At 40.0% G+C, this 57,671-nt stretch carries 53 protein-coding genes and 7 pseudogenes (1 of these 60 running past the window's edge); 31 read left to right on the top strand and 29 right to left on the bottom strand.

Features of this window, described 5'->3' with window-relative positions:
• The 6 genes and pseudogenes from topA to BCAMP_RS00275 all read left to right on the top strand — a co-directional run.
• A pseudogene (gene topA, locus BCAMP_RS00295) lies at positions 1 to 1,459 on the top strand (type I DNA topoisomerase) (it extends 621 nt beyond the left edge of the window).
• 141 nt (positions 1,460 to 1,600) lie between these two features.
• Positions 1,601 to 2,506: a tyrosine recombinase XerC gene (xerC, locus tag BCAMP_RS00290; RefSeq protein WP_408605168.1), complete on the top strand. Its 906-nt coding sequence runs from the start codon at positions 1,601 to 1,603 to the stop codon at positions 2,504 to 2,506.
• Between the two features lie 225 nt (positions 2,507 to 2,731).
• Complete coding sequence (gene codY, locus BCAMP_RS00285) at positions 2,732 to 3,514, top strand: GTP-sensing pleiotropic transcriptional regulator CodY (protein ID WP_035312760.1); 783 nt, start codon at positions 2,732 to 2,734, stop codon at positions 3,512 to 3,514.
• A 156-nt stretch (positions 3,515 to 3,670) separates the two neighbouring features.
• Positions 3,671 to 4,093 carry an acyl-CoA thioesterase gene (locus BCAMP_RS00280; protein ID WP_035312759.1) on the top strand — a complete coding sequence of 141 codons (423 nt, stop codon included), beginning with the start codon at positions 3,671 to 3,673 and terminating at the stop codon, positions 4,091 to 4,093.
• Positions 4,094 to 4,393 (top strand): annotated as a pseudogene (locus tag BCAMP_RS14150) (hypothetical protein); the annotation flags it as partial. It abuts the gene before it with no gap.
• 24 nt (positions 4,394 to 4,417) lie between these two features.
• Positions 4,418 to 5,287, top strand: coding sequence for an aldose 1-epimerase family protein (locus tag BCAMP_RS00275; RefSeq protein WP_035312814.1), 870 nt, complete (start codon positions 4,418 to 4,420; stop codon positions 5,285 to 5,287).
• 36 nt (positions 5,288 to 5,323) lie between these two features.
• Here BCAMP_RS00275 and plsY read toward each other — a convergent pair whose 3' ends face one another.
• On the bottom strand, positions 5,324 to 5,941 hold the full coding sequence (gene plsY, locus BCAMP_RS00270; protein WP_035312758.1) for a glycerol-3-phosphate 1-O-acyltransferase PlsY: 618 nt from the start codon (positions 5,939 to 5,941) through the stop codon (positions 5,324 to 5,326).
• Between the two features lie 452 nt (positions 5,942 to 6,393).
• On the opposite strand from plsY, the gene parE reads away from it, so the two are divergent.
• The 6 genes from parE (at position 6,394) to glnA (ending at position 14,430) form a co-directional block, all read left to right on the top strand.
• Positions 6,394 to 8,373 carry a DNA topoisomerase IV subunit B gene (gene parE / locus BCAMP_RS00265; protein ID WP_035312757.1) on the top strand — a complete coding sequence of 660 codons (1,980 nt, stop codon included), beginning with the start codon at positions 6,394 to 6,396 and terminating at the stop codon, positions 8,371 to 8,373.
• Positions 8,360 to 10,795, top strand: coding sequence for a DNA topoisomerase IV subunit A (gene parC / locus BCAMP_RS00260; RefSeq protein ID WP_035312756.1), 2,436 nt, complete (start codon positions 8,360 to 8,362; stop codon positions 10,793 to 10,795). The genes parE and parC overlap by 14 nt, the downstream gene beginning before the upstream one ends.
• Positions 10,796 to 10,811: 16 nt before the next feature.
• Positions 10,812 to 11,543 carry a glycerophosphodiester phosphodiesterase family protein gene (locus BCAMP_RS00255; RefSeq protein WP_035312755.1) on the top strand — a complete coding sequence of 244 codons (732 nt, stop codon included), beginning with the start codon at positions 10,812 to 10,814 and terminating at the stop codon, positions 11,541 to 11,543.
• Positions 11,536 to 12,450, top strand: coding sequence for a tRNA (adenosine(37)-N6)-dimethylallyltransferase MiaA (gene miaA, locus BCAMP_RS00250; protein ID WP_035312754.1), 915 nt, complete (start codon positions 11,536 to 11,538; stop codon positions 12,448 to 12,450). The genes BCAMP_RS00255 and miaA overlap by 8 nt, the downstream gene beginning before the upstream one ends.
• 261 nt (positions 12,451 to 12,711) lie before the next feature.
• Positions 12,712 to 13,068 (top strand): MerR family transcriptional regulator, encoded by a 357-nt coding sequence (locus tag BCAMP_RS00245; protein ID WP_035312753.1) that lies wholly within the window; start codon positions 12,712 to 12,714, stop codon positions 13,066 to 13,068.
• A gap of 30 nt (positions 13,069 to 13,098) precedes the next feature.
• Positions 13,099 to 14,430 (top strand): type I glutamate--ammonia ligase, encoded by a 1,332-nt coding sequence (gene glnA, locus BCAMP_RS00240; RefSeq protein WP_035312752.1) that lies wholly within the window; start codon positions 13,099 to 13,101, stop codon positions 14,428 to 14,430.
• A gap of 90 nt (positions 14,431 to 14,520) precedes the next feature.
• Here glnA and BCAMP_RS00235 read toward each other — a convergent pair whose 3' ends face one another.
• From BCAMP_RS00235 to BCAMP_RS00225, 3 genes are all read right to left on the bottom strand, one after another.
• Positions 14,521 to 15,063: a tyrosine-type recombinase/integrase gene (locus BCAMP_RS00235; protein WP_051456749.1), complete on the bottom strand. Its 543-nt coding sequence runs from the start codon at positions 15,061 to 15,063 to the stop codon at positions 14,521 to 14,523.
• 459 nt (positions 15,064 to 15,522) lie between these two features.
• Positions 15,523 to 15,957 (bottom strand): DUF1801 domain-containing protein, encoded by a 435-nt coding sequence (locus tag BCAMP_RS00230; RefSeq protein WP_035312751.1) that lies wholly within the window; start codon positions 15,955 to 15,957, stop codon positions 15,523 to 15,525.
• Between the two features lie 22 nt (positions 15,958 to 15,979).
• Positions 15,980 to 16,687, bottom strand: a complete 708-nt coding sequence (locus BCAMP_RS00225) for a peptidylprolyl isomerase (RefSeq protein ID WP_035312750.1) — start codon at positions 16,685 to 16,687, stop codon at positions 15,980 to 15,982.
• Between the two features lie 243 nt (positions 16,688 to 16,930).
• Between BCAMP_RS00225 and BCAMP_RS00220 the strand changes: the two genes are divergently transcribed.
• The 3 genes and pseudogenes from BCAMP_RS00220 to mutS all read left to right on the top strand — a co-directional run bounded on the left by BCAMP_RS00220 (position 16,931) and on the right by mutS (position 20,730).
• The gene (locus BCAMP_RS00220; protein WP_035312749.1) at positions 16,931 to 17,731 is read left to right on the top strand and encodes a TIGR00282 family metallophosphoesterase; all 801 of its coding nucleotides are present in this window, start codon (positions 16,931 to 16,933) and stop codon (positions 17,729 to 17,731) included.
• Between the two features lie 10 nt (positions 17,732 to 17,741).
• Entirely contained in the window at positions 17,742 to 18,107 is a 366-nt protein-coding gene (locus BCAMP_RS00215) for a RicAFT regulatory complex protein RicA family protein (protein ID WP_035312748.1), read from the top strand.
• Between the two features lie 14 nt (positions 18,108 to 18,121).
• Positions 18,122 to 20,730: pseudogene (gene mutS, locus BCAMP_RS00210) on the top strand (DNA mismatch repair protein MutS).
• 81 nt (positions 20,731 to 20,811) lie between these two features.
• Here mutS and BCAMP_RS00205 read toward each other — a convergent pair.
• Entirely contained in the window at positions 20,812 to 21,030 is a 219-nt protein-coding gene (locus BCAMP_RS00205) for a hypothetical protein (RefSeq protein ID WP_156921065.1), read from the bottom strand.
• Between the two features lie 108 nt (positions 21,031 to 21,138).
• Positions 21,139 to 21,996, bottom strand: coding sequence for an MFS transporter (locus BCAMP_RS00200; RefSeq protein WP_035312746.1), 858 nt, complete (start codon positions 21,994 to 21,996; stop codon positions 21,139 to 21,141).
• Between the two features lie 240 nt (positions 21,997 to 22,236).
• Between BCAMP_RS00200 and mutL the strand changes: the two genes are divergently transcribed.
• Complete coding sequence (gene mutL, locus BCAMP_RS00195; RefSeq protein WP_035312745.1) at positions 22,237 to 24,078, top strand: DNA mismatch repair endonuclease MutL; 1,842 nt, start codon at positions 22,237 to 22,239, stop codon at positions 24,076 to 24,078.
• Positions 24,079 to 24,175: 97 nt separating this feature from the next.
• On the opposite strand, the gene pdxT is transcribed toward mutL, so the two are convergent.
• Positions 24,176 to 24,739 carry a pyridoxal 5'-phosphate synthase glutaminase subunit PdxT gene (pdxT, locus tag BCAMP_RS00190; protein ID WP_035312744.1) on the bottom strand — a complete coding sequence of 188 codons (564 nt, stop codon included), beginning with the start codon at positions 24,737 to 24,739 and terminating at the stop codon, positions 24,176 to 24,178.
• Positions 24,740 to 25,627 carry a pyridoxal 5'-phosphate synthase lyase subunit PdxS gene (gene pdxS / locus BCAMP_RS00185; protein WP_035312743.1) on the bottom strand — a complete coding sequence of 296 codons (888 nt, stop codon included), beginning with the start codon at positions 25,625 to 25,627 and terminating at the stop codon, positions 24,740 to 24,742.
• A gap of 161 nt (positions 25,628 to 25,788) precedes the next feature.
• On the opposite strand from pdxS, the gene BCAMP_RS00180 reads away from it, so the two are divergent.
• The 4 genes from BCAMP_RS00180 to BCAMP_RS00165 all read left to right on the top strand — a co-directional run bounded on the left by BCAMP_RS00180 (position 25,789) and on the right by BCAMP_RS00165 (position 29,874).
• Positions 25,789 to 27,255, top strand: a complete 1,467-nt coding sequence (locus tag BCAMP_RS00180; protein WP_051456748.1) for an aminotransferase-like domain-containing protein — start codon at positions 25,789 to 25,791, stop codon at positions 27,253 to 27,255.
• Between the two features lie 3 nt (positions 27,256 to 27,258).
• Entirely contained in the window at positions 27,259 to 27,807 is a 549-nt protein-coding gene (locus tag BCAMP_RS00175) for a cysteine hydrolase family protein (protein ID WP_035312742.1), read from the top strand.
• A gap of 150 nt (positions 27,808 to 27,957) precedes the next feature.
• Positions 27,958 to 28,923, top strand: coding sequence for a DNA glycosylase AlkZ-like family protein (locus BCAMP_RS00170; RefSeq protein ID WP_035312741.1), 966 nt, complete (start codon positions 27,958 to 27,960; stop codon positions 28,921 to 28,923).
• Between the two features lie 243 nt (positions 28,924 to 29,166).
• Positions 29,167 to 29,874, top strand: a complete 708-nt coding sequence (locus tag BCAMP_RS00165; RefSeq protein WP_035312740.1) for a transaldolase — start codon at positions 29,167 to 29,169, stop codon at positions 29,872 to 29,874.
• A 63-nt stretch (positions 29,875 to 29,937) separates the two neighbouring features.
• Here the strand turns inward: BCAMP_RS00165 and BCAMP_RS00160 are convergent, their stop codons facing one another.
• Together BCAMP_RS00160 and BCAMP_RS00155 are read right to left on the bottom strand one after the other, a co-directional pair.
• On the bottom strand, positions 29,938 to 30,570 hold the full coding sequence (locus BCAMP_RS00160) for a hypothetical protein (protein WP_156921064.1): 633 nt from the start codon (positions 30,568 to 30,570) through the stop codon (positions 29,938 to 29,940).
• Positions 30,571 to 30,598: 28 nt separating this feature from the next.
• Positions 30,599 to 31,399: a helix-turn-helix domain-containing protein gene (locus BCAMP_RS00155; protein ID WP_035312738.1), complete on the bottom strand. Its 801-nt coding sequence runs from the start codon at positions 31,397 to 31,399 to the stop codon at positions 30,599 to 30,601.
• 666 nt (positions 31,400 to 32,065) lie between these two features.
• Here BCAMP_RS00155 and BCAMP_RS00150 point away from each other — a divergent pair.
• The 7 genes and pseudogenes from BCAMP_RS00150 to ald all read left to right on the top strand — a co-directional run bounded on the left by BCAMP_RS00150 (position 32,066) and on the right by ald (position 38,142).
• Complete coding sequence (locus BCAMP_RS00150; protein WP_051456747.1) at positions 32,066 to 32,566, top strand: hypothetical protein; 501 nt, start codon at positions 32,066 to 32,068, stop codon at positions 32,564 to 32,566.
• The gene (locus BCAMP_RS00145; protein ID WP_035312737.1) at positions 32,547 to 32,843 is read left to right on the top strand and encodes a hypothetical protein; all 297 of its coding nucleotides are present in this window, start codon (positions 32,547 to 32,549) and stop codon (positions 32,841 to 32,843) included. Before BCAMP_RS00150 ends, BCAMP_RS00145 begins: the two co-directional genes overlap by 20 nt.
• A gap of 16 nt (positions 32,844 to 32,859) precedes the next feature.
• The gene (locus BCAMP_RS00140) at positions 32,860 to 33,138 is read left to right on the top strand and encodes a hypothetical protein (RefSeq protein WP_035312736.1); all 279 of its coding nucleotides are present in this window, start codon (positions 32,860 to 32,862) and stop codon (positions 33,136 to 33,138) included.
• A 253-nt stretch (positions 33,139 to 33,391) separates the two neighbouring features.
• Entirely contained in the window at positions 33,392 to 33,985 is a 594-nt protein-coding gene (locus BCAMP_RS00135; RefSeq protein ID WP_035312735.1) for a recombinase family protein, read from the top strand.
• A gap of 44 nt (positions 33,986 to 34,029) precedes the next feature.
• A pseudogene (locus tag BCAMP_RS00130) lies at positions 34,030 to 35,028 on the top strand (IS30 family transposase).
• A 623-nt stretch (positions 35,029 to 35,651) separates the two neighbouring features.
• Positions 35,652 to 37,015, top strand: a pseudogene (locus BCAMP_RS00125) (amino acid permease).
• 14 nt (positions 37,016 to 37,029) lie between these two features.
• On the top strand, positions 37,030 to 38,142 hold the full coding sequence (ald, locus tag BCAMP_RS00120) for an alanine dehydrogenase (RefSeq protein WP_035312734.1): 1,113 nt from the start codon (positions 37,030 to 37,032) through the stop codon (positions 38,140 to 38,142).
• Positions 38,143 to 38,202: 60 nt separating this feature from the next.
• Here the strand turns inward: ald and BCAMP_RS00115 are convergent, their stop codons facing one another.
• The 8 genes from BCAMP_RS00115 to BCAMP_RS00080 all read right to left on the bottom strand — a co-directional run bounded on the left by BCAMP_RS00115 (position 38,203) and on the right by BCAMP_RS00080 (position 44,193).
• The gene (locus tag BCAMP_RS00115) at positions 38,203 to 38,853 is read right to left on the bottom strand and encodes an L-fuculose-phosphate aldolase (protein WP_035312732.1); all 651 of its coding nucleotides are present in this window, start codon (positions 38,851 to 38,853) and stop codon (positions 38,203 to 38,205) included.
• Positions 38,854 to 39,324: 471 nt separating this feature from the next.
• Positions 39,325 to 40,242, bottom strand: coding sequence for a UDP-N-acetylmuramate dehydrogenase (gene murB, locus BCAMP_RS00110; protein WP_035312730.1), 918 nt, complete (start codon positions 40,240 to 40,242; stop codon positions 39,325 to 39,327).
• Between the two features lie 143 nt (positions 40,243 to 40,385).
• Positions 40,386 to 40,598: a hypothetical protein gene (locus BCAMP_RS00105; protein ID WP_035312728.1), complete on the bottom strand. Its 213-nt coding sequence runs from the start codon at positions 40,596 to 40,598 to the stop codon at positions 40,386 to 40,388.
• Positions 40,599 to 40,659: 61 nt separating this feature from the next.
• The gene (locus tag BCAMP_RS00100; protein ID WP_035312725.1) at positions 40,660 to 41,223 is read right to left on the bottom strand and encodes a restriction endonuclease subunit S domain-containing protein; all 564 of its coding nucleotides are present in this window, start codon (positions 41,221 to 41,223) and stop codon (positions 40,660 to 40,662) included.
• Positions 41,224 to 41,336: 113 nt separating this feature from the next.
• Positions 41,337 to 41,987 (bottom strand): amino acid ABC transporter permease, encoded by a 651-nt coding sequence (locus BCAMP_RS00095; protein WP_035312723.1) that lies wholly within the window; start codon positions 41,985 to 41,987, stop codon positions 41,337 to 41,339.
• Positions 41,988 to 41,999: 12 nt separating this feature from the next.
• Complete coding sequence (locus BCAMP_RS00090) at positions 42,000 to 42,647, bottom strand: amino acid ABC transporter permease (RefSeq protein ID WP_035312721.1); 648 nt, start codon at positions 42,645 to 42,647, stop codon at positions 42,000 to 42,002.
• Positions 42,648 to 42,662: 15 nt separating this feature from the next.
• Complete coding sequence (locus BCAMP_RS00085) at positions 42,663 to 43,448, bottom strand: transporter substrate-binding domain-containing protein (RefSeq protein ID WP_156921063.1); 786 nt, start codon at positions 43,446 to 43,448, stop codon at positions 42,663 to 42,665.
• A gap of 16 nt (positions 43,449 to 43,464) precedes the next feature.
• Positions 43,465 to 44,193, bottom strand: coding sequence for an amino acid ABC transporter ATP-binding protein (locus BCAMP_RS00080; protein ID WP_035312717.1), 729 nt, complete (start codon positions 44,191 to 44,193; stop codon positions 43,465 to 43,467).
• A 222-nt stretch (positions 44,194 to 44,415) separates the two neighbouring features.
• Here BCAMP_RS00080 and BCAMP_RS00075 point away from each other — a divergent pair, with 222 nt between their 5' ends.
• Positions 44,416 to 46,005, top strand: coding sequence for an ABC-F family ATP-binding cassette domain-containing protein (locus BCAMP_RS00075; protein WP_035312716.1), 1,590 nt, complete (start codon positions 44,416 to 44,418; stop codon positions 46,003 to 46,005).
• 312 nt (positions 46,006 to 46,317) lie between these two features.
• Here BCAMP_RS00075 and BCAMP_RS00070 read toward each other — a convergent pair whose 3' ends face one another.
• The 5 genes and pseudogenes from BCAMP_RS00070 to BCAMP_RS00050 all read right to left on the bottom strand — a co-directional run bounded on the left by BCAMP_RS00070 (position 46,318) and on the right by BCAMP_RS00050 (position 52,027).
• Positions 46,318 to 46,899: a DNA-3-methyladenine glycosylase I gene (locus BCAMP_RS00070; protein ID WP_035312713.1), complete on the bottom strand. Its 582-nt coding sequence runs from the start codon at positions 46,897 to 46,899 to the stop codon at positions 46,318 to 46,320.
• Between the two features lie 234 nt (positions 46,900 to 47,133).
• On the bottom strand, positions 47,134 to 48,810 hold the full coding sequence (locus BCAMP_RS00065) for a ribonuclease J (protein WP_035312712.1): 1,677 nt from the start codon (positions 48,808 to 48,810) through the stop codon (positions 47,134 to 47,136).
• Positions 48,811 to 48,828: 18 nt separating this feature from the next.
• Positions 48,829 to 49,722 (bottom strand): 4-hydroxy-tetrahydrodipicolinate synthase, encoded by an 894-nt coding sequence (dapA, locus tag BCAMP_RS00060; protein ID WP_035312710.1) that lies wholly within the window; start codon positions 49,720 to 49,722, stop codon positions 48,829 to 48,831.
• A gap of 18 nt (positions 49,723 to 49,740) precedes the next feature.
• The gene (gene dapG / locus BCAMP_RS00055) at positions 49,741 to 50,955 is read right to left on the bottom strand and encodes an aspartate kinase (RefSeq protein ID WP_035312708.1); all 1,215 of its coding nucleotides are present in this window, start codon (positions 50,953 to 50,955) and stop codon (positions 49,741 to 49,743) included.
• Positions 50,956 to 50,985: 30 nt separating this feature from the next.
• Positions 50,986 to 52,027 (bottom strand): annotated as a pseudogene (locus tag BCAMP_RS00050) (aspartate-semialdehyde dehydrogenase).
• Between the two features lie 377 nt (positions 52,028 to 52,404).
• On the opposite strand from BCAMP_RS00050, the gene BCAMP_RS00045 reads away from it, so the two are divergent.
• Both BCAMP_RS00045 and BCAMP_RS00040 read left to right on the top strand, forming a co-directional pair.
• Positions 52,405 to 52,839: a hypothetical protein gene (locus BCAMP_RS00045; protein ID WP_035312706.1), complete on the top strand. Its 435-nt coding sequence runs from the start codon at positions 52,405 to 52,407 to the stop codon at positions 52,837 to 52,839.
• 123 nt (positions 52,840 to 52,962) lie between these two features.
• Positions 52,963 to 53,238: a GNAT family N-acetyltransferase gene (locus tag BCAMP_RS00040; RefSeq protein WP_035312704.1), complete on the top strand. Its 276-nt coding sequence runs from the start codon at positions 52,963 to 52,965 to the stop codon at positions 53,236 to 53,238.
• Between the two features lie 410 nt (positions 53,239 to 53,648).
• On the opposite strand, the gene BCAMP_RS00035 is transcribed toward BCAMP_RS00040, so the two are convergent.
• From BCAMP_RS00035 to BCAMP_RS00010, 6 genes are all read right to left on the bottom strand, one after another.
• Positions 53,649 to 54,119 carry a hypothetical protein gene (locus BCAMP_RS00035; protein ID WP_035312701.1) on the bottom strand — a complete coding sequence of 157 codons (471 nt, stop codon included), beginning with the start codon at positions 54,117 to 54,119 and terminating at the stop codon, positions 53,649 to 53,651.
• Entirely contained in the window at positions 54,106 to 54,741 is a 636-nt protein-coding gene (locus BCAMP_RS00030) for an ABC transporter ATP-binding protein (RefSeq protein WP_035312699.1), read from the bottom strand. The genes BCAMP_RS00035 and BCAMP_RS00030 overlap by 14 nt, the downstream gene beginning before the upstream one ends.
• Positions 54,723 to 55,229, bottom strand: coding sequence for a stage II sporulation protein M (locus BCAMP_RS13660; protein ID WP_035312697.1), 507 nt, complete (start codon positions 55,227 to 55,229; stop codon positions 54,723 to 54,725). Before BCAMP_RS13660 ends, BCAMP_RS00030 begins: the two co-directional genes overlap by 19 nt.
• Before the next feature lie 28 nt (positions 55,230 to 55,257).
• The gene (locus tag BCAMP_RS00020; RefSeq protein ID WP_035312695.1) at positions 55,258 to 56,001 is read right to left on the bottom strand and encodes a hypothetical protein; all 744 of its coding nucleotides are present in this window, start codon (positions 55,999 to 56,001) and stop codon (positions 55,258 to 55,260) included.
• 356 nt (positions 56,002 to 56,357) lie between these two features.
• Positions 56,358 to 56,639: an uberolysin/carnocyclin family circular bacteriocin gene (locus BCAMP_RS00015; RefSeq protein WP_051456746.1), complete on the bottom strand. Its 282-nt coding sequence runs from the start codon at positions 56,637 to 56,639 to the stop codon at positions 56,358 to 56,360.
• Between the two features lie 104 nt (positions 56,640 to 56,743).
• A complete protein-coding gene (locus BCAMP_RS00010) occupies positions 56,744 to 56,962 on the bottom strand; it encodes a helix-turn-helix domain-containing protein (protein WP_035312693.1) in 219 nt (72 codons plus the stop codon).
• A gap of 230 nt (positions 56,963 to 57,192) precedes the next feature.
• On the opposite strand from BCAMP_RS00010, the pseudogene BCAMP_RS00005 reads away from it, so the two are divergent.
• A pseudogene (locus tag BCAMP_RS00005) lies at positions 57,193 to 57,671 on the top strand (transposase family protein); the annotation flags it as partial.

The raw sequence follows: 57,671 nt of genomic DNA, 5'->3' as shown, positions 1-57,671 counted from the left end.
TTTTACGGTGTAAATGGTAAAAAAACTGATTTACCGACAAGTGAATCGGTTAAGGCTGTCGTTGAGCAGCTGAACGGGAAAGATTTTACCGTCGATAAGGTAACGAAAAAAGAACGTAAACGAAATCCAGCAGCACCGTTTACGACCTCTTCTTTACAACAAGAGGCGGCTCGTAAACTGAATTTTAAAACACGAAAAACAATGATGATTGCCCAACAGTTGTACGAAGGAATTGCAATTGGTCGTGCAGGGACTGTCGGGCTCATTACATATATGCGTACCGATTCGACACGTATATCTGAAACGGCAGTTGCCGCAGCGAAAGACTATATTGGTGAAACATACGGTGCTGAGTATCTTCGAACAGCAGACCGTAAAGATAAAAATAAAAAAAGGCGCTCAAGATGCCCATGAGGCTGTTCGTCCCTCACGACTCGACAAGGCGCCGGCTGATATTAAAAAATATTTATCGCGTGATCAATTTCGTTTATATAAGTTGATTTGGGAACGGTTCATTGCCAGTCAAATGGCACCGGCGGTATTGGATACGATGCGTGTTGATTTATCGAATAACAACGTTAATTTCCGTGCAAACGGCTCGAAAATCAAGTTTAACGGTTTTATGAAAGTATATGTTGAAGGCACCGATGATGGCAGCGATGAAAAAGAAAATATTTTACCGGATATGACAACCGGTGATACGGTGCAGTCGCTAAATGTTGATCCGCGTCAGCATTTCACACAGCCACCACCACGATTCACTGAAGCGCGACTTGTTAAAACGTTGGAAGAAATCGGGATTGGTCGCCCATCAACCTATGCACCAACCCTCGATACGATTCAGCGCCGAAACTATGTGACGCTTGATAACAAACGGTTTATGCCGACAGAACTGGGCGAGATAGTCTATGCATTGGTGGCAGAATATTTCCCTGAAATTATCGATGTGACGTTTACAGCCAATATGGAGGAAAAACTCGATGCGGTCGAGCACGGTAAGATGGAATGGAAGAAAGTTATCGATGAATTTTATCGTCCGTTCGAAAAAGAAGTGCAAAAAGCTGAAGCCGAGATGGAAAAAATTGTTATTGAAGATGAACCAGCAGGCATTGACTGCGAACTATGTGGCAAACCAATGGTCATTAAAATGGGCCGTTATGGTAAATTTATGGCCTGCAGTGGGTTCCCCGATTGTCGCAACACGAAGGCGATTGTCAAAGAAATCGGTGTGATGTGTCCAGACTGTAAAGAAGGTCATGTAATCGAACGTAAAAGTAAGAAAAACCGCCTGTTTTATGGCTGTGATAAATACCCAGAGTGTGAGTATGTGAGTTGGGATCGTCCGATTGAACGCCCTTGTCCAAAATGTGACAAACACACGTTGGTCGTAAAAAAACTCAAAAAAGGGAACCAAATTACCTGTACAGCTTGTGATTATAAAGAAGAAGAACAAAAATAAGCATCATGCTGAGGGTGACATTAAGGTGTCAACCCTCAGTTTTTTATTTACCTCATCCACTAAAGTTCTGAAAGTTCCGAATTGTTTACTTTTTAGCTTTTGGTATGATACGATGAATGGGGTTAAGGAGGAAAAACAATGATAACTCTCGAAAATAAGGACATCCTTAATTTTACACAATATTTAGAAGTAGAACGTAATTATTCTGCGGCAACAGTCCTTGCCTACCAAGCAGATGTTACAGACTTTACGACCTTTTTGAACAGTGAAAATATCGCAAACTATGCTGCGGTTGAAATGCTCGATATTCGCTTATATTTAACTAAATTGCATGAACAATTATTATCACGTTCAAGTGTTTCACGGAAGTTATCGAGTTTACGTAGTTTTTATGCTTACTTAGTGACAACTAACCAAACCGATCAAAATCCGTTGGCATCAGTTTCACATGCGCGTAAATACGTTAGTCTACCACATTTCTTTTATTCTGAAGAGATGAATGAGTTGTTCGAAACGGCGCAAACACGGCAAACAAAGTTAGCGAGTCGTGATTTAGCTTTACTTGAAGTTCTTTATGCAACAGGTATGCGTGTTTCAGAGTGTGAAGCTATGCGACTAGCAGACATTGATATGAACTATCACACAGTGTTAGTGCACGGGAAGGGGAGCAAAGAACGACATGTTCCTCTCGGACAGTTTGCCATCGATGCCTTGCAGACTTACTTCGAAAAGTGTCGCACCCCGTTATTACAACATTTTAATGAAACACATACGGCTGTTTTCATTAATAAAAATGGGAAACCGTTGACTGTTAGAGGAATCCGCTACTGTTTAGACCAATTAATGAAGGCAACGACATTAACCGGTAAGATTCACCCACACATGTTACGTCATACCTTTGCTACCGATTTGATGAATGCAGGAGCCGATATGCGAACCGTACAAGAATTACTTGGGCACGTAAGTTTATCATCGACGCAAATTTATACACATGTCACCAAAGAACGATTACAAGAAACATATCGCAATGCACATCCGCGTGCATAATTTCATAAACAAGGTCGTTTTCACAGAAAAGTTTATTAATTAAATAAAATAGCACAAAAAACAATGATTATGTATGTTTAATTGTACGATAACGTGATATACTACGTAAGGACCTAATGTTAAGTAATCTTACTTATTCACACATATATGTTTGACTGAACGTATCACAAAAACTAAATAACATCAAATGACTGCTGTGGCGAGTCATCTCTAGGAGGAAAACTAATGAACCTTACATTATTACAAAAGACGCGTGGAATTAACTCATTATTACAAAAATCAGCTGGTCATTCCGTTGATTTTAACGAAATGGCTGCAACAATGAGTCGTTTTATTGAGGCAAATGTCTACATTGTAAGCCGTAAAGGAAAATTGCTAGGTGTATCTGAAGAAGTTGAAATTAATAACCAACGAATGATCAGCTTCATCGAAAGTCGTCAATTTCCAGTTGATTACACGAATAGCTTATTTAATATTACTGAAACAACCCAAAACATTGATTTCGAAAGTCGTTACACGATTTTCCCTGTCGAAAATGCCGGTATTTTTAAACAAGGTTTAACGACAATTGTACCGATTGTTGGTGGTGGTGATCGTTTGGGAACGTTAATCATTTCACGTTTAAGCGATGTTTTTACAGATGACGATTTAATTTTGGCTGAATACGGTGCAACCGTTGTTGGCATGGAAATTTTACGTGAAAAAACCGAAGAAATTGAGGAAGAAGCTCGTAGTAAAGCCGTTGTACAAATGGCAATTAACTCTCTCTCATACAGTGAACATGGCGCGATTGAACATATTTTTGAAGAACTTGGTGGTAAGGAAGGCTTGCTAGTTGCGTCTAAAATCGCCGATCGAGTCGGTATTACACGTTCAGTAATTGTTAATGCATTACGTAAACTTGAAAGTGCTGGTGTGATTGAATCACGCTCACTTGGCATGAAAGGAACTTATATTAAAGTGCTTAATGATAAATTTTTAGTGGCTCTTGAAAAAACAAGTATGTAAGTCGCAACGTTTAACTAAGTGATGCGCGCTATAACATTGAGGGTCAAACGGTCGCTATTGATCGAGTTGTTTTATATACAGATTCAAGTTACTTTTACTACAGTCTAAAAGGAACAATCCCTTGGATTGTTCCTTTTTTTATTGAGGAGGATAAACATGAAAACAGTCAACCAATCTGAAATTAAAGTGCGCTATAGTGAAACCGATCAAATGGGAGTCGTGTATCATACGAATTACTTAGTCTGGTGTGAGATAGGACGGACGAATTTGATTTCACAACTCGGCTTTGATTATGTCGAAATGGAGGCACAAGGTTATTTAGCACCTGTGTTAGATGTCCAGTTGCAATATAAATTCCCGTTACGATACGGGCAATCAGCCATCGTCAAAACGTGGGTTGCAGCTTATGATGGGTTGCGGACAACCTACGGTTATGAAATTCGGGTAAAAGAAACCGACCAACTGGCTCTTACTGCAACAACAACCCATGCGATTGTTACGAAAGAACATTTTAAACCTGCCTCTTTTAGAAGGCATTTCCCTGAGTGGGATAAGGGCTATAAAAAGGAAGTTGAATAGATGGCATTTGGGGTAAGTCGTGCGCAATTAAAGGCATGGAAGGCGGCCGTACGGTCTGGTGAGATTGCTTTTCTGACACATTGGTGGCAGGATGACCGCTTTAATGGGGTTAGCAGTTTCACCAAGGTTGGCTGTGCTGATCGTGCTAAATTAATAGAGTGGGGAAGTCAATACGGTTTGCAAGCGAAATACTTAGATTTAAAACATGAGCAGTATCCTCATTTTGACTTGTTTGGTGACACCCAACTCTATGTGTTACGAGCAGAAGGCTTAACAGATCATATCAAACGGTTTAAATTAGCTACTACTGAAGGAGTGAGGCAGATGTATACGTTAGAAACAGACCAAGCCATTGTTAAAATAGCCGTTAAAGGGGCTGAATTACAGTCATTCATCCGTAAAGATACGGGTATTGAATACATATGGCAAGCAGATCCAACCTATTGGGGCAGACATGCACCGATTTTATTTCCTAATGTCGGTCGCCTACAAGACAATCAGTATCATTATCAAAACAAGTATTATAGTCAACCACAACACGGTTTCGCACGGGATTTACCGTTTACGGTTGTGACTGTATCGCCAACACATATTTTACTGGAACTGACGCAAACAGCTGAGACATTAAAAAATTATCCGTTTGCCTTCAACCTGCGGATCGCATACTATCTGGAAGATGCAAATCTAAAAGTTGAATGGACAGTTACTAATCCGGCGGAAGCAACGCTGTATTTTTCAATTGGGGGGCATCCAGCCTTTAATATTCCGTTAGAAACGCAACAGACATTTACTGATTATGATTTAGTATTTTCACAACCATTTGACGGGGAGCTCTTGAGTTTAGAAGGGCCCTTCCTTAATCAATCAGTCCAGAAACGATTAAGCAAACAAGCAATCACCCATGTACCGCTGTCTAAAGCCCTCTTTAAAGAAGATGCCTTAATCTTTGAGGATATTGCTGAACTGACGTTGGCGAACAAACAACGGACACATGGTGTCCGTGTACATACCGCTGAAATGGCCTTTGTTGGTGTTTGGTCACCGTTAAATGATGCCCCATTCGTTTGTATCGAACCGTGGCAAGGAATTGCTGATACAACTGATACATCAAAAGAGTGGTCAACCAAGTATGGTTCACACAAACTTGCCGCAGGCGAAATTTTCCAAAAAGCGTATACAATTGCACCGTTTTAAGCACGAAAAAAGCCGTAGAATTCATTCTACGGCTTTTTAATCACATGTTATTTTTTTTTTGCTTTTAAAAACCATCTTTGATTCGGTTCCGTTTTTAATACGTGTAATATTGGCACGGTGTCGATAAAGGATAAAAGCCGTTAAAATCGCCATCACGACAATTAAGGTGATATCCTTGAAAAAGATACTGGCGATAAAGCCGACAGTAACGGCAACCATTGAACTTAAAGACACATAACGTGTCAATAGTAACACAATCGCGAAGGCGATTAGAACGATTAAAAAGACTGTTGGTGAATAACCGAGGAGGATACCTGCTGACGTTGCAACAGCTTTGCCACCTCTTAATTTTGCGTAAGCAGGGTAAATATGACCGATGACTGCAAATAAACCAATCAACAATGGGTTAACAGGCACATCTAACCAAACCGGAATTAAGGTTGCTAATGTCCCTTTCAGGACATCAATTATCATCACGATGATGCCCGCTTTAACACCTAATATACGAAATGAGTTTGTAGCGCCAAGGTTACGGCTACCGTAATCTCTAATATCTTTTTTGAAAAACCATTTACCAATCCACAAGCCTGCTGTAAATGATCCGATTAAATAAGCGACAAGTATGAGTGCAATCACTTGTATGGCATAATTCATACGAATTCCTCTTCTCTTTAAAAGTACGTAACACCTTCATTATAGTTGAAACCGTAAGGAATTGGAACGATTATTTTCGTTACGGCACCAATTAATGACAGGAACTGTTAGTAGTAAGTCATAAGAAACTGATTGGTTTCAAATAAATAGTGATTTTGTTTGTGATACGACTACTAAGTGGTGTATACTAAGCTTTCGTAGCTATTGACAAAAGATGCCCATTAGCGATAATCTAAAAAAAGAACCGCGATATTACGGTGATTTTTTGAGCGTAATCGGTTACACTAAATAGTAGAGAGTTATTTTTTTAAAACAACTTACAATCAAAAGATAGTTTTAACAAAGGCTGTACCGAACATTGTTTGACAAAACAAGTCAATCTTTGTTATTTTTAAAGACGAACAAACGTTTGCAAAGGCAAACACTCCAAGATAGAAAGGCGCTGTTTAGGATTGGTAAAAAAAACAACCGAATATAACGATGATTCCATTCAAATTTTAGAAGGCTTAGAAGCTGTTCGTAAACGTCCAGCGATGTATATTGGCTCAACGGATGCGCGCGGTTTGCACCATTTAGTGTATGAAATCGTCGATAACTCAGTCGACGAAGTGCTGTCTGGCTTTGGTAAAAAAATCGACATTACGATAAAAAAAGATAATAGCATCGTCGTTAGTGATGAAGGACGAGGGATGCCAGTTGGAATGCATAGTTCTGGTAAACCGACAGTCGAAGTCATTTTGACGATTCTCCATGCCGGGGGTAAGTTCGGCCAAGGTGGCTATAAAACCTCAGGTGGTTTACATGGTGTTGGTGCCTCGGTTGTCAATGCCCTCAGTGAGTGGTTAACCGTTACAGTTTACCGCGATGGCTATGAATACGAGCAACAATTTAAAAATGGTGGTGTTCCAGTTACAAAACTCGTTAAAAAAGGCAAGACAAAATGCACTGGAACAACGATGCATTTTAAACCAGATGCAACCATTTTTTCTACAATTACGTACAATTACGATGTTTTAAGTGAACGTTTAAGAGAGTCAGCCTTTTTATTGAAAGGCGTTGAAATTAATTTAACCGATGAACGTGAAGATGATAAAAGCGACAGTTTTCATTACGAAGAAGGGATTGCGGCCTTTGTCACATATTTAAACGAAGATAAAGAAGTGTTGCATGATACTGTTGTGATGGAAGGCGTCAATACAAATATGGAAATTGAAATGGCCTTCCAATTTAACGATGGTTACTCAGAAACATTGTTAAGTTTCGTTAATAACGTCCGCACAAAGGGTGGTGGGACGCATGAATCAGGTGCAAAAGCGGCTATGACCCGTGTGATGAATGAATATGCCCGTCGCATTGGCTTATTAAAAGAAAAAGATAAAAACCTCGAAGGTAGTGATATTCGCGAAGGAATGTCAGCTGTTATTTCGATTCGTGTGCCAGAAGAATATTTACAGTTTGAAGGACAGACGAAAGAAAAACTCGGTACTTCTGAAGCCCGCGCGGCCGTTGATGCGGTAGTATCGGAACAATTGGCGTATTTCTTAAACGAAAACCCTGAAGTAAGTCAATTATTAATCCGTAAATCAGTAAAAGCACAACAGGCCCGTGATGCAGCCCGTAAGGCCCGCGAGGATACTCGTAACGGTAAGAAACGTAAGCGTGGCGATACCTTGCTATCTGGTAAATTAACGCCGGCTCAATCGCGTAACCCGATGAAAAACGAATTGTATTTAGTCGAAGGGGATTCGGCTGGTGGTTCAGCGAAGCAAGGACGTGATCGTCGCTTTCAAGCTGTCTTGCCGCTACGAGGTAAGGTTGTTAATACCGAAAAAGCAAAATTGGCTGATATTATGAAAAACGAAGAAATTAGCACGATTATTCATACAATCGGTGCTGGTGTTGGCGCTGATTTTGATATTGCTGACTGTAACTATGATAAAGTCATCATCATGACCGATGCCGATACCGATGGGGCACATATTCAAGTCTTGCTCTTGACCTTCTTCTACCGCTACATGCTGCCGTTAATCCAAGCTGGGAAGGTATACATCGCCTTACCACCGCTTTATAAGGTCAGCAAAGGAATCGGTAAAAAAGAAGTGATTGAATACGCTTGGACCGATGAAGAACTAGAAACCGTTTTGAAAAACTTTAGCCGTGGCTATGTTATTCAGCGTTACAAAGGTTTAGGTGAAATGAACGCCGATCAATTATGGTCGACCACAATGGACCCTGAATCACGCACGCTTATTCGTGTACGAATTGACGACATGGCGCGCTCAGAACGTCGGATTTCAACGCTAATGGGTGACAAGGTCGAACCGCGTCGTCGTTGGATTGAAGGTAACGTCGAGTTTACATTAGAAGATGATCAAAGTATTTTAGAAAACGAAAACGTAATGATTGAGGGGGATTCCGATGCCAATTCATGATGGTATTCAAGACTTACCGTTAGAAGAAGTCGTTGGCGACCGTTTCGGTCGTTATAGTAAATATATTATTCAAGAACGTGCCTTACCAGATATTCGTGACGGTTTAAAACCCGTGCAACGTCGAATTTTATATGCAATGTATGCTGAAGGTAACACGAGCGAAAAAGGATTCCGTAAATCGGCTAAAACAGTCGGTAACGTTATCGGTAACTATCATCCTCACGGTGATTCATCCGTGTACGAAGCAATGGTACGAATGAGCCAAGACTGGAAAAACCGGATGCCGTTAATTGAAATGCACGGGAATAATGGTAGCCTCGATGGCGATTCAGCAGCAGCAATGCGTTATACCGAAGCACGACTCGGTTCACTGTCGGCACACTTATTACAAGACCTTGAAAAAGGCACGGTTGAGATGATTGATAACTTTGATGAAACGACCAAAGAACCGACAGTTTTACCAGCTCATTTCCCGAACCTACTCGTGAACGGGGCAACTGGTATTGCGGCTGGTTATGCGACCGATATTCCACCGCATAATTTAGGCGAAGTCATTGAAGCCGTCATTTATCGATTAAAACATGCCAACTGTTCAATTGATGACATTATGACTATTATCCCTGGACCGGATTTTCCAACGGGTGGTATTATTCAAGGGGTCAAAGGCATTAAAGATGCTTACACAACTGGTAAAGGTAAAATTTTCATTCGTTCGCAAACCGAGATTGAAACAATTCGTAGTGGCCGTCAACAAATTATTGTGACCGAAATTCCATACGAGGTTAATAAGGCCAATATGGTTAAACGAATTGATGAGCTTCGTCTTGATAAAAAAGTCGAAGGGATTTCAGAAGTGCGTGATGAGAGTGATCGTACCGGACTCCGGATCGCAATCGAACTCAAAAAAGACGTTAATGTCACAGGAATTTTAAATTATTTATACAAAAATACGGATTTGCAAGTATCTTATAACTTTAATATGGTGGCAATTGATGATAAACGCCCACGTTTAAATGGCATTTTAGGCTTTATCGATGCGTATATTAAACATCAGCAAGAAATCATCACCCGTCGGTCAATTTATGATGTAAAAAAAGCACGTGATCGTCAACATATCATCGAAGGGTTGATGAAAGCCTTATCGATTCTAGATGAAGTGATTGCGATGATCCGGTCATCGAAAGACAAGAAAAACGCAAAAGAAAACTTAGTGGCAGCCTTTGCTTTTTCAGTTGAACAAGCAGAAGCGATTGTAACCTTGCAATTATACCGTCTTACAAATACGGATATTACAGAGTTACAAGCTGAAGGGAAAGAATTATCGGATAAGATCGCTCAACTGGAGGCGATTTTAGGCGATGTGAAAGTCTTGAACCAGACATTAGTCAACGGTCTCAAAGCCATCAACAAAAAATTCCCTAATCCGCGTCGTTCTGTCATAGAAGAAAAAATCGAGGAACTCAAAATCGACCGTACCGTGTTAGTTGCCAGTGAGGAAGTGATGGTAAGCGTCACCGCCCACGGCTATATTAAACGTACGGGCTTACGTTCATTCAGCGCTTCAACAGGTGTATCTGATCTTGCGATGAAAGAAAATGACCACGTCGTTTTTGCCCAACAAATGAATACGATGGACTTTGTCGTCGTCTTTACGGATAAAGGGAACTACGTGTACCGACCAGTACATGAATTGACCGATATTCGTTGGAAGGATCTCGGCGAACACGTCAGTCACTTGGCGAACGCTGATAGCAGTGAGCGTATCGTTGCCGTCTTGCCATTGAAAGACTTTAGCACCGAGTTAGCCGTTGTCTTTACGACTGCAAATGGGATGATTAAACGTAGTACGTTGGATCAATACCAGCCGCAACGTTATGCGCGTAGTTTAACAGGGGTTAAATTAAAAGGCGCTGATTCGGTAGTGACTGTCTTTGTTGCTAATGATAGTGATAAAGTGAGTCTTACGACGAATAAAGGCTATAACCTAACATTTGCTTTGAATGAAGTACCACTTGCCAATGTACGAACAAGTGGGGTTAAAGGCATCAACCTCAAACCAGACGATTTTGTAATTGGTGCTGTTAAACTGGCGGCAGGACACGATCTCTTGTTAGTGACTCAACGAGGTTCAGTTAAACGTTTCAATGAGAAACACCTTGAACTGCAATCCCGTGCTTTACGTGGGTTGTTGATGTTACGTGAACTGAAGGCGAAACCACATCGTTACATTGCCATGTTATCTGTTGCCAAAGAAGACAGTGTCACTATCTTAACAGCGAATGATACAACTGTTGATGTTGAGGTTCAAACTGTTAATAGTGTCACCGATCGTTATTCAAATGGCTCATTCGTTTTAGACGAAATCGAGGATGGGCAAGCAATCGCTGCCTGGCTCAATCCTGCACCGAAACTTTCAAAATAAAGAGAGGAGACTGTGTATGACTGAAATTTTTGCCCATCGTGGCGCCAAAGGTACACACCCAGAAAACACACTGGCAGCTTTTAAGGCGTGTCTCGGTTTGCCGATTACAGGCATTGAATTAGATGTTCACCTCACGAAAGACGGTCAGCTTGTTGTCATGCATGACGATACGATTGACCGCACGACGAACGGAACCGGCGCGATTAAAGATTATCGTTTAGCAGATTTGCGCCAGTTTAATGCCGGTGTGTATGAGGGCGAGTTACAAGTCATTCCTACCTTTGAAGAAGTGCTTGATCTGTTGAATACGAGTGGGATGACCTTGAATATCGAGCTTAAAACCGATGTCAATCGATACCGGGGGATTGAACGAAAAGTGTTGCGGTTATTGCAACACAAACAAGGGAATCTAACCGTTATTTTTTGTTCGTTCAACTTTAAAACCTTAAGACGTCTGCGTCGTAAGGATAAACGTGCCAATTTAAACGTGCTGATTAAGCGCAATTTAAAGTCTGGCTTAAAATGGGCCAAAAAAGTTAAAGCGGATGCATTGCATCCGCCTTACTACTTACGACAAAAGGCAGCAAATTGGGAATCGCGTTATAAAACACGGTATTGGACTATCAATAAAGCCGAAGAGATGCGTTCGTGCTTTGCCAACCCACAGGTGACTGGTTTTATGACCGACTATCCCCTCCTTGCTGCTGAAATTAAAGCCGAGATGGAAAGGGCGAAGACTCATGAGTAAACATTCCGTCGTCGCCATTATCGGGCCGACAGCGGTTGGGAAAACCGCACTCAGTTTACATTTAGCAAAAATCATGCAGGCTGAGATTATTAGTGGCGATTCGATGCAAATTTATCGTCAGATGGATATTGGTACTGCTAAGGCGTCTAGCGCCGAACAAGCAGTTGCGCGCCACCATATGATTGATATCGTTGAACCGTCAACTGACTATGATGTTTCACAATTCGTTACAACAGCACGAGCAATCATCGATCAGCTGCCACAAACGATGACACCATTAATCGTCGGTGGCACCGGGTTATATGTACAGTCCTTACTCTATGACTTTAAATTGGGAAATATTACCGAAGATCGGCAGTTGCGAGCAGAGCTTGAAACCTTACTTGCGACTGCGGGGAATCAGGTTTTATTTGAACGATTACAAGCAGTCGATGCCGTTGCAGCTGAAACAATTCATCCGAATAATACACGTCGTGTGATCCGGGCAATTGAAGTGAGTATGACGAGTGGTAAGCCGTTTTCACAACAACAGCCTGAACCACCAGCACCACATTATCGACATTTAATTATTGGTTTGAAAATGGATCGTGAACTGCTCTATCAACGAATCAATGCCCGTGTTGATTTGATGATGGCTGAGGGCTTAGTAGAAGAAGTCCGGAGCCTTCGTCCAGTATTAACGGCTAACACAGCCGCTCAGGCCATTGGTTACAAAGAGGTGTTAGCTTATATTGATGGACAACTTTCGTATGATACGATGGTTGAGCTGATTAAACAACGTTCGCGTCAGTATGCTAAACGTCAATTGACTTGGTTTAATAATCGGATGAATGTTGTTTGGCTTGATGCGACTGATCCGCAATTGCATCAAAAAGCAGAGGCGTTAGTTCGAAAATTTAAAGGGTGATTCGAGCAGTCCTTGAACTTTCGTTGTCGGAAACACGAGCCTTCGAAGAGCGTTTGTCTTTAGTCTGTAGCTAGTCCTCATTCGAGGACTAGCTTTTTTTGTTAGAATTTAAGAATTGGGCTAGACATTTGTAATAAAAAGTAACAAAATGCTTTCACAATGTTAGATTATCTTACGCAAAATATTGTGTTTCAAATTAAAGTCGAGTAAACTAACAGTATCATCAAGTTTTGATGACGATTAACTAACGAGGTGATCAGTGTGGCTGGTAGAGAAATTAGACGAACGTTTGCTGTTTTCCCGATGGGATCCGTTATGAAATTAACGAACTTCAGCGCTCGCCAAATACGTTATTATGAGGAGCAACAACTCATTACACCTGATCGGAACGAAGGTAATCACCGCTTATTTTCGCTCGATGATATTGATCGCTTATTAGAAATAAGAGATTATCTTGACGAAGGTTACTCAATCGCGGAGGTACGTGACATTTACAAACGTCGTAAAGACGCTCATCGTACAGAAGATGCCAAAGCACGACGGTTATTACGTGATGAAATTTTGAATTCAGGTCCATTCAGGCAACAACCGCACAAAAGCAATACGTTCAATAAATAGAGCAACAACCTATTATGAGGAGGAAGTTAAATGAGTTATTCAAAAGAGGATTTATTAGCAATTGCAGAAGCAGAGCATGTGAAGTTCATTCGTTTACAGTTTACAGATGTTAACGGTACGATTAAAAATGTTGAGGTGCCAGTTAGTCAATTAGACAAGGCGCTCAGTAACAAAATGATGTTCGATGGTTCATCAATCGACGGTTTTACTCGTATTGAAGAGAGTGATATGTTACTCTATCCTGACTTTAACACCTGGGTAATTTTTCCTTGGACTGCTGAAAAAGGGAAGGTCGCTCGCCTAATCTGTGATGTTTATACACCGAATCTGCAACCATTTGCTGGGGATCCCCGTATGAACTTGAAACGTGTGCTTGAAGAAATGAAAGCAGAAGGATTTACCTCGTTTAACTTAGGACCTGAGCCGGAATTCTTTTTGTTTAAACTAGATGAAAATGGCAAACCAACGTTAGAGTTAAATGACAATGCTGGTTACTTTGATTTAGCGCCCACTGACTTAGGTGAAAATTGCCGTCGTGACATCGTACTTGAGCTTGAATCGATGGGCTTTGAAATCGAAGCATCACATCATGAAGTAGCTTCTGGTCAACATGAAATCGATTGGAAATACGCCGATGCAGTCTCAGCTTGTGACAACATCCAAACATTTAAATTAGTTGTTAAAACAATTGCTCGTAAACATGGTTTACATGCAACCTTTATGCCAAAACCAATTTACGGTATTAACGGATCAGGAATGCATTTTAACATGTCATTATTCAACGAAAAAGGCAATGCTTTTTACGATGAAAAAGGCAAGGATGGCTTGAGTGAAAAAGCCTATCAATTTATTGCAGGTATTTTACATCATGCAAAAGGTTATACTGCGATTACTAACCCAACCGTTAACTCATATAAACGCCTTGTGCCTGGTTATGAAGCACCGAGCTATATTGCTTGGTCAGCATCAAACCGTAGCCCATTAGTACGTATTCCATCATCACGTGGCTTATCAACGCGTGTTGAATTACGGAGTGTCGATCCGTCGGCTAACCCATACTTATCAATGGCAGTTGTTTTACGCGCCGGCTTAGATGGCATTAAACGTCAATTAGAAGTACCCGCTCCAGTTGATCGCAACATCTACAGTATGACGGCTGAAGAATTAGCAGAAAATGGCATTGATCATTTACCAAGTGATTTAAGCCGTGCCATTGAAGCTTTATCAACAGATCAAACGGTTATCGATGGTTTAGGTGAACATATTTATGCTAACTTTGTTGAGTTGAAGAATCTCGAATGGGATTCTTACCGTACTACCGTTCATGCATGGGAGCAAGAACAATATCTCGAACTATATTAGTATACGATTAAAAGCCCGCCAGATTAACGTTTGGTCGGCTTTTTTTGTGCGATTTGGTTCCTATGGGGCAGAAATGGGGCAGAAAAAAAGTTAGTAATCAAAAGAATCAAGTTTATCGATGAGATTTTCTGACATTTGTTCGGTCACATGCGTATAAATTTCGAGTGTTGTGGACGCATCACTATGTCCACTCCTATCCATAATGGCCTTCACTGGAACATTTAGTTCAGCCAAAATAGAGACATGCGTATGACGTAAATAATGACTTGTTACATTTTTGGTTATGCCTGCATCGCGCGCTGCTTTTTTTAATATCGGGGCAAAGGTGCGATAATCAATAGGTAGACCGTTAATGTGAGTAAAGACATAATCTTTATCCATATAGTGATTGTTTTGTTTTAAAAATTCAATCTCGGCTAAAATTTTGTTGAGTATTTGATTGGCTTTTTCAGGGAGAGGCACAATTCGATTAGCTGCTTGGGTTTTTGGTGTCGTGCGAATGGGGGAGTCATAGGTTGTTGAATGAAAATGGATGGTACCATCGATAGAAATGGCATTTTCGAGAAGATTATTTGTTTGTAGAGCAACTAATTCACCGTAGCGTAAACCAGTGAGGGCTAAAAATTTCACCATGTCAGCTTTCGTTCATTTAAAGGATTCATTCGAAGATGTTTAATAAGAGCGACCAATTCCTCGCCACTAAGGTATTTATCGATTTTTTAGAATCATCAGAAACTTAAAAGGTTATTAGGTGGTGGATAGCAATGGCAAGATTGTTAGCGCAATCCAGCTCCAAGAAACGCTAGTTTAGGCGAACTGATAGGTAAGCCAGAAAGAGAAGCTGTACTCAAAAAAATGAAACAAACTAATTATAGATTAAATTCTGACGAAAACCTGTTATCATTTGTTAACAACAGATTAATGTATTATACTTGTATGCATAAAGGATGTGGCATCATCTCTTTATACAATAGACAAATGAGAAACCGCAGACAACCACTGAAAAGTGGTTTTTTTGTTCGATGTGAGCGTCAGTCTGTTACGACCTAGCGGTCATAAAAAAGGAGCAAACCGAATGGTTTACTCCTTTTTTTAACGACTTGTTTCATATAATGTAAGGTAGTCCACTACCGTTAGCTTGCGAACAAGTTGCTCAATTAAATCGATTGGTATCGTGTTGACATTAGTGAAACGAATGCAACTTTTACCAATATTGAGCTTTGTTGGCATCACCTTCGCGTATTCGCTTACGAACCAGTCAAATAGAGCGGTATCGAGTGTTAACCCTAAATGATAGATGGCGATGTGCTGTTTTTGTACGCCAAGACTAATAAAGGGTAATGGCGTGTTTGGCGAAACATGATATCCAGCTGGGTAGCGATCGAGTGGCACAACAAAGGTAGGCATGTTGTACTGCATGACGCATTCAAAACCTACCGGTATTGCTTGGGTCACACGGTCAAACAGATGTTGAAAAGCTGGGCGCCGTTTGTCATCAATCGACGCCAAATAGTCAGTGATTGACATGCTTCATTCCTCGTTTCATTCGTTACTCAGTGATTTTGATTGTTTTAATTGTAATGTCTTTTTCGGGACGATCACCAGTTGCTGTTTTAGTTTCAGCAATTTTATCGACGATATCTAAGCCTTCAATTGTTTGACCAAAAACAGTGTATGACCCATCTAACGAAGGGACACCTTTTAGTTTTTTATAGGCTTCAACCACATTGTCAGCATACGAAACATTTTGGTTTTGGATATCAGTATCAGCTAAAAAGCTATTTTGAACGATGTAAAACTGTGAGCCGTTTGTATCAGCACCGGCATTGGCCATAGCTAATGCCCCACGGAAGTGATAGAGGTTATTAGAAATTTCATTTTTAAATGGTTTCCCCCAAATACTTTCGCCACCAGTTCCATCACCTTTAGGGTCACCTGATTGAATCATGAAGTTATCGATAACACGGTGGAATAAGACGCCATCGTAGTAACCTTCTTTCGCATGGGTGATAAAGTTTTCAACTGCCTTTGGTGCTTCTTTCGGGAATAGTTTAATTTTCACTGTTCCTTCAGACGTTTCGATTGTTGCAACAGGTTCACCTTTGGCAACTTTGGTATCCAGTTGCACTAAGTTTGGTTTGGCCTCTTTTTCGGTTTTTGCAGTTGATTCAGCTGTGTCTTTTTCTGTTTTTGAGCCACAGGCAGCGAGTGCTGTTAAAGCTAAACAGAGTGTTAATAAGAGTACGATTTTTTTCATTGTTGAATCCTCCTTCAGTAATAAGTTAATTTTAGCATATCTCTTGATTTGAGATACACTAATAACTGTCCTAAAGTCGCTTCTTTTTTGAAATAATTTCTTGTTTATCATTTTTTTACAAAAGCGGAAAGGGGCTTCTATTAAAAGAGCGCTTAATTTGCTATAATCAAGAAGACAGAAAGCCTGTTCGTTATGCTTTAGCAAGCGCTTATGCTAACAGGTTAACTATAGAGGAGAGTGACTATGCGTATTTTATTTATTGGTGATGTTGTGGGTTCATTAGGGAGAGATATGATTTCAACTTACTTACCCTTGTTGAAACAAAAACATAAACCAAATGTAACAATTGTTAATGGCGAGAACGCAGCAAGTGGGCGTGGAATTACTGAAAAGATTTACAAAAAATTCATGACTGATGGGGCACAAATGATTACGATGGGGAACCATACATGGGATAATCGTGACATTTTAGAGTTTATCGATGAGGCTAAATGCCTCATTCGTCCGGCTAACTTCCCTGAAGGAACACCCGGTAAAGGACTTGCCTATGTGCGCTACAACGACATTGAGGTTGCGGTTATTAATTTACAAGGCCGGACTTTTTTAGCAGACTTAGACGACCCGTTTCGAAAAGCCGATGAACTTATTGCTGAAGCACGGGAACGTACCGATCTAATCTTCGTTGATTTTCATGCTGAAACAACGAGTGAAAAGGAAGCGATGGGTTTTTACTTGGATGGCCGTGTTTCTGCCATTGTCGGTACACATACCCATGTACAAACAGCCGATGAACGTATTTTACCACGTGGCACAGCTTACATTACCGATGTTGGTATGACTGGGCCATACGATGCTTGTCTTGGAATGAATAAAGAAGCGGTCATTAGTCGCTTTTTAACGCAGATGCCGACACGCTTCGAGGTACCAAAAGAAGGACGTACGACTTTGAGTGGCACTTTGGTCGATATCGATCAAAAAACAGGGTTAGCGAAACGGATTGAGCGTATCGTCATTAATGAAGATCATCCGTTTCGACCTGAATAGGAGGTAGCGTATGTTTTCAGAAGAAGATATTCTCAACAAAACAGCTGAACTGACTGCAGCGATACAACGTACAGAAGAAGTGGCTTTTTATCGTGAAGTCGAAAAACAGATTGAAAACAATCAAAAAATCGCCACTCGTATTGCAAGCATTAAAGCGTTGCAAAAAGAAGTGGTTAACTTAGAACATTATAAAAAAGTGAATGCTGCAAAGGCAATCAATGATGAAATTGATGCCATTCAAGCGAGCATCAACGAATTACCGATTGTACAGCAATTCCGTCAATCACAGGTGGATGTTAATGAATTGCTGCAATTGATGATGCGGAACATGACACTAGCAGTGAATAACGAAATGGAAGAACCGACTAACCGATAAAGGAGAGGACAGAAATGGCATATACACCGATGATTCAACAATATCTTAAAATAAAAGAGCAGCATCAAGACGCCTTTCTTTTTTTCCGGTTAGGTGACTTTTATGAGATGTTCTTTGAGGATGCCACGAAGGCTTCGCAATTGTTAGAAATCACGTTAACAGCACGTGATGGTGGTGACCAGGGCAAAATCCCTATGTGTGGTGTGCCTTACCATGCGGTACAAGGTTACATCGATCGTTTGGTCAACAAAGGCTATAAAATCGCCTTATGTGAACAGGTGGAAGATCCGAAGCTAACAAAAGGGATGGTTAAGCGTGAGGTTGTTCAAGTTATCTCGCAAGGGACGTTAATGGCCCGCAACGGTCTTAATGAAAAAGAAAATAATTATTTAGCTGCGATCGTGCACCATCCTTCTAATCAGTACGGCCTAGCTTATTGTGATTTATCGACAGGTGAAATGGCAACAACTTATTTTGAAGTGGACGACCAAAAGCTATTGAATGAGTTGAGTACGATACATGCGACTGAAGTCATTGTCGCACGGTCAACCGACGAAGGTCTCCTTGAACAAATTCGTCTCCAGTTAAACGCGATGATTTCACATAATGATAGTGTCACCTGTGGTACATCGCACCATAAATTATTTGGCGAAACAATTAACGATGTTGAACTGCAGGCAGTTTCACGGCTGTTAAGTTATTTGGATGAAACACAAAAGCGTGATTTGAGTCATTTGCAACCGGCGACGCATTATGAGCTGAACCGCTTCATGAAGATTGATTATTATTCGAAACGCAACCTCGAAATTACCGATTCAATCCGCGGTAAAGGACGTCAAGGGACCTTACTCTGGTTACTTGATGAAACTGAGACAGCAATGGGCGGGCGAATGTTAAAACAATGGCTTGATCGTCCACTGATTGACCGAGCTAAAATTGAGCAACGCCAAGATAATGTCGCTGCTTTCATTCAGTTCTTCTTTGAACGTCAAGAATTGCAAACAGCTTTAAAACAAGTGTATGACCTCGAACGCCTCAGTGGGCGGGTTGCTTATGGCAATGTTAATGCGCGCGATTTGGTACAATTACGTCAATCGTTGCAACAAGTCCCAGCTATTAAAGCGGTCCTCGCTAAAATGGCAGATGCGAACTTGCAACAGCTCGGAGAACAGCTTGACCCAGTGGCCGACTTACGCGATTTACTCGAGCAAGCGGTCGTTGACACGCCACCGGTAACGATTAAAGACGGTGGCATGATACGTCAAGGGTATAACGAGACACTCGATGTCTATCAAGACGCGATGCATAATGGTAAATCATGGCTCGCTGCCCTCGAGCAGCAAGAACGTGAAGTAACCGGCATCAAAAACCTAAAGATTGGGTATAACCGTGTGTTTGGTTACTACATCGAAATTACACGCTCCCATTTGGCAAATGTCCCCGAGGAACGCTATGAACGCAAACAGACGTTATCGAACGCCGAACGTTTTATTACACCCGAACTGAAAGAAAAGGAACGGATTATTTTGGAGGCGGAAGAAAAGAGTCTCGCCTTGGAGTACAGTTTATTTGTTGAACTGCGTGAAACGGTGAAAGCCTTTATCGAACCGTTACAAGCCTTAGCGAAGGGTATAAGTGAAATCGATGTGCTTCAAAGTTTTGCAACGGTCAGCGAGGCACAGCAATTTGTGCGACCGACTTTTTCAAACAATCGTGAAATGCATGTTGAAGCGGGTCGGCACCCTGTCGTTGAGAAGGTATTAGGTCATCAAAGTTATGTCGCCAATGACTGTTTAATGAACAATGAGCGCCAACTGTTATTGATTACCGGACCTAACATGTCTGGTAAGAGTACGTATATGCGCCAAATCGCTTTAATGGCCATTTTAGCTCAGGTTGGTTGCCAAGTGCCAGCCACGGCGGCTGTGTTACCGATTTTTGACCAAGTCTTTACGCGAATAGGGGCGGCCGATGATTTAATCTCAGGCCAAAGTACCTTTATGGTCGAAATGCTTGAAGCCAATAATGCGATTCAAAACGCAACGGCTGACAGTTTGATTTTGTTCGATGAGATTGGACGAGGCACAGCAACCTATGACGGGATGGCCTTGGCTCAAGCGATGATTGAATACATCGATGAGCACGTCCATGCTAAAACGCTCTTTTCAACACATTACCATGAACTAACAGCCTTTCTGATCGGTTAGCAGCACTGTATAACGTGCACGTAGCAGCAATCGAAGAAGCGGGTAAGGTTGTGTTCTTGCATAAAATAGAAGAAGGCCCTGCTGATCAAAGTTATGGTATTCATGTGGCGCGGTTAGCAAATTTACCGACCACCTTAATCGAGCGGGCGGATACGATTTTACATGAGCTTGAACAAAAGGATCAACTTGTCACACCTTCAGCAGCTCCAACTGCCATACCATTGGCTGAAAAAGCCCCACTTTATGTTGAAGATGAAACGCAGCTGTCGTTCTTTAGCGTGACGGAACCACAACCTGAACCAACTCCACCGATAGAAGCGAAGCTACGCGCTAAAATCAATGGTCTCGATTTATTGACGATGACACCGATGGAAGCAATGATGGCATTGTATCAATTGCAAAAAGAGTTTAAGTAGAACACCTTGGCGTTTATGTTGACGCTGTCTACAAGCTGAACAGTACCTTCTCTCATGAGTTGGTACTGTTTTTACGTATAGTTAGAGCCGCGTCGATTCGGTTTGACTTTTGATGGCACACAGGCCATAGAGTAAGGCGCAGCCAATTAAGACATAAAACAGCAGCGCAGTCTGATATTGATAAATACTGAGGCCGACGACCGGACCGACAAAAAAGGCGAGCTGAGCTGCCAACGTCGTAAAGGCAAAGTAGCTTGTTTTTAGTTCGGGTGGACCTAAGCGCGCATTGAGACTTAGCAAACGGGGAGTGCCTAAAAGGGCCGCTAGAGCTAAGACAATCCCGACGATGATGACGGCAAAAGAACGATTGCTCCAATAAAACAAGGCGATTCCGCAGGCATACAGGAGCTAATCTAACAATAGCAGTCGGGTGGTACTCACTTTTTTGAGCCACATGATAAAGAGCGGTTGTAAGCAAACCGTCGTTAAGGTCATGGTTGTTAAAAAAACGGCTAATTGTGCCACGGCAGCAGCACCAAACAACTGTTTAAGATGAAGGGCGAAACTTGATTCAAACTGTACACCAATAAAAGCTGTGAAGAAGAAGACACCAAATAAGTACCGGGCTGCCTTATCGGTTAAATTGGTACGCATATCGCTGAAAAATTGTAACCGTCGTTTTTCGTCAGTTGCTGTGCTCTTCGTAGCGGGCACGGCAATCCGTACAATCACGGCTAAAATGAGTAATCCGAGGCTGAAACAATAAAACGGTAAGGCGGATGAACCGGCACCAAGGATGACCCCAAGCAACGGGCCTAAGGCACTTGCGATACAGGCAACCCAATAATGGAGGCCCATCACATCGTTCAATTGCTCGTCGGTGGCGTACTTCGTTAAAGTGGCCATCACTAACGGATTGTAAATCGCCCACCCAATGCCAGCGAGTACAAGGGCGAAAATTAGCAACTGATAGGAATGAACTTGCACAACGAGAAGATAACCGCACATGGGGAATAGAAGGGCTACGATTGTGGCCCAACGGACGGAGAGATGATCAATCACATTGGCTGAAAATAAAATCACGCACAGTTGTACGAGTGGTGACAACATCAATAAGAACGCAACCTCGGTGGTCGTATAGCGCTGTGTGTTGAGTAAAAAGAGCAATAAAAAGGGGAGGGCCGCAAAACGGAGTAAGGTCACACTGAAAGAAATGGCTAAATAGAGGTAAATCATTTTGGCATACGCAGGGAAACGCCATTGCATGTTGATTCCTTCTTTCTTTTTAGTATATAAATAATTGTTGGGAAATTTAAGTTTCTTTATTTACCAATTACAATAGAAGTTATAGGATTAATATGTCAGAAATGTGTGGAGGTGATAAAAAAGCAACGTTTGCTTTTTTTGTGTCTTTAATTTCATCGTTGTTCACTACACTCACTTGCACAAATCAATAAAAGAGCTTATTCTAAAAGAAAAGAATTGTGTCTCAAGGGGGAACAACGAATGAATCGTATCGAACAATTACCAGATATACTATCTAATCAAATAGCAGCTGGAGAAGTGGTTGAGCGACCGGCATCGGTCGTTAAAGAGCTCGTTGAAAATGCGATTGATGCCCACGCGAGCGTAATCGATGTTTTAATCGAAGAAGCGGGGCTCAAATGCATCACCATAATTGATAACGGTAATGGCATTGAAGCCGACGACGTCTCGCTCGCTTTTTCTCGGCATGCGACGAGTAAAATTCGTACGAAAGCCGACTTGTTTCGGATTGGTACGCTTGGTTTTAGAGGTGAGGCCTTACCGAGTATTGCCTCGGTTGCTGAACTTGAGTTAACGACTTCAACTGGTGCAGTTGGCACACATGTTGTCATCAAAGGTGGTGTTGAGGAAGTTCATGAATCGGCCTCAGCGCGTAAAGGTACAGAAATCAAGGTGGCAAACTTGTTTTATAATACACCCGCTCGTTTGAAATACATTAAGAGCCTACCGACAGAGCTTGGTCATATTACTGATATAATCAACCGCCTTGCTTTGTCGCATCCGACGATTTCATTTCGACTCGTCAATGATGGCAAGTCCATCATTCGGACGGTTGGTAACGGCAATTTAAAACAGGTCATCTCGCAAATCTATGGGTTAGCAATTGCCCAAAAAGCTAAGCCGCTTAAAATTAGTACGAACGATTTTGACATTCAAGGCTATCTCGTGTTGCCGGAAATCAGCCGGGCCTCACGTCAGTACATATCAACAATCGTCAATGGACGCTATATCAAAAATTATGCGCTCCATAAAGCGATACAAGAGGGTTACCATACGCTGTTACCGATTGGACGCTATCCGATTGCAGTCTTGCAAATTGAGATGGACCCGTTAATTGTTGATGTTAATGTGCATCCTTCGAAGCTAGAAGTGCGTTTAAGCAAAGAAAAAGAGCTCGGGCAAGTAATTAGTCGTGCGATTAAAGACCTCTTTAAGACAGAACGATTAATACCAGCTGGTCCAGAGAGCAAGCAACAATCACAGGTTAAACCTGTCAATGATCAAGCGCGCTTTAATTTTGATGCGATTAGCGGTACAACCCGTCAGTATCAGCCAGAAGGACTAGCAATGGCACCATTACATGAGGAACCATTATCGCAAGAAAAACCGCTGACCGATGACTTAAACGCTCTTTTAGAACAAACAATTCAATATGGCGATGAACCAATTGAAACAGACGTGACTGAACAGGGGGCAACAGCCGCAACATTACGTGCGCCACGGATGGCAAAACTTTACCCGATTGGGCAGATGCATGCAACATACATCCTTGCTCAAAACGAAGAAGGTTTGTTTATTATTGATCAGCATGCGGCCCAAGAACGGATGAAGTACGATTACTTCCGCGTCAAAATTGGCGAAGTGGCACATACTGCTCAAAGTTTGTTAATCCCGCTCGTGCTCGACTATCCGATGGATGAAGCGGTCCGTCTCCAAGAGGTGCTCCCTCGAATTCGTGAGATTGGCATTGAGATTGAGGCGTTTGGCCAAGGGAGCTTTGTCGTGCGCTCATACCCAACGTGGTTCCCAAGTGATGACGTTGAGGAGATTATTAGGGACATCGTTGAAGATGCGCTTGCTCATCCGAAGGTCGATGTTGCCAAGTTTCGTGAGAAAACAGCGATTATGATGAGCTGTAAAAAGTCGATAAAAGCGAACCATTATTTAAACACAGAAGATATGCAACGACTGCTTGACGACCTCCGTTATGCCGATGATCCCTTTACTTGCCCACATGGACGTCCGGTCGTCATTAAATACTCCGTGTACGAGATGGAGAAAATGTTTAAGCGGATTATGTAAGCAACAAGCAGGCTTACCCCTCGCTTACATTAGCAATTTAATTGAACACACACAAAAGCAACGCCAAAGACGAGTATGTCTAGGCGTTGCTCTTTAATTAGGATAAAGCTGAAACTTTTGTGTCGATAAAATAAGCGAGGAGTTGTGTATCGGGTGTTAATTCTGGGTGAAAGGCACAGGCGATAAGATGAGTCGTCTCAATCGCGACAATTTTATCATCATAGCGAGCCATAATCTGTACGTCGGGACCAACTGTTTCATAATAAGGCGCTCGGATAAAGACCGCTGGGACTGTTCGTTCACCGTTGCCTAGCTGTAAGGTCACCTTTGTTTCAAAGCTAGCAATTTGACGACCAAAACCATTCCGAACGACCTTAGCCTCGAGTTGGCTAGCGCTGAAGCGGCTTAAGATAATCATTCCTGCACAGGTGGCAAACACAGGCCGTTGCTGTTTGAGCCACTGTGTTACAACGGGCATGAATCCTCTCGTTTCAAGCAAATGGTAAATCGTCGTGCTTTCGCCTCCAGGGAGAATCAGAGCATCAATGTGTGCGAGTTGATCTGGTTTAGTCACAGCGATGGGCTGATGACCTAAATGGTCAATCTGGCTAAGGTGTTCACTCACTGCTCCTTGTAAGGCGAGTACGCCTATCCGTTTCATTTAGACGCCTCTTTCTTGCATGCGGTCTGCAGCAGCGAGCTGACGGATATCAATCCCTTTTAGCGGTTCACCTAAGTTTTTCGACAGTTCAGCGATGAGGGGATAATCCGTATAATGCGTCGTTGCTTGTACGATTGCTGTGGCAAACTGGAGTGGGTTTTCTGATTTAAAAATACCGGAACCAACAAAAACACCATCCGCGCCAAGTGACATCATTAAGGCGGCATCGGCTGGAGTAGCTACACCTCCGGCGGCAAAGTTAACAACAGGCAGTTTTCCCGTCGCATGAATGGCTTGAACTAACTCATAAGGAGCAGCAATATCACGAGCAAAGACCATCAGTTCATCAGCTGGTAAGGTCGTTAGCGTCGCCATTTCTTTGTGAAGTTGACGAAGATGACGTACAGCTTCGACGATGTTGCCGGTTCCGGGTTCGCCTTTCGTTCGTAACATTGAAGCCCCTTCACCAATCCGTCGCAAGGCTTCACCTAAATTACGACAACCGCAAACGAATGGCACTGTGTAGTCCGTTTTCAAGAGGTGGTATTCTTCGTCAGCAGGAGTTAGCACCTCGGATTCATCGATGTAATCCACTCCGAGTGCTTCAAGAACATGAGCTTCCGCGCTATGTCCAATCCGCGCTTTTGCCATGACGGGAATAGAGACCGCCGCCATAACTTCGGCTACAATGCCTGGGTCTGCCATCCGTGCGACACCACCGGCTGCCCGAATATCAGAGGGAACGCGTTCCAATGCCATTACCGCAACTGCGCCTGCTTGTTCGGCAATCCGGGCTTGCTCGGCATTGATGACATCCATAATGACACCGCCTTTTTGCATCTGTGCCATTCCTCGCTTAACCGTTACTGAACCAATTGTCTTTGTCATGTTATAGCCTCCTTTAATTGTGTTACCCTTAATGATAGCGAAGCATCCCCAAACAGCAACAACCAATTACAGTCCAATTGAACCACCCACTTTTGGGATTGAATCTGTCAGTTGCGTATGCTAAGGTAGTGATATTCATGCAAGGTGGGAGGGGCTAAACGATGTGGCAATTAGAATCGTCATCACACTTACCAAAGTACCAACAAATCATGCAACTGATTGAGCAAAAGTTACAGCAAGGTGCATTACAACCAGGAGAACGTCTCCCGACTGAACGTGGGCTAGCAATAGAACTCAATGTCAATCGTTCAACGGTGAAACGAGCCTTTTCCGAGTTAGTTGCCCATGGGATGATAACAGCACGCCACGGCAGTGGTTATTATCTTTCGTCCGCCCTCAGTCCGCAGATGTACCAGCCACAGACCAATTGGCGGCATTACATGCAACAGAGCCAGTTCTTACCGATAGAACCATACTTTGAGCAACTGCGCCTTCAAAAACAAACGAACAAGCAAGTGACTGACTTTGCATCAGGTGATTTACCATTGCGCTTAACACCTCATATTGATCTACCACCATTGTCGTGGCCAACGATAATCGCTGAGGAACAACAGGCCGACCCCACTGGCTATGCCCCGCTAAAAGCTTTGATAGCAAATTTGTTTGCTATCCGATCAACACAGCCAGTCAAGCCGGAACAATTGTTAATTACGTCAGGGTCTCAGCAGGCACTGTATTTAATCACCCAATGTTTGTTGAGTCCTGGCGATGCGATTGCGGTCGAAGCACCATCATATTTATATTCGTTAGCCTTGTTTAAAGGAGCTGGCATCCGCATTTATCCGTTACCGATGGCACAGTGTCATAATTGGCAACCACAGCTCGAGGCTCTCTATAAAAAGCATCGCATTAAGATGGTATTCGTTAATCCGATGTACCAAAATCCGACCGGAAATATTTTGTCACAACAGGGGAGAGAAGCGCTCGTAAAAACGTGTAGCCAGTTACACATTCCGATTGTGGAAGATGATCCATATGGTCTATTAACACCGGAACAAGCACCGCTCTATCAGTTGGCGCCTGAAAATGTTATTTATATCGGTTCATTATCGAAAACAGCTGGTTCGACGACGCGGATTGGATGGCTTTGCGCACCACCTACAGTCATTCACCGGTTAGCGACAGCCCGGAGTGAAATGGAATTTGGCCTCGGTATCTTGCCACAAGTAATGGCGCATCATCTCATGAGTAGTCCGACGTTTGCAAATCACTTGCAGACGTTAGCATTGACGATGCAGGAGGCACAGCAACAGTTTCAAACGCAGTTACGTGAACAGTTCGGAAACACAATCGCGTTCAACCCAACTCAAGGCGGCTACCACTTATGGGTGAAGCAGCGCTTTTGTACGAAACCTGCACAATATCATCGCTTGTTACAGTCAGGGGTATTGTTGATGCCAGGAACACTCTTCGGTGGTGCAGCAACTGAAGCCCGTCTTAGTGTTATCAATCAAGAAACAAGTGATAATGCTGAAGCGGTGAGGCGCTTAAAGCAGGCATTCTTTGCCATGAGAGCGTCGTCTTCTGCTATAATAGAAGGGCAAGAGACACTAAGAGACGGAGGCTAAATAATGAACAAAGCATTACTCGTCATCGATTATACGAATGACTTCGTTGCGAACGATGGCGCCTTAACCTGCGGACAACCCGGACAGGAGATTGAAGAAACAATTCTCAACCTCCTTGAAACCTTTGCCGTTAATCGTGATGATATTATCATGGCAGTGGATAGTCACATAGAGCACGATGACTATCATCCTGAAGCGACACTTTTTCCCGCCCATAATATCAACGGGACGGCGGGAAGAGACTTATATCGGTCGATCAAAAACTGGTACGAGGCTCATCGATTGAACGCAACGGTCACATGGCTTGATAAAACACGTTATAGTGCCTTTGTAGGAACGACACTTGATCTTTATTTGAGAGCGCGTAACATCCGTGAATTGCATTTGGTTGGTGTGTGTACCGATATCTGTGTGCTGCATACAGCCGTTTCAGCCTATAATCTAGGTTACAAATTGGTGATTCATGAAGCGGGCGTTGCTAGTTTCAACCAAACAGGGCATCAGTGGGCGCTAAATCATTTTAAAAATAGTTTAGGTGCGGAAGTTCGTTAGTCAATTAAAATCGCAAATAGATACGTTTAAAACCGAAAACACCCGTTCACAATGCGCGAGTGTTTTTTTAAATCAATCGTAAAAGAGCCTGTTTTTTGCTATACTATTGTTAACTGTAATTAGCTAATAGTTCAAAGGAGGTTGATTGCAATGCTAAAGCTTACACGTCAACAACTACGCCAAGCGTTGTTTCGCCAGTTATATTGCCCCCAATCCACACAAACGGTTAAGCAGTATTTAAACGCACATCCGTTGAAAAGAACAAAGATGGGTGGTGTGTTACAACAGGAACAGCTATTTTTATTAAATCGACTACCCAAGTATCGTCCGGAGCAGTTATATCGCTTATACGAGCAACAGCTCGTGTTTGACTATACGATGTCCTCTGGTAGTTTTATTTTTAGTCAAGCCCACGCGTCTTATTTAATTCCCTTCAAAACCGCCTTCGCTCAAAATAACCTAGCACAGTTAAACGCCCAAGAAACACGTATTATTAAACAATTATTCCAACAGCAGCCAACGATGGATTTAACTGCGATCCAAACAATTATCCATCAACGCTATCCCATTACCGGTCATCGGTTTCCGTTGCAACAAACACTAGAAACCCTCATACGAAGCGGTTATCTGCACCAATTCCACCCCCACGCACAAACATTGCGCTATCGCTTGACCACTGTAAAACATTTTCAAAGTAATGAACAACTCATAAAAGATGCCTATCACTTTTTGATAAAAGAAACATTTTTACGAAACGGTGCATTAACACTTTCAACCATCCCAGCATACTTTGGGCTCAACCCGCTTTTAACCCAAAAATATGTAGCAACACTTATAAAGGAACGGGTACTCCGACTTGTGGAGTTAACAGGGGAGGGCGTCCGCTATGTCCATACGTCACTTTATGAGCAACTGAAGCGACCTTATAATCCAGCAATGTGTGTTACGATTGTACCGCTGACAGATATACAGCCTCACAGCGGATGCTCCAACGACTGTTTCTGTCTCGTTAACGGCAATATCGTAGGTACAAAAAGATACACGTATAATCTAAAAACAAAAAAAAATCGAAACGAAAACAACTTATTATGTTGCCATTTCGCAAGCGTTGACTAAGGAAATCAATCAGCAAAGTGAACGAATAGCCTATCATTTAGGGAGAACGATTAGCGCCTGATAAATCGGGTTAATAAGCGCGGTTTAAAAACTTGATTTTTTAAAGCGCTTTCATTATGATTAGATTGTAGGAAAAACAATACAACGTCTAAACAGTAGCTGGCTCTTTCTACACGAGTTCCTCGATTTGTTACGATAACTAGCAGTCGCCGAACTCAATACATTATCCAAGGAGGAATTACAATGATTGAGGGAATTAAAGTGTTTGCAGATGGGGCAGAGTTAGATAAAATGGTTGCTTCTTATGAAGCAAAAGAAGTAAGTGGTTTTACAACGAACCCAAGCTTGATGAAAAAAGCGGGCATTAGTGATTATAATGAGTTTGCCAAAGCTGCGGTAGCCGCTATTCCAGATATGCCTCTATCATTCGAAGTATTTGCGGATGATTTTGAAACAATGGAACAAGAAGCACGTAAAATAGCAACATTTGGCGATAATGTATATGTGAAAATTCCGATTACGAATACAAAAGGGGAGTCAGCGATTCCACTGATTGAAAAATTATCAGCAGAGGGTGTTAGTCTTAATGTCACCGCTTTATTAACATTAGAACAAGTACGTGCAACCGTTGATGCATTGACACCAGGCACTAAAAATATTGTCTCGGTCTTCGCTGGTCGAGTAGCAGATGTGGGTGTCGATCCAACTGATCTAATGATTAAATCATTAGCAATTTGCAAAGAAAAACCGGGGGCAGAGTTATTATGGGCCAGTACCCGTGAGTTATTTAATATTATTCAAGCGAAGGAGCTTGGTGTTGATATCATTACCGTGCCACCTGCCATCATTGGGAAAATCAAAGACATTGGCAAAGACCTAAATCAAGTATCATTAGATACGGTGATTGGCTTTAATAACGATATTAAAACGTTAGGATATTCAATTTTATAAACGTAAAAAAACCTTAACAACAGCTATCCCTCTTAATTGAGGCTGTTGTTAAGGTTTTTTCGTTTATAAAGAACCATCAATTTTTCGAACGTTAAGTTCTTTGATAATTCCCTTTATTCGCTGTCCTTGTTCAGCATCTGGAAAAATCCGAATACGATAGGTGAAGGTTGCATTCGGGTGATTGTTAAATTGATCAGATAAGACGATATCATACGTTTTATCGATATGATATGGGCTAATGATTACATGATAATCATCGCTAATTTGATAGCGAATTTGTCGTGTATAAAAATTGACCAATACCGGATCAGCTCCTGATTCAATGGCTATGGTTGTATGAGGCATTACCTTTGAATAGTCAAGCGTGTTATCAATCATCAAACTGTGGAATACAATAAAGAGGAGGTCATTGTCTGTTTTATAAAAATCGATTAATTCTTGAAAGACCTCTTCGAGCACTGCCAAGTAATAAGGACGATGTTTCTTAAAATACTTCAAATATAACGGCCCCGTTTCGGTAATTAGATAGCCATCGAATACTAAGATACGACAATAAAATTGAATGATTTTCCCTTCTAGTTGTTCATTTAATTCTAGTTGTGGCAACTGTTTTTTTAAAGAGTGTGTAAACTGTTCAATATAACGGTACAAAATGTTTTTCGAGCGGATATGTTCATCATAGGCCAACTTCATCATCTTAGGCGTATCATTGAATAAAGGAAAGCTATTTGAAATGATATAAAAAAAATGTTAAATCTTCTTTCCAAGTTTCTCCGATAAGATGTTCGAAATAATGTTCTGTTTTTTCTAGAACAAGTTCTAAAATCCTATTATTTCTAGTGATTTTTTTCATTTCGATAGTAATCGTCATTTTATGCCCTTGGAAATTACGTGTTTTGCAAATGTGATAGAGCACTTGAAATTGTTCCTTGTTAATCGCTGCCAAGCTCACATTAAACGTATTCTCTAAAAGAGATAGAAGGGGACTCAACTCGTCATAATAGTGAAAGTCTATCTCGAATGTCTCTTTAAGATTAATTTCATTGTATAGAGTATAGTAAAAATAGCGAATTTGATGCTCGTCACCAATCAAGGTCAAATTAGAATTAATCTTGATTTTAAAGCTAGTTAAGATTGTATCATTCACATCTTTTAAAAGACGGTAATAGGTCGATTCACTAATGTTTTCTTTTTGGATAAAATTAAGCTTATTATTATTAGAGTGATATAGCGCATATTCTAAAATTTTATACCTAAGAGAAGAGACAATAAACCTGCTCATTAATTCTTGAGCAGAAAACTCAAAGCCATATTTAAAAGTCACGTTGTGAAGTGAAGGATATATAAATGCATTGGACTCAAATTCGTTTAAATCATCTATAAGAAGTAAAAGGTATTTTTTTAAAGTTTTACGAGATAGATGCAACTCATCTTCAAGTTCTTCATAACTAACGCTTTTATTTTTTTCTAAATACGTTAGTAAATTATATTTAATTAATTGTTCTTTATCTAACATCCGTTTCATAAAAAGAGCCCCCCAATAATTATCGTATAAATATAACTCTAAAATCTAATTATAATTATATAGAAAAAAAAGAAATAGAATTATCACATATAACATATAAAAGAGAAAATTATGAAAAATGAGTCAAAAACCTTAGGCGGAATAGTTAATCGCAATGAGTAATGGCGTTAAAATAATTGCAAAAAACAAAAGTACCCATATTAATATTTTAATAAATAGTTTAGCATTAGAACTCATCAAAAAACCTCCTGACATGTAATATAGTTATCATATCATTTTGGAACAATTTTTTTAAGTATAATATATATATCACAATAGAGTACAAGTCCCCACATATGTTTGAAAAGGCAGCTGTAAGTTCATGCAAAAATCGAAAAAACATGGTAAGTTCATAGCAACAGGAGACCAAAGGATCTAATTACATCTATTCATCTCTCTGAAACAACTCCTAGATGTCATAATAAAGTGCAACAAAGTAGGCTGTATTATTGTTTGAACAGAAAAATAATCACACTCTAATTCGAGTGTATTGTTACCTTTATGAAACTAAAGGAATGTTTATTATTAAAAGATATTGGTGACAAAAATGTAAGTAGGCAACTTATTTTTCATTTGTTATATTTGAATTAATTACTAGTGATTAATTCAAATATAAGGATGGTGTCTATGAACAAGCTATTTAAAATGTCAGTCATTACAACCATGGCGTTATTTACGGGATTGAGTACTATTATTCCTGAAAAATCTGTTTCAGCATCTACAACAGAAAGTAACACTACTGTTTCGCTATGGGATATCGAAGACGGTACTAATGTTCGTTATGATGAAAAAGAAACACATCCAGAGATTAAATTAACAACCGATGAATTGATTATTCAAGGGAAATCATATACGGCTTCTCAACTCATTGCTCTCTTAGAGACATCAAAGGAAATAAATGGAACCAGTAGTAATGGGAGACAAAAAAGATTTGCTCCAGCTGCGGCTATCTATTTTATACCTGGAGTTGGTCAAGTAGCTTTAGCTGCTACAGGTGCTATCGCTATTGGTGGTGTTACTATTGGTGCCGGACATTGGGCATATAAAACGATAAAAAAATACTTTTCTAAAAAAAGGGAAAAAAGCCTGCTAAGAAAAAAAAAAGAGTGTGAAAAATACACCTGCTAAACTCTATAATACTGCCAAGAAAAAGGGTATTAAAGTTAAAAATAGACATACTAATCAAAAATGGAGGAAAGTTAAAAGTAACTTATCAAGAACAGGGAAACCTTACTCTTCTAAAGATTTAATTGATAGTAAGGGAACAAAACAACGAAGATATTATGACGGTAAAGGGAATGCCTCGATGGACATTGACTATCGTCATTCATTAGGGAAACACCAGAAACATGTTAAATTTCCACACAGACACTATTGGACGGGGAAAAGTCGTTCAGGACACTAACCAAGGAGGTAATACAATGACAAAATATGATTCTTACGAATACAAGCCAACATTTGAAACACTTATGGAGCTTTTAGAGACTGGACGTGAAATTGAATTCACATATAAACATAATGAGTATTTTATTATCAACTCTAATAAACATGGCAGAGCTTTAATATTGGATACAGAAGACTTGAGTGATTACACACACGATATCAACAAGTTTGTTGAAATGGCTAAAATTTATGGTATCACTCTTAAAGAATTATTTACAAATCATAGTGACGAGATCGAATTTGGAACTATCTTCTAAATATACAAAACATTCTTAGACGTTATAATGAAAACAACAAAGCGAACTTATCTAAATAGATAAGTTCGCTTTGTTGTTTTCAATAATTACCAAAACCTAAGGTTTATGTAACGACTGTTTAGAGAAATCAGAAGGTTAGTATAACAGGCTTATCAAATTACAATAAATCATTATAAATATCTTTATACTAAATCTCTTGCAAAAAGAAAAGGAAATTAGGATAATTAACTTAAACTCAGTAAGGAGGATAATTATGATTATTGGTTATGCACGAGTATCTAAAGATGAACAAAATTTAGATCGCCAGATCAATCAATTAAATGACTATGGCGTTGAAAAAATAATTCATGAAAAATATACTGGAACAAAAAAGCAAAGACCAGGCATGGATCAATTGCTCCAGACAATTCGTCCCAAAGATACAGTTGTTGTAGAAAGTATTTCAAGATTAGGTAGAAATACATTGGATATACTATTGTTTATTCAGCAATTAGACCACGATAAAATTGCATTTATTTCTTTAAAAGAAAATATAGATACATCAACATCTACAGGTAAAGCAATGCTTCAAATGATGAGTGTGATTGCTGAACTAGAACGAAACCTATTAGCAGAACGTGTTAAAGAAGGTATTGCAGCAAGTCGTCGTCGTGGTACTGCTATTGGACGACCAAAAGTAGAACGTAGTAAATTAAATATGGCTATGCGACTGTATAATAGTGGTGACTATTCGGTCAAGGAGATTACAGAAGCTTCAAAAATTTCTCAAGGAACTCTCTACAGAGAACTTAATAAAATTAAGCTCCAAAAATTAAATGCTGCTACTCTATTATATACAAAAGAGTAGTAATAGATTCTGTTACTTTTTATGCAAATAAAAGGAGGTTTCCTATGTCTTATGAACATTTGAGCGCAGAAGAACGCGGTAAAATAGAAGCATGGCTATATGATGGTATTTCTCAAACTGAAATTGCTAAGAGATTGAATAGACATCGTTCGACAATTTTTAGAGAACTTAAACGTAACTCTCCCAAAAGAATCAATAATAGCTTAGCTTCATTACCTTATCGAGCAACCAGTGCTAATAATGTTGCAATGCTTCGCAAAAAGAACTGTGGAACAGTAACTAAAGCATCTGCAAAGATGATTCATTTAATCACCAAACATTTAGAGATGAAATGGTCTCCAGAGCAAATAGCGAATGCTGTGAAGGGTGTAAAGGTATGTCGTAATAGTATCTATAATTGGATTTATAATAAGATTATTGCCTTTGAAATCAAGAAGTTAAGATTAAAAGGTAAACGTTATAAACGTAAAAGTACTGGGAAATTATTAAAACGACCTGATTCTTCATTTTATCTTAATCATTCGATACAAGACCGACCTAAGCGCTGTACGAATAGAACAGAATTCGGACACTGGGAAGCCGATACCGTTCTTTCTAGACGAGGTGTTACTCATTGTATAGCTACATTTATTGAGCGTAAGACACGACAGTATGTTGCTATAAAAATACTTAAACAAGATAGTTTTAGTATGTTGAATGCTATGTATGAAAGAATTAATTCAGCGTTATCCTAAAGGAACAGTCAATCCATTACATGTGATCGTGGTGTAGAATTTGTTCATCAATTTAATGTTCATTTAATTGAGAGTAGTTTTGGTATCAAAATTTATTATGCTAATCCTTATTCACCACATGAAAGAGGCGCTAATGAGTATCACAATGGGTTATTAAGAGAATATTATCCAAAACCGACAGGTTTTAATAAAGTGTCCCAAAATCAACTAGATGAGTCGGTTAAATCAATTAATACACGACCAAGAAAAACATTGAAATGGAAATCTGCAATTTTTCGGTTTGATAGAGAATGTTTGAAACTAAGATAAGCTATTGAAAGTATAATTCCTGTAGAATTTTAGTTGGACTATATTTTTTTCATAAATATCTAAAAGAGAAACTGTGTTTGAAAAGTGACTCTAATTTTCGTGCAGTAACATAGGAAAAGAGCGATTTAACCTTAAATCTATTAGCAATAATAATGTGTTGCAATTAATCTTGACATCTGCCCCTCTGAAACAACTTCCGATAATATATATTATGTAAACTAGAATGTTTGATTATTATGGGAGAATCTCTCATTCGTTCATTTTAATGGTCTTTTTATCGCTAATTCAACCTTTCACGCTTTTGTTGTTAATGCTTCAACTATTGTTGTTCGATTGAATCATTAGTGGTGATAACGCAATTAATCAATTCAATAAAATACTTATGGTATTATTTTCTACAACAAACGTTTTCTTAGTAAACACAATTCTAGATTATATAATAAAAGATATAAAATGTTAGGCCTTATAGACCACAACTGGTCTATAAGATACAGCAACCATCATTAAATATCGTCAGATGCAATTAAATTAGGTACTATATAACTGTTGTATTACAGTCATAAAACAGTTAGCATTAAAGGTGTTGAAAGCGTTTCCAATAACAGGAGGAGTTGATACTTTTTATGACAGAAAGTCCGCAAAAACTAGAACGTAATCTTTCGAACCGTCATGTGCAATTAATTGCAATTGGCGGGGCAATTGGAACCGGGTTATTTTTGGGTGCAGGTAAAACAATTCATTTAGCAGGTCCATCATTGTTGCTCGTTTATTTAATTGTAGGTATTGTTATCTTTTTTATGATGCGCGCTTTAGGTGAACTACTGTTATCTAACACTGAATTTAACTCGTTTGCTGATATTGCCTCTGAATACATTGGCCCTTGGGCTGGTTTTTTTGTAGGATGGACATACTGGCTATGTTGGATTGTAACGGGTATGGCTGAGATAACAGCTGTTGCAACCTACGTCAGTTATTGGTTTCCCAACTTTCCTAATTGGATTTCTGCTTTACTCTGTGTGCTATTTTTAGTTGCCTTAAACTCTCTCACAGTTAAAGCCTTTGGTGAAATTGAATTTTGGTTCTCAATCATTAAAATCGTCACTATTTTAGCTTTAATAGTCGTCGGTATTGTCTTGATTTTGAATAAATTTCAAGCAACTTCTACTTCAACTGCCTCTGTTAGTAACTTGTGGCAACATGGGGCTTCTTCCCGACCGGCTTTAAAGGCTTCTTACTCGCCTTTCAAATGGCTGTATTTTCATTCGCCGGTGTCGAATTAATTGGGGTTACTGCTGCTGAAACAAAGGATCCGGAAAAGACGATTCCACGAGCAATTAATCAAATTCCACTACGTATCATTCTATTCTATGTCGGTGCCCTCTTCGTTATTATGTCGATTGTGCCTTGGAATCAAATTGATCCTGACAAGAGTCCCTTTGTTACCCTCTTTATGTATGCAGGTATCCCTGCCGCAGTTGCGATTATAAACTTTGTTGTATTAACCGCAGCGGCTTCATCATGTAACTCGGGTATTTTTTCAACGAGTCGGATGTTGTACGGGTTAGCTAAGCATAAGCGAGCACCAAAAATTTTTAATAAGTTAAGTGCGAGTAACATCCCTTCTATCAGTTTATATTTCTCAAGTGCGGTATTACTCATCGGGGTCTTACTTAATTATTTCATCAAAAATGCGATTACTGTCTTTACGATTGTAACGAGTATCTCTTCCCTGCTGTTTGTTTTCATTTGGGGAATGATAGTTGTTGCCTTTATTCGCTACAGAAAAAACCATGCGGCATTAGCTAAAAAAAGTATTTTTAAAATGCCTGGGGCTAGCTTTATGCCGGTGCTAATTATTTTGTTCTTCATCGGCGTTATCATTATGTTAGCAGTTGCACCTGATACGCGCATTTCAATCATTTGCGGGTCCCTCTGGTTCGTCATTCTGTTCTTAATTTATCGCTTTGCACATAAAAAAACAGTTTAGAGGAGTGTTATAAAATGATTATCGGAATTCCTAAAGAAATTAAAAACAATGAAAATCGTGTCGGTATTACCCCTGCTGGTGTTGCTAATTTTGTCAAAAATGGCCATCATGTGATTATTGAAACAAAAGCAGGTCTTGGTTCGCACATTACCGATCAGCAATTTAGCGATGCTGGTGCCACCATCGTAGTGACCGCTGCAGAAGTTTGGCAGGCAGAAATGGTTATCAAGGTTAAAGAACCATTGGCGGCTGAATATGGTTATTTTTATGAAGGTTTAATCTTATTCACATACTTACACCTTGCGGCAGAGCCTGCTTTAGCTGGTGCCTTAGTTGATAAAAAAGTAACTGCGATTGCATACGAAACAATTCAATTGCCTGATAATTCATTGCCATTACTCGTACCGATGAGTGAAATTGCTGGGCGGATGTCGATTCAAATCGGTGCACAATTCCTCGAAAACCCTCATGGTGGTAAAGGAATTCTTTTAGCTGGTGTACCGGGGGTAAGACGAGCTAAAGTCGTCATTGTTGGTGGTGGTTCTGCCGGAACAAATGCTGCACGGATTGCAATCGGGATGGGTGCACAAGTAACAATCTTAGACATTAGCGCTAAGCGTTTAGCACAACTCGATGATCAATTTGGCAATACGATTTCAACGTTAATTTCGGATCCTTATCACTTAGCAGCGGCCGTATCCGAAGCTGATTTAGTGATTGGCGCAGTATTAATCCCAGGTGCAAAGGCACCAAAACTAGTATCAGAAGAAATGGTGAAAGCGATGTCTCCAGGTTCTGTGTTAGTCGATATTGCGATTGATCAAGGTGGGATTTTTGCGACATCAGACCATATCACAACGCATGACCAACCAACCTATGTGAAACACGGAATCGTTCATTATGCCGTTGCTAATATGCCTGGGGCTGTTGCTCAAACAGCTACATATGCATTGACGAATGTCACAATCCCTTACGCAGTAAGAATTGCGAATAGGGGTGTGACACAATCGATGACAAAAGAACCGGCAATTTTAAAAGGTTTAAACGCGATGTCAGGTCACATCACATATGAAGCTGTAGCGACCGACTTAAATATGTCTTATGTGGCACCAATGACCTTGTTATAAACGTAACGAAAGAAAGACACCCTCCGGATGCGGAGGGTGTCTTTCTTTCGTTAGCCTGCTTTAATAGAATCGCTTTTGACCATACGTTTCAAATTTCACCAATAAACGTTTGATTTCTGCCTCATCAAGGAGCTGCGGTTCACCTGCTTGTTTGGCCTTTAAATACACTTCTGCAAGCTGCTCAATTTGCGTAGCTAACGAAAAAGCAGCTTCAATTGAGTGACCGATTGTTAAGAGGCCATGATTGGCTAACAAGCAAGCATAACGATCAGCGATGGCCTCTTTAGCAGTCTGTGCTAAACCAACACTGCCATAAGTTTCATACGGTGCACAACGGACAGTGGGTCCACCTGCTAAAGCTTGCAAATAATGTATGGCTGGCAATTCCCATTGTAACGCAGCGAGTACCATGCAGTGAGTTGAGTGTGTATGAACGACACTGGTAATGTTCGGACGAGTGTAGCACATCAGATGCATGGCAATTTCGCTCGATGGTTGGCGAATACCTTCGATGACGTTACCATCTATGTCAACAATGACAACATCAATCGGCGTCATCCGTTCATATGCAACCCCACTGGGGCTAATGGCGATTAAGTTACTTTGACGGTTGAAAATGCTAATATTTCCTCCAGTTCCCTTTGTTAAGCCTGTGCGCCTCATTTGTTTGCAATAGTTGACAATATCCGACCGTTCTTTTAGTAATTTCATCTCGTAATCCCCTCTCTCTTAAAATGAAGTTAGAGTCATAATAATTAAACTGAGACCCGCAATGACAACCGCAGGCATATCAATATGAGATGGTCTAAAAGTTGTCACATGTAGCGTCTGTGAGTTTGACTGAGTATCATCACTTTGAAGAAGTTATTGTCGTTTGTAACCGGATTATAACATGGGATAACAGGCCTCAACAATGAATAACCACTGAAACGACCAAACCCCACTTCCAACAACGGAAGTGGGGTTAATTATCTCGATATAGTTAATTTCTGGAAGGCTTAAGCCAATAAATGACAGCAGCCATCACTACTATCAGTACAGTAATACCACTAAACAATGTCATTTTTCGCTCTCCTATCCTAATTAGGTTGAACTGTTGACTAGTTCGTTACTATTAGGATAACATACTTCAAACAACTATTAAATAGAGACTTTTTTAAATGTCAAATAAAAACCCTTCGGTCATTCTTGTTCACCGATTATTTTAACCTCAGGCTCTAATTGCACATCGTATTTTTCTAAAATAACTTGTTGAACATGAGCAATTAAAGCCATGTAATCAGTTGCTGTTCCGTTATTCACATTCACCATAAAGCCAGCGTGCTTCGTTGATACTTGTACACCACCGATTGTGTAGCCTTGTAGACCAGCTTCTTGAATCATGGGACCGACAAAACGACCTGCTGGCCGCTTGAAAACACTGCCACAAGACGGGTATTCTAGCGGTTGTCTTGTTTCACGTTGTTCAGTAAAATCAGCCATTTTAGCGGCAATCATCGCTTCGCTATCTTCACATAATAAGAAATCGGCTTCGAGCACGATGTAATTTTTATCACCGATGAGACTGTGTCGATACGAGGCGCCAGCTTCTAACGTTTCACGATCGAGTTCAAGGAGAACACCAGTCTCTGTTAAAACAAGTGCGCGATTTAACACGTCTTTCGTTTCACCACCGTATGCACCGGCATTCATATGTAAGGCGCCACCGACGCTGCCAGGAATACCACAGGCGAATTCAAGACCTGTATGTGAGATATCTCGGGCATAACGTGATACATCGATAATAGCTGCACCTGTTTGAGCAGTAATGGTATGGTTTGTATGAGTGATTTTATTCATGTTCATTAAATATAAAACGATGCCACGAATGCCACCGTCACGAATAATTAAGTTTGAGCCATTCCCAAGAACCATCAATGGTATTTTATGTTCATGTGCATATTTAACGACGCTTTGCACTTCTGCGACCGTGTGAGGCGCGATAAAGATGTCGGCGTTCCCTCCAGTTTTTGTATACGTATACGGGTGGAGCGGTTCATCTATTTTTAAAATGAGCGCATCATTCATCTCTGTTAACTCAGCTGCGATTTTTTCAATCATTTTTTACGCCATCCTTTATTATAAAGTTGTTTTATCATCTATATTGTACCATAAAAAAGATGTATACCAATAGGCGGTATACATCTGTTCCTGAAGATACGCACCACTCTTTCTTCGCAACAAAACAGCTTTGACAAGCTGTTTTAATTACGTAATAAGGCAAGTGCCGTCTCATCCAAGGTAATGTCGGTCATTAATGCGTTTGTATAACGTTCATTAAAAAGGCGTAGACGTTGTTTCAATGAGAGGTTGTCACCAGAAAAGGTCACTTTTTCGAGTATTGGTAAGGTATCAACGACTTTATCGAAAATAAATTGCGCATTGATTTCGGATAAGAGCGTCGAAAAACGATTCATGTATTTGGCTTCTGTTTTCGTAAAACTCTTATGTTTGCGACTGATCCAGTCACGGACAGCTTCAATTTGTTCTTTTGTATTTTTTTAAATATTGAATTTGTTCATACGCTAAATTGCCAATTGCAAGCGTTTTTTCTGTTAGATAGCTCCAATCTGACGAAGTTATTTGTTGTTGTTCTTTAATTTTGTCTAAGATGAGCAACATGTCTTTTAAATGCACATCAAGTGCGCGTTGATTCGTGACAAATATTTGAAGGCAAGCTAAGGTCGCTACCGCCTCATCACGGATAGAATACGAAAATTCCTCCGGTTGTATCAATGCAAGTTCTGCTTCAATTCGTTCAGCCATTTGTGAATCATGTGAATGTAAACTATGATGACGTACGAGTGCATATTCTGTGAGGCGATGTAAGTGTAAGGCTTGTTGATATACAGCGACCGCAACCTCACGATTACAAACGGTATCATTGGCATCAACGACAACATAGCCCGTCGTTTTACCTAATTTTTCATATTTAATTAATGTGAATATGTCCTTGTTTACTGCAAAACAATATGGCATCCGTTTCTCAAGTTCGAGGCGGTGGCGCATCGATTTATCAGTTTGTCGTGTCTTTTCAATCATGCTATCACCCTATTCAGTTATTTATACTTCTAGTATAAGTCAAAAAGAAACATCTGTCAGTTATTAACGTTCCAGCATTGCTTGCTCACTGGCTAATAACAGACAGATGTGACCTAGCCTAATTTAACTTCAAGACGTTTAGCAACAAGTGATAGGGCATAACAGACGATAAAGTAAAATGCAGCCATCGCAACAAACATCGGGATGACGAATGATGTGTCTTGACCGTAGATTATTTTAGCGTTATGCGTTACTTCGGGCAACGCAATGACAACCGCTAGCGAGGTATCTTTGATGAGTGAAATGAACTGGCTAACAATCGGTGGAATCATCTTGCGTAATGCTTGAGGCATCACAACACTGAACATTGCCTGCAAATAGGTTAATCCGGTTGAGCGAGCAGCCTCCATTTGTCCCTTAGGGATTGATTTCAAACCACCACGAATGATTTCGGACACCATCGCCGATTCAAAAACGGTCATTGCCGCCACTACAGACCAAAAAATATCAAGGCGGACGCCGATTTTTGGCAGGGCGAAATAGGTAAAGAAGATAATTAACAACAACGGCAAGTTGCGGATAACGTCGGTAATAACACCAACACTTTTTGAAACATATGGCATCTTCATGTAACGAACCAATCCAATGATACTACCGATAATAAAACTAAAGATAATCGCTATCAAAGCGACAAGAACAGTCATCCATAATCCTTCTAATAAAAAACGGATGTTGATCCAACTGTAAGCTCCAACAAAATCCATGATGACTCCTCCTTAATCGCTAATTGACCAGCGTTTTTCTAAATTGTTCATTAAATAGCTTAATGGCAAGGTTAAAATCAAGTAAAAACAAGCGACCACGATATAAGTTTCGAATACATTAAAATTAACCGATGAAATCAAATCGCCTTGGTACATCAAATCGAGACCAGCCACCATCGCTAAAATAGATGAGTTTTTTACAAGGTTGATAAATTGGTTGCCCAATGGCGGCACAACAATTTTTATTGCTTGCGGCAACACAATGCTAGTCATCGTTTCGCTATAACTTAAACCTGTTGAACGACCTGCTTCCATCTGCCCTTTGGGTACCGATAAAATACCAGCTCGAACTGTTTCAGCAATAAAAGCCGACGTATAAAGCGTTAGGCCAATCGTACCGGCTGTAAAGCCATTAATGTTGAAAAAATACATTGGAATAACGACATAAAAGAACATCACGATAATGAGTAAGGGAATATTACGGAAAAATTCAACATAGGTTGAAGCGAGTCCGCGTGCAAGTTTTGATTGTGAAATTTGTAATATTGCCATCACGACACCAATAATCAAGCTACAGACGAGGGCAATGACACTCGATAAAAGGGTGAATAAAAAGCCGCTAAGTAAGGCTTCGTAATTAGTTGTTAAAATTGAGAACATCGAATACCCCTTTCTTTAGTCGTTTTCTGGGATCCATTTATCATATATTTTTTGATACGTACCATTCTTTTTTAAGGTGACAAGTGCCGTGTTTATGTCTTTAACAAAGGCTTCCTGTCCCTTATTAACAGCAATTCCATACGGTTCATCCGTAAAATTACCACCAACGACTGCATAGCTGTTATCTTGTGCGACCATTCCGTATAAAATACCACTATCGGTGGTCATTGCATCACCCTGCTTCGATTTTAAAGCAGTGAAGGCTTCAGAATAATTTTCCAATTCTAATATTTTCGCTTTAGGTGCTAACTTACGAATATTAACAGCCGAGGTCGACCCTTTGACTGCTAACACTGTTGTCTTTTCGTTTAAATCAGTGACAGACTTAATGGGACTGCCTTTTTTTACAAGCAGCGACTGACCACCATCAAAATAAACATCTGAGAAGTCGACTATTTTTTGGCGATCAGGCGTAATGGACATCGTCGCAATTATCGCATCGATATTACCGTTTTTCAATAGTGGAATCCGGGTTTTCGATGTCACTTCCACGAAACTAGCGGTAGCGTCTTTTCCAGCTATTTCAGTAGTTAAGGCCTTTGCAATATCAATGTCGAAGCCTTCAATATTACCTGTCGCAATATTTGTTAAACCGAATAAACGTGTATCTGTTTTCACACCCCATGCAATCGCCGGCTTTGTTTCAAGTCGTTCACTAATATCAACCGATGCCACTTGGTTGCCACAGGCAGCCAGTGTCAGTGTTGCGAGTGAAAAGACAGTGAGTAGTAGTTTTTTCATTGCCATCCCCCTCATTTTAGTGGTTAATAATCTTGCTTAAAAATTGACGTGCACGTTCTTCTTTGGGCCCATCATAAAATGCAACTGCTTCACGGTCTTCGAGTACGGTTCCTTGGTCCATAAAAATAACACGGTCGGCCACTTCACGGGCAAAGCCCATTTCATGTGTCACGACGATCATTGTCATCCCATCTTGTGCTAAACGTTTCATTACATCTAAAACTTCCCCTATCATTTCGGGATCGAGTGCTGATGTCGGTTCATCGAACAGCATCACCTCAGGTTCCATTGCTAATCCACGAGCAATTGCCACCCGCTGTTGTTGCCCACCTGATAAACTGGCTGGATAAACATTCGCTTTATCAGCTAAACCAACCTTTTCGAGTAAGGCTAACCCGGTTTGAATGGCTTGTTCCTTGGTTTTTTTCAAGACCTTTATCGGTGCTAACGTAATGTTTTCTAAGACTGTTTTATGAGGATACAAGTTAAAATGTTGAAACACCATGCCGACATTTTTACGAACAATGTTAATATCTGTCCCTTTGCTATGTAAATCATAATTGTTAACGAGTAAATGTCCGGAACTGATTTCTTCTAAACCGTTGATTGTACGTAACATTGTACTTTTACCGGAACCAGAAGGCCCAATAACTACAACAACCTCACCTTTAGTTATTTCGAGGTTAATCCCACGCAAGGCGTGGTATTCGCCGTAATATTTATCGACATTTTTAAATTCAATCATGTTGTGCCTCCTTAGTTGTATTGCAAGAATTGTTAGAATACTCTCAATTTTATGCCTACCATCACCTTTTGTCAATAGTATTTCTTAAGTTACCTTCGGTTAACCATAAGTACTTCTTATAACATTGGTGCTATTATGTTTTACTAGATTGATTTTACTTGCTTTTGTTGATATAATAGAGTTTATGGAATAAAAACGATATGAAAGAGGGTAACAAAACAGATGACAATCACAGTAAGTAATGTCGGACTGCGTTTTTCTGACAAAAAACTATTTGAAGATATAACAATGAAATTCACACCAGGTAACTGCTATGGCCTTATCGGCGCAAACGGTGCTGGAAAATCAACATTCTTGAAAATTCTTTCAGGTGAAATTGAAGCACAAACAGGCGATGTTCATATCACTCCAGGTGAACGTTTAGCGGTTTTAAAACAAGATCACTTTGAATTTGAAGAGCACCGTGTGCTTGATGTTGTTATTATGGGGCATCAAAAATTGTACGCAATTATGGAAGAAAAGAATGCTATTTATATGAAAGAAGATTTTACTGATGCAGATGGTCTTCGTGCCGCTGAACTTGAAGGTGAATTCGGCGAAATGGGCGGTTGGGAATCTGAATCAGATGCAGCAATCCTCTTAAAAGGCTTAGGTATTTTACCCGGTGATCACGATAAGTTAATGAAAGAACTTGACGGTGGTGGCAAAGTGAAAGTTTTACTTGCTCAAGCACTATTCGGTAAACCTGACATTTTACTTCTCGATGAACCGACTAACCACTTGGACTTAAAAGCAATTATGTGGTTAGAAGATTTCTTAGCTAATTTTGAAAATACTGTTATTGCAATTTCGCATGACCGTCACTTCTTAAACCAAGTATGTACGCATATTGCCGATTTAGATTACAACAAAATCAAATTATTCGTTGGTAACTATGACTTTTGGTATGAATCAAGTCAATTAGCACAACGGATGTTACAAGATGGCAACAAGAAAAAAGAAGAAAAAATCAAAGAATTAGAAGCCTTTGTTGCGCGTTTCTCAGCCAATGCTTCGAAATCAAAACAAGCCACTTCTCGTAAAAAAACATTGGATAAAATTACGCTTGATGATATTCAACCATCGTCACGTCGTTACCCATTTATTCGTTTCCAAGCAGACCGTGAAGTCGGCAATGATATTTTACAAGTATCTGGTCTTTCAAAAACAATTGATGGCGTGAAAGTGTTAGATAACGTATCATTTACACTCGATCGTGACGATAAAGTTGCGTTTGTCGGCAATGATTCTTCTTCTTCTGCCCTTCTCTCTATTTTAGCTGGCGATATGGAACCAGATGAAGGCACGTTTAAATGGGGTGTTACAACTTCACAAACATACTTTCCGAAAGACAACACTTCTTTCTTTGAAGGTTCAAACCTTAACTTAGTTGAATGGTTGCGTCAATATTCACCTACTGAAGATGCCGAATCATTTTTACGTGGGTTCTTAGGTCGTATGTTATTCTCTGGTGACGAAGTACTAAAAAAAGTACGCGTTTTATCAGGGGGCGAAAAAGTACGTTGTATGCTAAGCCGGATGATGCTTTCAGGTGGAAATACATTGCTGCTCGATGAACCAACTAACCACTTGGACTTAGAATCAATTACAGCCTTGAATGATGGTTTAATGGACTTTAAAGGCGTTATGCTCTTTATCTGTCACGATCATCAGTTTACACAATCATTAGCTAACCGCGTGATTGATGTAACACCAGGTTCATTCTACAACAAAAAACAATCTTACGATGAATATTTAGAAACACAAAAATAAAAAGTAACTAAAAAGGGTAACGACATTCACTGTCGTTACCCTTTTTAGTTACTCAGAGACAGAAGATAAACGTTGTTCTAATTCGTCAATAGTGGATTATCATCGGTACACTCACCTTAAATCTTTATATTTCCGACTAGAATGAAGATGACTCGTTAGCGTCGCTAGCAAAGCACTTGAAATACACGAGCTGTTAGCTGATTGAACTAGAAAAGATAACAGTATCCTATCCAGTCTAATTAAACCACCTTAACTACAACTGTAAGTCCCATGAAAGTTAACACGCTTAGAATCGCTCTCACCCACTTAACTCTAGGCATTAAGAGGCTCTTTTTGATACGATTGATGGTAGGGGCACGTCGTTAAATGGTCATCAACAAATCCAGTCGCCTGTAAGAATGCATAAATAATCGTCGGTCCGATAAATGAACAGCCTCGTTTTTTGAGGTCTTTACTAATAGCCTTTGATTCAGCGCTCTCATTTGGTAATTCGCTCATTTTTTGCCACTCGTTGACGATTGGTACGACACTAAAAAAACCTCTGAAATACTGTTCAATCGAGCCATATTCGACAATGATTTGTTGTAAGACCCGTGCGTTTTTTCGCACTGAATAAATTTTGAGTTTATGACGAACAATCGCCGTATTTAAACGCGCCGCCTCTAATTCTTCGTCGCTTAACTGTGCACAGCGTTCAAGGTTAAAATGGTGAAATACCTTACGATAGCCCTCACGCTTATTTAAAACAGTTCGCCATGATAGACCCGCCTGAGCTCCTTCCAAGGTCAGAAATTCAAAATAACTTGCATCTGTTTTAGCTGTATAACGGCCCCATTCTTCATTATGATAAAGGGTCATTTCAGCGTGTTGTTGCGCCCAGTCACAAATTGTCATCTTCGCATCCCTACTTTCGATTGATGGTGTTAAAATAAAAAACAGTGGCCTAAAGGCACACTGTTTTTTTGTTTGGATTCATTATTACTTAAATAAAGTTGTTGCCACTTTTATTGTTATCTAGTTTTAACAACTAACAGCTTTTAAATTTCAAGCACGCCTAAGCGACACTATAAAGTCGCAGCGGCCTGCTCTCCAATTTAAGCGCTGTTAACCAAGTTGTTGCCACTTTTATTAATTAACTTCCATAATTACCGGTAAAATCATCGGACGACGGCGTGTTTGTTCGAATAAGTAACGGTTTAATTTATCACGAATTGCTTGTTTAAGGTTAGCCCATTCAAAGTTTTTATCTTCTAATGTTTCGATGACAATTTTTTCAGCCATCTTTGTTGCAGCCTCGATTAAAGCTTCTGATTCGCGCATGTAAATAAAGCCACGTGACATCATTTCAGGACCAGAAACAATCCGTTTTTGACGACGGCTAATCGTTACCACAACAATGAAAATGCCATCTTCTGATAACAATTTACGGTCGCGCAGAACGATATTACCGACATCGCCCACACCTAAACCATCAATTAAAGTATTACCTGAATAGACGCGGCTACCCATTGCGAATTTTTCATCCTTGTACTCAAGAATATCGCCTTTGTTGATAATGAAAATTTGGCTGTTATCGAAGCCCATTGTACGTGCGATTTTTGTATGTTCAATTAACATGCGGTATTCACCGTGAATTGGCACGAAATATTTGGGTTTAAGTAAGTTCATCATCATCTTCAGTTCTTCTTGGCTCGCATGACCTGAAATAAAGATATCTTTTGAGAAAGTTGTCACAATCGCATCATTACGATAGATTAAATCAACCGTTTTCGCTAAGATTGTTTCCGTTGCAGGATCAGCTGTTGCACCAATAAAGACCGTATCGCCAGGACGAACGTTGACTAAACGATGTGCTTGTTTCGCCATTTTATTTAATTGGCGAATCGGCTCACCTAAGTGACCGCTTTCGATAATGACTAATTTTTCATCAGCAATCGTGTCAATTTCTTTAATCGGAACAATCATGTCTTCATCTGCAACAACAAGTTTATTTAACTTCGCAGAAACAGTTACGACACGTTCTAACTCTTTTCCAAGAATAGCTACTTTACGGTGTGTCGCAGCCGCTGCGTCAAATACCTGTTGTAAGCGACTCACATTTGATGCAACGACAGCTACAATAATACGCGCTTTCGCTTGTTTAAAGCCTTTTAACATTTCTTGGGCTGCAACTGCATCACTTGAAGTGTAACCTGGGTGTTCAGCATCTGAACTATCAGACAGTAAGGCAAGCACACCTTTTTCACCAATTTTAGCAATTTGACCAAGGTCTGTTTGATAGCCTTCGCGCGCTGATTGATCGAACTTGAAATCCCCTGTATAAACAATCGCGCCATCTGCTGTATGTAACACGATCCCAATTGAATCCGGGATTGAGTGTGTTGTCGCAAAGAACGATACATTGATTTGTTCAAAAGATAAACGCGAACGCGCATGTACCACATGGAAACGGTTGTATTTTAAATCTTTATGCTCTTTAATCGCTGCACGTGCGAGGGCAACAGTTAGTTCTGTTCCGTAAACGGGAATATTATTGATTTTTTTCAACAAGTAAGGCAATGCCCCAATTGCATCTTCGTGACCGTGTGATAAGAACACAGCCTTAATACGGTCTTGGTTTTCTTCTAAATACTTAATGTCGGGTATTACAACATCAATTCCTAATAATTCATCTTCTGGAAAACGGAGGCCGGCATCTAAAATAAAGATATCGTCATTCACTTCCACTACATATAAATTTTTACCTAATTCTGCTACACCACCGAGAGATAAAATTTTGATGTTTTCTACTGGTTTGATTGTCAAAATATACCCTCCTTTCGCCTATTTTATTTGTGTGTATTGTTGTTGAAATGCTGAAATCACTTGCTCAATTTGGTCAGCTTCTTCAGCTGTTACTGCAACAATCGGTAACCGTGGTTGACCGGTTGCAATGCCTTGTTTATTAAGCCAGAACTTCACTGGTGCTGGACTAGGAACGCTAAAGCATGCGTTAATAACGGGCATGATGTCATGATGATAACGACGCGCTGTTTCAATGTCACCTGCATCAAAGGCTGCGAGCATTGCTTGCATTTGCATGCCAGCGATATGCGATGTGACCGAAATCACGCCAGCACTGCCGACTGCATATAATGGTAAGGTCAATGCATCTTCGCCACTGTAAATCTTCATTTTATCGCCAACGCGTGCGTGCAACTGTGAGAGCATGCTAAAATCAGCTGTGCAATCTTTGAGCGCAACGATGTTAGGAATATCCGCTAGTTTAACGAGGGTTTCTAAGTCAATTTTAACAACAGAACGTCCTGGTATATTATAAACAACCACCGGTAAGTCGGTTGCTGCTGCAATGGCTTTATAATGTTCATAAATCCCTGCTTGGCTGGGTTTGTTATAATATGGAACGACTGCTAGAATACCATCAGCACCTAAATGTGAGACTTCTTTTGTAAAGGCAACAGATTCGGCTGTGTTGTTTGAGCCGGCACCTAGAATTACGGGCACACGACCATTTACAGCATGGATTGCGTAGCGGTATAAAGCGAGCTTTTCAGCGTGACTTAAGGTCGCTGATTCTCCCGTTGTACCACCAACAATAAGGCCGTCAGATCCGTTGTCAATTAAATAGTTCACAAGATTTTCTGTTAAAGCTTCATTCACCTTGCCTTCAACATCAAATGGTGTAACCATTGCGGTCATGACTTTTCCAAATTCCATCTGTGATCCTCCTCTAATTTAGCTTGTTTGATTAAAAATATCGTGCAATGAGTTTGCAGCTTGAATCATGTTCCCTTCATCTACCAAAACCCATAATGTATTCGTATTTGATTTCGATTGTAAAATGCGAATGTTTTCTTTATTTAAGGCCGTCAGAATCGTTTGTGAGACATCATCCATATGACGATGTTCAATACCCACTACTGTAATTTTAGCACATTTTTCACGGATTGTGGCGACATTTCCTTGATTGTTTAAGACATCGGCAATTAAGTGACGACGCACATCAGGTACACTGAATAATAATTCAGTCGCTGTTTCGTTGATAAAGCTTGCATTGACACGATTTGCGGCCAATAAGTCAGCTAAGGTCTCAGCCGATAACGCGGCCGTTTTTGTGACCGTAAACTGACAGAGATTGTTAATATGTGTCACACCACAGAACAACGCGTGCGACTGAGCCGCCTGTTTTTGCTCAACTGGTGAAATATCTGTAATTAACGTTCCTTCATTTTGCGAATAGGTTGAACGGACACGCATCGGAATTTTACCGCGGTTTGCGGTCGAAACCGCGCGCGGATGAATCACCTTCGCGCCTTCTGTTGCCATTTGCATCACTTCAGTATACGTTATTTTATCGAGTTGTTTAGCACGTTTAACGACGCGTGGATCGGCCGTCATTATCCCTTCAACATCGGTGAAAATATCAATAAAGTCAGCCTTAACAGCCACGCCTAACGCAGCTGCTGATGTATCGCTTCCACCTCGACCTAGTGTTGTAATGTCACCGCTATGAGTGGCACCTTGAAAACCAGCCACTACGACAACGTCGGCGCCGTTTTTTAACTCATGATAAATCCGTTTTGGATTAACGGTCAGGATATCGGCATTTTGGTGATTATCATCAGTTAAAATACCCGCTTGCCCCCCTGATAAAGCCGTTGCTTTAATGCCTGCCTTTAGTAGCATATCGGCAAACACATTGGCCGATATTAACTCACCTACTGATAACAGCATATCTTGTTCCCGTAACGATAGCGCCGTATTAGGGCTATCGATTAAGCTTAGTAATGTATCGGTTGCATACGGATCGCCGGTGCGACCGATGGCTGAAACAACAACGACTGACTGATAGCCTTTCTTTAAGGCGGATTGAATATGCCCAATAGCAAGATGGCGCGACTCTGCCGTTTTGACAGAAGTCCCCCCAAATTTTTGTACAATAAGCTTCATACGATCAATACTCCTTGTGGTCGACACCAATTAAATAATGTTTAACGCTACGAGACGCTCCGCAATTTGAACAGAGTTCCATGCCGCCCCTTTAAGTAAGTTATCTGAAACCACCCACATGTGAAAGCCTTTAGGTTCGTCTAAATCGCGACGGACGCGGCCGACAAAGGTTTCGCGTTTATCTACACAGTCTAATGCTTGTGGGTATGTTTGCGTTGCGGGGTCATCTTGTAAAACGATACCAGGTGCATCTTTAAGCGACGCTTTAATATCAGCCGCACTGACACCAGCTTCGTCGATTTCAAAATACACAGACTCAGAATGACCACGTGAAATCGGGAGACGTACACAGGTTGCTGCGACTTTAAGGCTTGCATCGCCCATGATTTTTTTTCGTTTCATTAATCATTTTATGTTCTTCGTACGTGTAATCGTCTTCACCGAATACATCGATTTGCGGTATCGCATTAAAGGCGATTTGATAATGTTTTTTATCACCGGCAGATGGTAAAATAGTTGCTTCAACTGGCTCGTTGTTTAAGACGGCCTGTGTTTGTGTATATAATTCATCAATTGCTAAATTCCCTGCCCCTGAGACAGCTTGATACGTTGAAACAATCACACGTTTCAAACCATATTGTTGACGAATCGGTTCAAGGGCTGCAACCATTTGAATCGTTGAACAGTTCGGGTTAGCGATAATGCCATGATGCTGACGAAGAGCATCTTCGTTAACCTCTGGAACGACGAGTGGCACATCTTCTGCCATTCGATAGTGACTTGTATTGTCAATCACGATTGCACCACGTTTAACAGCCTCTGGTGCTAATTCAGCGCTGATTGAGCCACCGGCACTAAAAATAGCAATATCAATTGCAGTGAAACTCTCCGGTGTTGCTTCTTCAACGATAACCGGTTTCCCTTTAAATGACAAAGTTGAGCCCGCAGAACGAGGTGACGATAAAAATTTAATCGTTGCTATCGGTAAGTCGCTTTGTTCTAATTGTAAAATAATTTGTTCCCCTACAGCGCCAGTTGCACCGACGACAGCTACATTATATAATTTTGTCATTTTGTTAGTCCCCTTTTGAGTTCAATTTAATTGATATATTAATACCCCCTATTATACTTGTGTTTAACGCGTCTGTCATCTGTTTGAAAGCGAATACTTTAAATTTAATTGGAATAAATCATTGTCGTAGCACTATTTTAGCGAAATGTCTGTTTTTTCTGACAAAACTGGCGGCTGCCAAAATAAAATATACGAAGATTCTAGCTATCTTTTTATCCCCTTTAAAAATACAAGTAACTAAGGTCGGTAGTGTGTCAGTCTATCACATTACGCTATAAGACTATTCCAGCAATCGTTGACGGCTTAAAAACACCATGTTACGCTTTTTATGTAAGTTCTCACGCTGAGAATTTAACACTCGAAGGGAGATGATTTTGATGAAACACTGTAAGTTCGTTGTTGCCGCACTGATTGCGTTAGCCTCGCTTCCTCTCCTCATCAGTCATACTGCCACTGCCGCTGTCACTCACAAAGGACCTGTTCAGGTCGAACAGCAACCGTTTGATGTTGGTTATTTCTCAGATCATTATATTTATAATACACCGCATCGGGTTGATCCGGTGCCCCGCGAAAAATTATTCGCGAACATGCCACTTGAATTAAACATCAATATCAACTCTGCCGGCGAACGTTTACTCGCGCGAGCAATGGTGCCTGGTCTACCAACTTGGACCGGACCTTGGATTGAAATCACGCTAGGCAGCGTCTCGTTACCGAATATGATTCCAGCCGGTACGTTTGTAAATGTTGAAGTGATGACGATTAGCAACCTTAATTCCACCCGGATTTCTGGATCATGGTACCATAATTAAGCCCAAGTTAACGCTAAACAGCAATAGCTTTCAGGCAAAAGGCACTCTCTGATAATCAGCATAATTGCATCGCAGGCCCTTCTTCCTATAAAATAGAATTAAATTCACTTGGAGGTGCTTACGATGAAATTAGTTGAAGAACCATTACGTTTATTTGCGAACGACGAACACGGCCACTTGAAAGCCGAGGTGACCTTAATAGCAGTTAATGATAACCTATGGTCACTCAACCATACCTTTGTGCATCCTGATTTACGAGGCCAAGGTATCGCTGAAGAACTTGTTGCTGAAGCTGTTGCAAAAGCACGACGTGAAAAGAAAGCGATTGTGCCAAGTTGTTCATTTGCCAAGGTTCAATTTGAGCGTAAGCCTGAATATGCCGATGTGTGGCATAAATAGTACAAAAGAAACCGTTCATCCTGCTCTCATAGGTTGAACGGTTTTTTATTAGCAATAGTTAGTTTACATAACTTAATTATTGTGCACCGTATTACTAACCGCCCCCCCCTTCGTTTTTCAACAGCGAAATTGTTAGTTTGAGTTGAAACAATCTGGTATCTCTCCTTCCATGTTTCAGATAGTTGGGCTGACCCTAATCATTTCCCTCCTTCTTTTAGACTAATTCGAGTATGACAAGTGCCACTGTAAAGATAAAGCGACAATTATGTCGCCTCTAGCAGTTGCTTGCGTAAAGTGACGAGCTTCTATCCATCGCTATCGCGCTTGGCACTTAGTAACAGACAGTATTCAATCCAACTTACGCTTGTTATAGTTTTATTTCTGGTCCCCAAATGACTAATGGGGTCACATTAATTAGCATATGAATAAAAAAAAAGCAATAAACTTGTCTGTAATGAGTGCTTTCGCTTAAATGAACTTAAAAGAAAAGTAATAGCCAACACAAATGACTGACAGATTGTGAGTACTAGCGGAAAAAACGTTTTGAAAATTAAATATGCCCAAATACCGATTAAATGACTGACTGATAATGCGACGACTAATGAAAAAAATAAAGCAGTGCTCTCATGTTTCAGCAGTACAGTTATCACTAAATAGTACATGCCATACATCACGCAAAAACTAACAATTGTATAGAGCAATACACTAATAATCTCAAATAAATTGTACTGTAATTGCGTCAAATTAAATAAACGTTTCATATCAACTATGAACGGAACTTTATCTTGGTAGAATTTTCTTGCTTCAAAGTATAAGATTAATTGCGATAATGGAACGATTGAAAAGAGCAGAAAACGCGCAAAGTTATCACTTTTTTTCATCTAAATCACATCTTCCACACTTTAAATCAACTAAGTTTATGATTCTCAATTCTGCTTGTAAAAATTTTTGGGCTTGATCGGTGTGTGAAACAATGATGATAATCGCGTCGCTTGTTTTAGTTATTTCCAAAAGTTTTTGAAATATCATTGCTTGGCTTATTTGATCGATGCCATTCATCGCTTCATCTAATAATATTAATGTCCACTTGATTGGAAGGAACAGCAAACTCAGTCCGACCTTCATTTGATTACCGATTGAACTCGAGACATATTGCTCCATTAAATAGCGTTTCTCGTTTGAATATAAGTTTGTGGGGCATTTTTCGACCGAAAACGGACAGCCACATAGATAAGCTGCCAAGGCAATGTTGTCTCGGATAGATAAAAATGGCACACCGATACCATGATGGTCTAACAATAAAATCTCTTTGTCGGTTATTCCTTCAATCAATCCATCATAGGAATGGTCGATTCCTGCTAACATTTTTAGTAATACTGATTTCCCACTGCCATTTTCACCTTTTAAATGATATAAACCTGGTGAGAATACATAAGATAATTTATCAAAAAGAACCCTGTCATTGAATGTCTTTGAAATGTTAGTCACATAAATAATTTCCATCCACTCCCTTCTATTATTCCGGAAAGGATTGTTGCTAAAATTGTGAGCATCAAATAATACCGATTGTCTTTGAGGAAACAAATGATGGGCGTTAATTGTTGCTTCTGCCAGAATTGAATCATCATTTTCCATGCTAAAAATTGATAGAAAATAACAGTTGGCATTTCGATTAACCCATGAGGTAATAAATAATATAAAGTCATGTCCAAACCAGTCAAATGAATAGCTAATCCAATCGAAAAACTGATTAGCAACCAATTAATGCTAATTGTTAATGCACTAATAGGGAATGTGAGTAGCGTCATTATTAAGTGAAAGAGATTGTGCTTTATTATTTCATAGCTAAACTTCACACCATAAGCAGGTGTTGCCAACGGAATATTACTATCCATCCTTTTAAAAAAAAGGACAGTTAAAAAGACAAGAACAATGTTGAAGATTAGTATTATCACAGTAAACTTAACTAATTCTTTACGTTCTATTTTCATAAAAACACACCCAAGTTAAAAGTGATTGTCAAAAAAAGGGCTTCCAAATATAGTTGCGGCTGTTTTTTTTTCGTTCTAAGATGATTTTAAGCGGTAACTGACAGAAATAAACGATTAACAGCCATAGCCAGATTGTTCCAATAACTACTAATACCAGTCCATCAACAATCATGAAATACAACGAAAAAAACAGCGTAATATATGACAACGTAAGTGGTATCACTCTCCAAAAGTAAACGCCATAGATTATTTTTTTGCTTACAGACGCGCTTGAAGCAGCTAACCAACTAATTCGACCGATACTTTTGTTTTTATTTTCCAACAACGACTGATTAAAACCATCTGCATCGATAATCATAATGAGAACAACTAAGGGTAAGAGCGGTAGCCTTAACGTGAAATAATGAGATAACGTCATATAGCCAGTGAAAATAATGCAATAAAAAAAGAAGCTTTTTTTTTGGTAGTATAGAACACTCATTAAATAAAGGGTACTTAAAAAGCGAACATTAAGTCGCTTCGTTTCTTTCTTGCGCCGATAGACATAAGGATGATAATGATTAAAAATAACAGAGCCAACGATTACTGAAAGTAAAAAACAACCAATTGACAATAAAAAGTCATTAAAAAACAACAGTGAATGAACGCATAAAACAAGGAACACACGGAAAACAGTTAACGGTGTATATTGAATAATTGGCAGTAAAAGCCAGCCAGTTAGTAGAAAACAACTTAAGTTGATTATTGCTAACACATCAGTATTAAGCATCATTACTATAAAACTACAAATGAAATAGCAAGTGAATACTAATAGAACATCATTTACTCGAATAAAACAGAAACACAGATATTTCCAGTAACGTTTTTTATGACATATATAAGCCAAAGGCATTTTCCGTAATAATTGTTTTAAAAAAGGCAGTTGATATGAATAAAAAAGCACTGTCATAATATAATGCATGTGTGTGACATGATTTTTAAAAAATGATGAAATAAGCAAGAGTAAACAGCCCATCAGTAGACTACTACAGAGAAACATTTCAAATAACGGAAAGGCTATCACTTCTTGCTTTTTAAGATAGCGTTTATACCATTTTTCTTTGATGAAATGATAGTATCGCATTTAACTTACCAAACAGCTGCTTGTTTTTTTCCATATTTTTTAATCAAAATTTTAGCAGCTGCTAAAATAACAACACCCCAGCCAAATGAGCCACCGACGATTGCGATAATCGCCCAAATAGAACCTGTACCACTGGCAATTTCTATGATTTGAACAGCTGCTACATGTGAAATGCCGAATTGAGCTGCCAGGCTAACAGAGGGCAATGTCCCGCTAAATAATAGTCCGATTAGGATCACGATTAGCAGTGTGATAAAACATTGGGTCACTCGTTTTTGGATAGTCATTAAAAACTCCTCCTCCTTTTTTAGTTAAGTTACCTAATAGCTAAACTACGTAACCTACCTTTAATTCTAAATTAACAGTTTATTTCTCCTTAGTAAATAGACAGTTATGTCTCCTCTGAACCAAGTTGTTGCTTGAGAACAGTGACTACCTCCGCGACATCGATATCAAGTTTGTCGATCAGTAGGATGAACAAGTCTAACGATGGCAGCGACTGATTGTTTTCAATTCGTGATAATTGACGGACACTGCAACACTGTTCACTAACGGTTGTTTGAGATAATTTAGCTACTTTGCGCGCTGCTTTGAGATAATCACCTAACATTGCTCTCCTCTCCTTCGCGTTCTTTGTTTTTTTACCTTCTATAGTATAACCTAAACAGCTTTTGGGGAACTAAGGAGAACATAAAAAAGCCCCTGAATTAAAATGGTTCTATAATTTATGGTGTTGGTGAATTTTCACTGATGCCTTTTTTTTTCGCAAAAAAATAGCAACATTTTCAAAATCCCTATAATATTAAGTCACCACAACAAATTTATAAGGGGGATTCGACAATGTCAGCTATCACTTTTAATAATATCGCGCATTCCTCTGGAATTACAGATGAAACTATTTCTTTTCCAAAAACATGGTGTTTAACTCAGTTAATTAAAGGTGTTTTAAGCACTTGTTATTTTGGCACACTCTCTTACATACACTCACGGTGTGCGAATTGCGGCTTTAATAATAAAACAGTTAAACTCATTAAACACGGAACTAAACTATCACGTATCACACTCCCTAAAACAAATAACCTTCCAACCTATCTCTTTTTAAAGAAGCAACACTTCTTATGTAAAGGATGTAAAACAACCTTTATCGCTTCAACTTCGATGGTAAAACGAAATTGTTTTATCTCCAAACGTGTCATCCAAACACTAGCTGCCGAAGGGCAGTTTATTACTTCTGAAAAAGATATCGCTTTTAGACAGAGTGTTTCAACAACTACTGTTAATCGTGCTTTACACCAATGGTCTCCTCAATTCAAACCGAA

Source organism: Brochothrix campestris FSL F6-1037 (assembly GCF_000525915.1).
GTDB classification, from domain to species: domain Bacteria; phylum Bacillota; class Bacilli; order Lactobacillales; family Listeriaceae; genus Brochothrix; species Brochothrix campestris.
Note: the sequence above shows the minus strand (reverse complement) of the source record. Positions and strands in the feature narration are given on the sequence as shown.

Excerpts from the sequence above, each read along its gene's own strand:
- codY (WP_035312760.1), top strand. The coding sequence starts at position 2,732 with ATGAACCTTACATTATTACAAAAGACGCGTGGAATTAACTCATTATTA.
- BCAMP_RS00280 (WP_035312759.1), top strand. The coding sequence starts at position 3,671 with ATGAAAACAGTCAACCAATCTGAAATTAAAGTGCGCTATAGTGAAACC.
- BCAMP_RS00275 (WP_035312814.1), top strand. The coding sequence starts at position 4,418 with ATGTATACGTTAGAAACAGACCAAGCCATTGTTAAAATAGCCGTTAAA.
- plsY (WP_035312758.1), bottom strand. The coding sequence starts at position 5,941 with ATGAATTATGCCATACAAGTGATTGCACTCATACTTGTCGCTTATTTA.
- parC (WP_035312756.1), top strand. The coding sequence starts at position 8,360 with ATGCCAATTCATGATGGTATTCAAGACTTACCGTTAGAAGAAGTCGTT.
- BCAMP_RS00255 (WP_035312755.1), top strand. The coding sequence starts at position 10,812 with ATGACTGAAATTTTTGCCCATCGTGGCGCCAAAGGTACACACCCAGAA.
- miaA (WP_035312754.1), top strand. The coding sequence starts at position 11,536 with ATGAGTAAACATTCCGTCGTCGCCATTATCGGGCCGACAGCGGTTGGG.
- glnA (WP_035312752.1), top strand. The coding sequence starts at position 13,099 with ATGAGTTATTCAAAAGAGGATTTATTAGCAATTGCAGAAGCAGAGCAT.
- BCAMP_RS00235 (WP_051456749.1), bottom strand. The coding sequence starts at position 15,063 with ATGGTGAAATTTTTAGCCCTCACTGGTTTACGCTACGGTGAATTAGTT.
- BCAMP_RS00230 (WP_035312751.1), bottom strand. The coding sequence starts at position 15,957 with ATGTCAATCACTGACTATTTGGCGTCGATTGATGACAAACGGCGCCCA.
- BCAMP_RS00225 (WP_035312750.1), bottom strand. The coding sequence starts at position 16,687 with ATGAAAAAAATCGTACTCTTATTAACACTCTGTTTAGCTTTAACAGCA.
- BCAMP_RS00220 (WP_035312749.1), top strand. The coding sequence starts at position 16,931 with ATGCGTATTTTATTTATTGGTGATGTTGTGGGTTCATTAGGGAGAGAT.
- BCAMP_RS00215 (WP_035312748.1), top strand. The coding sequence starts at position 17,742 with ATGTTTTCAGAAGAAGATATTCTCAACAAAACAGCTGAACTGACTGCA.
- BCAMP_RS00200 (WP_035312746.1), bottom strand. The coding sequence starts at position 21,996 with ATGCAATGGCGTTTCCCTGCGTATGCCAAAATGATTTACCTCTATTTA.
- mutL (WP_035312745.1), top strand. The coding sequence starts at position 22,237 with ATGAATCGTATCGAACAATTACCAGATATACTATCTAATCAAATAGCA.
- pdxT (WP_035312744.1), bottom strand. The coding sequence starts at position 24,739 with ATGAAACGGATAGGCGTACTCGCCTTACAAGGAGCAGTGAGTGAACAC.
- pdxS (WP_035312743.1), bottom strand. The coding sequence starts at position 25,627 with ATGACAAAGACAATTGGTTCAGTAACGGTTAAGCGAGGAATGGCACAG.
- BCAMP_RS00180 (WP_051456748.1), top strand. The coding sequence starts at position 25,789 with ATGTGGCAATTAGAATCGTCATCACACTTACCAAAGTACCAACAAATC.
- BCAMP_RS00175 (WP_035312742.1), top strand. The coding sequence starts at position 27,259 with ATGAACAAAGCATTACTCGTCATCGATTATACGAATGACTTCGTTGCG.
- BCAMP_RS00170 (WP_035312741.1), top strand. The coding sequence starts at position 27,958 with ATGCTAAAGCTTACACGTCAACAACTACGCCAAGCGTTGTTTCGCCAG.
- BCAMP_RS00165 (WP_035312740.1), top strand. The coding sequence starts at position 29,167 with ATGATTGAGGGAATTAAAGTGTTTGCAGATGGGGCAGAGTTAGATAAA.
- BCAMP_RS00160 (WP_156921064.1), bottom strand. The coding sequence starts at position 30,570 with ATGATGAAGTTGGCCTATGATGAACATATCCGCTCGAAAAACATTTTG.
- BCAMP_RS00155 (WP_035312738.1), bottom strand. The coding sequence starts at position 31,399 with ATGAAACGGATGTTAGATAAAGAACAATTAATTAAATATAATTTACTA.
- BCAMP_RS00150 (WP_051456747.1), top strand. The coding sequence starts at position 32,066 with ATGAACAAGCTATTTAAAATGTCAGTCATTACAACCATGGCGTTATTT.
- BCAMP_RS00140 (WP_035312736.1), top strand. The coding sequence starts at position 32,860 with ATGACAAAATATGATTCTTACGAATACAAGCCAACATTTGAAACACTT.
- BCAMP_RS00135 (WP_035312735.1), top strand. The coding sequence starts at position 33,392 with ATGATTATTGGTTATGCACGAGTATCTAAAGATGAACAAAATTTAGAT.
- ald (WP_035312734.1), top strand. The coding sequence starts at position 37,030 with ATGATTATCGGAATTCCTAAAGAAATTAAAAACAATGAAAATCGTGTC.
- BCAMP_RS00115 (WP_035312732.1), bottom strand. The coding sequence starts at position 38,853 with ATGAAATTACTAAAAGAACGGTCGGATATTGTCAACTATTGCAAACAA.
- murB (WP_035312730.1), bottom strand. The coding sequence starts at position 40,242 with ATGATTGAAAAAATCGCAGCTGAGTTAACAGAGATGAATGATGCGCTC.
- BCAMP_RS00105 (WP_035312728.1), bottom strand. The coding sequence starts at position 40,598 with ATGAATCGTTTTTCGACGCTCTTATCCGAAATCAATGCGCAATTTATT.
- BCAMP_RS00100 (WP_035312725.1), bottom strand. The coding sequence starts at position 41,223 with ATGATTGAAAAGACACGACAAACTGATAAATCGATGCGCCACCGCCTC.
- BCAMP_RS00095 (WP_035312723.1), bottom strand. The coding sequence starts at position 41,987 with ATGGATTTTGTTGGAGCTTACAGTTGGATCAACATCCGTTTTTTATTA.
- BCAMP_RS00090 (WP_035312721.1), bottom strand. The coding sequence starts at position 42,647 with ATGTTCTCAATTTTAACAACTAATTACGAAGCCTTACTTAGCGGCTTT.
- BCAMP_RS00085 (WP_156921063.1), bottom strand. The coding sequence starts at position 43,448 with ATGAAAAAACTACTACTCACTGTCTTTTCACTCGCAACACTGACACTG.
- BCAMP_RS00080 (WP_035312717.1), bottom strand. The coding sequence starts at position 44,193 with ATGATTGAATTTAAAAATGTCGATAAATATTACGGCGAATACCACGCC.
- BCAMP_RS00075 (WP_035312716.1), top strand. The coding sequence starts at position 44,416 with ATGACAATCACAGTAAGTAATGTCGGACTGCGTTTTTCTGACAAAAAA.
- BCAMP_RS00070 (WP_035312713.1), bottom strand. The coding sequence starts at position 46,899 with ATGACAATTTGTGACTGGGCGCAACAACACGCTGAAATGACCCTTTAT.
- dapA (WP_035312710.1), bottom strand. The coding sequence starts at position 49,722 with ATGGAATTTGGAAAAGTCATGACCGCAATGGTTACACCATTTGATGTT.
- dapG (WP_035312708.1), bottom strand. The coding sequence starts at position 50,955 with ATGAAGCTTATTGTACAAAAATTTGGGGGGACTTCTGTCAAAACGGCA.
- BCAMP_RS00045 (WP_035312706.1), top strand. The coding sequence starts at position 52,405 with ATGAAACACTGTAAGTTCGTTGTTGCCGCACTGATTGCGTTAGCCTCG.
- BCAMP_RS00040 (WP_035312704.1), top strand. The coding sequence starts at position 52,963 with ATGAAATTAGTTGAAGAACCATTACGTTTATTTGCGAACGACGAACAC.
- BCAMP_RS00035 (WP_035312701.1), bottom strand. The coding sequence starts at position 54,119 with ATGAAAAAAAGTGATAACTTTGCGCGTTTTCTGCTCTTTTCAATCGTT.
- BCAMP_RS00030 (WP_035312699.1), bottom strand. The coding sequence starts at position 54,741 with ATGGAAATTATTTATGTGACTAACATTTCAAAGACATTCAATGACAGG.
- BCAMP_RS13660 (WP_035312697.1), bottom strand. The coding sequence starts at position 55,229 with ATGAAAATAGAACGTAAAGAATTAGTTAAGTTTACTGTGATAATACTA.
- BCAMP_RS00020 (WP_035312695.1), bottom strand. The coding sequence starts at position 56,001 with ATGATGCTTAATACTGATGTGTTAGCAATAATCAACTTAAGTTGTTTT.
- BCAMP_RS00015 (WP_051456746.1), bottom strand. The coding sequence starts at position 56,639 with ATGACTATCCAAAAACGAGTGACCCAATGTTTTATCACACTGCTAATC.
- BCAMP_RS00010 (WP_035312693.1), bottom strand. The coding sequence starts at position 56,962 with ATGTTAGGTGATTATCTCAAAGCAGCGCGCAAAGTAGCTAAATTATCT.